Annotated in this window: 53 protein-coding genes (1 of these 53 cut by a window edge); 18 read left to right on the plus strand and 35 right to left on the minus strand. The window is 60.4% G+C overall.

Annotation, left to right across the window (positions count from 1 at the left end):
• The 3 genes from clpB to rluD all read right to left on the minus strand — a co-directional run.
• Nucleotides 1-1379, minus strand: the 5' portion of a protein-coding gene (clpB, locus tag HX801_RS07765) for an ATP-dependent chaperone ClpB (protein ID WP_003215904.1). It extends 1186 nt beyond the left edge of the window; 1379 of the gene's 2565 nt are visible here — the first part of the coding sequence; the start codon lies at nt 1377-1379; the stop codon falls past the left edge of the window.
• A gap of 151 nt (nt 1380-1530) precedes the next feature.
• Nucleotides 1531-2256 carry a peptidoglycan editing factor PgeF gene (gene pgeF, locus HX801_RS07770; protein WP_177021854.1) on the minus strand — a complete coding sequence of 242 codons (726 nt, stop codon included), beginning with the start codon at nt 2254-2256 and terminating at the stop codon, nt 1531-1533.
• On the minus strand, nt 2253-3215 hold the full coding sequence (rluD, locus tag HX801_RS07775; protein WP_003215899.1) for a 23S rRNA pseudouridine(1911/1915/1917) synthase RluD: 963 nt from the start codon (nt 3213-3215) through the stop codon (nt 2253-2255). The genes pgeF and rluD overlap by 4 nt, the downstream gene beginning before the upstream one ends.
• A gap of 149 nt (nt 3216-3364) precedes the next feature.
• Between rluD and HX801_RS07780 the strand changes: the two genes are divergently transcribed.
• A complete protein-coding gene (locus tag HX801_RS07780) occupies nt 3365-4390 on the plus strand; it encodes an outer membrane protein assembly factor BamD (protein ID WP_102369923.1) in 1026 nt (341 codons plus the stop codon).
• 126 nt (nt 4391-4516) lie between these two features.
• A complete protein-coding gene (locus HX801_RS07785; protein WP_026078011.1) occupies nt 4517-4750 on the plus strand; it encodes a PP0621 family protein in 234 nt (77 codons plus the stop codon).
• On the opposite strand, the gene thiO is transcribed toward HX801_RS07785, so the two are convergent.
• The 5 genes from thiO to pilV form a co-directional block, all read right to left on the minus strand.
• Nucleotides 4737-5846 (minus strand): glycine oxidase ThiO, encoded by a 1110-nt coding sequence (gene thiO / locus HX801_RS07790; RefSeq protein ID WP_003215894.1) that lies wholly within the window; start codon nt 5844-5846, stop codon nt 4737-4739. The genes HX801_RS07785 and thiO overlap by 14 nt on opposite strands.
• A 62-nt stretch (nt 5847-5908) precedes the next feature.
• Nucleotides 5909-6310 carry a type IV pilin protein gene (locus tag HX801_RS07795; protein WP_003215892.1) on the minus strand — a complete coding sequence of 134 codons (402 nt, stop codon included), beginning with the start codon at nt 6308-6310 and terminating at the stop codon, nt 5909-5911.
• Between the two features lie 12 nt (nt 6311-6322).
• Complete coding sequence (locus tag HX801_RS07800; protein WP_087695242.1) at nt 6323-6850, minus strand: PilX N-terminal domain-containing pilus assembly protein; 528 nt, start codon at nt 6848-6850, stop codon at nt 6323-6325.
• Between the two features lie 7 nt (nt 6851-6857).
• The gene (locus tag HX801_RS07805) at nt 6858-7565 is read right to left on the minus strand and encodes a PilW family protein (protein WP_177021855.1); all 708 of its coding nucleotides are present in this window, start codon (nt 7563-7565) and stop codon (nt 6858-6860) included.
• Nucleotides 7562-8038 carry a type IV pilus modification protein PilV gene (pilV, locus tag HX801_RS07810; RefSeq protein WP_177021856.1) on the minus strand — a complete coding sequence of 159 codons (477 nt, stop codon included), beginning with the start codon at nt 8036-8038 and terminating at the stop codon, nt 7562-7564. The genes HX801_RS07805 and pilV overlap by 4 nt, the downstream gene beginning before the upstream one ends.
• Before the next feature lie 218 nt (nt 8039-8256).
• On the opposite strand from pilV, the gene HX801_RS07815 reads away from it, so the two are divergent.
• The gene (locus tag HX801_RS07815) at nt 8257-8838 is read left to right on the plus strand and encodes a GspH/FimT family pseudopilin (RefSeq protein ID WP_003215883.1); all 582 of its coding nucleotides are present in this window, start codon (nt 8257-8259) and stop codon (nt 8836-8838) included.
• Here the strand turns inward: HX801_RS07815 and ispH are convergent.
• The 6 genes from ispH to murJ all read right to left on the minus strand — a co-directional run bounded on the left by ispH (nt 8792) and on the right by murJ (nt 16243).
• Nucleotides 8792-9739 carry a 4-hydroxy-3-methylbut-2-enyl diphosphate reductase gene (gene ispH / locus HX801_RS07820; RefSeq protein ID WP_003215881.1) on the minus strand — a complete coding sequence of 316 codons (948 nt, stop codon included), beginning with the start codon at nt 9737-9739 and terminating at the stop codon, nt 8792-8794. The genes HX801_RS07815 and ispH overlap by 47 nt on opposite strands.
• Nucleotides 9740-9855: 116 nt before the next feature.
• Complete coding sequence (gene fkpB / locus HX801_RS07825) at nt 9856-10293, minus strand: FKBP-type peptidyl-prolyl cis-trans isomerase (RefSeq protein WP_003215879.1); 438 nt, start codon at nt 10291-10293, stop codon at nt 9856-9858.
• Between the two features lie 7 nt (nt 10294-10300).
• On the minus strand, nt 10301-10810 hold the full coding sequence (lspA, locus tag HX801_RS07830; protein ID WP_003215877.1) for a signal peptidase II: 510 nt from the start codon (nt 10808-10810) through the stop codon (nt 10301-10303).
• Nucleotides 10803-13634: an isoleucine--tRNA ligase gene (gene ileS, locus HX801_RS07835; RefSeq protein ID WP_087695246.1), complete on the minus strand. Its 2832-nt coding sequence runs from the start codon at nt 13632-13634 to the stop codon at nt 10803-10805. The genes lspA and ileS overlap by 8 nt, the downstream gene beginning before the upstream one ends.
• A 13-nt stretch (nt 13635-13647) precedes the next feature.
• Nucleotides 13648-14586 (minus strand): bifunctional riboflavin kinase/FAD synthetase, encoded by a 939-nt coding sequence (ribF, locus tag HX801_RS07840; RefSeq protein ID WP_003215874.1) that lies wholly within the window; start codon nt 14584-14586, stop codon nt 13648-13650.
• Between the two features lie 118 nt (nt 14587-14704).
• The gene (gene murJ, locus HX801_RS07845; RefSeq protein ID WP_003215872.1) at nt 14705-16243 is read right to left on the minus strand and encodes a murein biosynthesis integral membrane protein MurJ; all 1539 of its coding nucleotides are present in this window, start codon (nt 16241-16243) and stop codon (nt 14705-14707) included.
• Between the two features lie 254 nt (nt 16244-16497).
• Between murJ and rpsT the strand changes: the two genes are divergently transcribed.
• On the plus strand, nt 16498-16776 hold the full coding sequence (rpsT, locus tag HX801_RS07850; RefSeq protein ID WP_003215870.1) for a 30S ribosomal protein S20: 279 nt from the start codon (nt 16498-16500) through the stop codon (nt 16774-16776).
• 100 nt (nt 16777-16876) lie between these two features.
• Here rpsT and HX801_RS07855 read toward each other — a convergent pair whose 3' ends face one another.
• From HX801_RS07855 to rplU, 5 genes are all read right to left on the minus strand, one after another.
• Nucleotides 16877-17341, minus strand: a complete 465-nt coding sequence (locus HX801_RS07855) for a CreA family protein (protein ID WP_008432835.1) — start codon at nt 17339-17341, stop codon at nt 16877-16879.
• 17 nt (nt 17342-17358) lie between these two features.
• Complete coding sequence (proB, locus tag HX801_RS07860) at nt 17359-18477, minus strand: glutamate 5-kinase (protein WP_003215866.1); 1119 nt, start codon at nt 18475-18477, stop codon at nt 17359-17361.
• 123 nt (nt 18478-18600) lie between these two features.
• Nucleotides 18601-19824 (minus strand): Obg family GTPase CgtA, encoded by a 1224-nt coding sequence (gene cgtA / locus HX801_RS07865; RefSeq protein ID WP_003215864.1) that lies wholly within the window; start codon nt 19822-19824, stop codon nt 18601-18603.
• A gap of 193 nt (nt 19825-20017) precedes the next feature.
• Complete coding sequence (gene rpmA, locus HX801_RS07870) at nt 20018-20293, minus strand: 50S ribosomal protein L27 (RefSeq protein WP_003215862.1); 276 nt, start codon at nt 20291-20293, stop codon at nt 20018-20020.
• 34 nt (nt 20294-20327) lie between these two features.
• A complete protein-coding gene (rplU, locus tag HX801_RS07875) occupies nt 20328-20642 on the minus strand; it encodes a 50S ribosomal protein L21 (RefSeq protein ID WP_003176051.1) in 315 nt (104 codons plus the stop codon).
• Between the two features lie 239 nt (nt 20643-20881).
• On the opposite strand from rplU, the gene HX801_RS07880 reads away from it, so the two are divergent.
• The 3 genes from HX801_RS07880 to HX801_RS07890 all read left to right on the plus strand — a co-directional run bounded on the left by HX801_RS07880 (nt 20882) and on the right by HX801_RS07890 (nt 22834).
• Complete coding sequence (locus HX801_RS07880; RefSeq protein ID WP_003215860.1) at nt 20882-21850, plus strand: polyprenyl synthetase family protein; 969 nt, start codon at nt 20882-20884, stop codon at nt 21848-21850.
• A gap of 187 nt (nt 21851-22037) precedes the next feature.
• Nucleotides 22038-22379: a zinc ribbon domain-containing protein YjdM gene (locus tag HX801_RS07885; RefSeq protein WP_003215858.1), complete on the plus strand. Its 342-nt coding sequence runs from the start codon at nt 22038-22040 to the stop codon at nt 22377-22379.
• 197 nt (nt 22380-22576) lie between these two features.
• Nucleotides 22577-22834, plus strand: coding sequence for a hypothetical protein (locus HX801_RS07890; protein ID WP_003215856.1), 258 nt, complete (start codon nt 22577-22579; stop codon nt 22832-22834).
• A gap of 54 nt (nt 22835-22888) precedes the next feature.
• On the opposite strand, the gene HX801_RS07895 is transcribed toward HX801_RS07890, so the two are convergent.
• Together HX801_RS07895 and HX801_RS07900 are read right to left on the minus strand one after the other, a co-directional pair.
• Nucleotides 22889-23506 carry an FKBP-type peptidyl-prolyl cis-trans isomerase gene (locus HX801_RS07895; RefSeq protein WP_003215854.1) on the minus strand — a complete coding sequence of 206 codons (618 nt, stop codon included), beginning with the start codon at nt 23504-23506 and terminating at the stop codon, nt 22889-22891.
• Nucleotides 23507-23619: 113 nt separating this feature from the next.
• The gene (locus HX801_RS07900) at nt 23620-24108 is read right to left on the minus strand and encodes a TIGR00645 family protein (protein WP_177021857.1); all 489 of its coding nucleotides are present in this window, start codon (nt 24106-24108) and stop codon (nt 23620-23622) included.
• 166 nt (nt 24109-24274) lie between these two features.
• Here HX801_RS07900 and HX801_RS07905 point away from each other — a divergent pair, with 166 nt between their 5' ends.
• Nucleotides 24275-26110 (plus strand): hypothetical protein, encoded by a 1836-nt coding sequence (locus HX801_RS07905; protein WP_177021858.1) that lies wholly within the window; start codon nt 24275-24277, stop codon nt 26108-26110.
• Between the two features lie 57 nt (nt 26111-26167).
• Here HX801_RS07905 and HX801_RS07910 read toward each other — a convergent pair whose 3' ends face one another.
• Nucleotides 26168-26494 carry a hypothetical protein gene (locus tag HX801_RS07910; RefSeq protein WP_003215849.1) on the minus strand — a complete coding sequence of 109 codons (327 nt, stop codon included), beginning with the start codon at nt 26492-26494 and terminating at the stop codon, nt 26168-26170.
• A gap of 200 nt (nt 26495-26694) precedes the next feature.
• Entirely contained in the window at nt 26695-29133 is a 2439-nt protein-coding gene (locus HX801_RS07915) for a Lon protease family protein (RefSeq protein ID WP_003215847.1), read from the minus strand.
• 267 nt (nt 29134-29400) lie between these two features.
• Between HX801_RS07915 and HX801_RS07920 the strand changes: the two genes are divergently transcribed.
• The 4 genes from HX801_RS07920 to HX801_RS07935 all read left to right on the plus strand — a co-directional run bounded on the left by HX801_RS07920 (nt 29401) and on the right by HX801_RS07935 (nt 33151).
• A complete protein-coding gene (locus HX801_RS07920; protein WP_003215845.1) occupies nt 29401-29889 on the plus strand; it encodes a DUF3015 domain-containing protein in 489 nt (162 codons plus the stop codon).
• A 94-nt stretch (nt 29890-29983) separates the two neighbouring features.
• A complete protein-coding gene (locus tag HX801_RS07925) occupies nt 29984-31837 on the plus strand; it encodes a DUF4105 domain-containing protein (RefSeq protein WP_177021859.1) in 1854 nt (617 codons plus the stop codon).
• A 389-nt stretch (nt 31838-32226) separates the two neighbouring features.
• Nucleotides 32227-32583 carry a hypothetical protein gene (locus HX801_RS07930; protein ID WP_177021860.1) on the plus strand — a complete coding sequence of 119 codons (357 nt, stop codon included), beginning with the start codon at nt 32227-32229 and terminating at the stop codon, nt 32581-32583.
• A 70-nt stretch (nt 32584-32653) separates the two neighbouring features.
• Nucleotides 32654-33151: a GreA/GreB family elongation factor gene (locus tag HX801_RS07935; protein ID WP_177021861.1), complete on the plus strand. Its 498-nt coding sequence runs from the start codon at nt 32654-32656 to the stop codon at nt 33149-33151.
• On the opposite strand, the gene gdhA is transcribed toward HX801_RS07935, so the two are convergent.
• Nucleotides 33148-34485 carry an NADP-specific glutamate dehydrogenase gene (gene gdhA, locus HX801_RS07940; RefSeq protein WP_003215835.1) on the minus strand — a complete coding sequence of 446 codons (1338 nt, stop codon included), beginning with the start codon at nt 34483-34485 and terminating at the stop codon, nt 33148-33150. The two genes, HX801_RS07935 and gdhA, sit on opposite strands and share 4 nt — an antisense overlap.
• A gap of 349 nt (nt 34486-34834) precedes the next feature.
• Nucleotides 34835-36499, minus strand: a complete 1665-nt coding sequence (gene ettA / locus HX801_RS07945; protein ID WP_003215833.1) for an energy-dependent translational throttle protein EttA — start codon at nt 36497-36499, stop codon at nt 34835-34837.
• Nucleotides 36500-36784: 285 nt separating this feature from the next.
• Between ettA and HX801_RS07950 the strand changes: the two genes are divergently transcribed.
• On the plus strand, nt 36785-40636 hold the full coding sequence (locus HX801_RS07950; protein ID WP_023659180.1) for a bifunctional diguanylate cyclase/phosphodiesterase: 3852 nt from the start codon (nt 36785-36787) through the stop codon (nt 40634-40636).
• Nucleotides 40637-40877: 241 nt separating this feature from the next.
• On the plus strand, nt 40878-42131 hold the full coding sequence (glyA, locus tag HX801_RS07955) for a serine hydroxymethyltransferase (protein WP_008432824.1): 1254 nt from the start codon (nt 40878-40880) through the stop codon (nt 42129-42131).
• Nucleotides 42132-42328: 197 nt separating this feature from the next.
• Here glyA and yjiA read toward each other — a convergent pair whose 3' ends face one another.
• The 3 genes from yjiA to HX801_RS07970 all read right to left on the minus strand — a co-directional run bounded on the left by yjiA (nt 42329) and on the right by HX801_RS07970 (nt 45715).
• Nucleotides 42329-43288, minus strand: a complete 960-nt coding sequence (gene yjiA, locus HX801_RS07960; RefSeq protein ID WP_177021862.1) for a GTPase — start codon at nt 43286-43288, stop codon at nt 42329-42331.
• Nucleotides 43289-43435: 147 nt separating this feature from the next.
• Entirely contained in the window at nt 43436-43633 is a 198-nt protein-coding gene (locus HX801_RS07965) for a YbdD/YjiX family protein (protein ID WP_003176208.1), read from the minus strand.
• Between the two features lie 15 nt (nt 43634-43648).
• The gene (locus HX801_RS07970; protein WP_003215826.1) at nt 43649-45715 is read right to left on the minus strand and encodes a carbon starvation CstA family protein; all 2067 of its coding nucleotides are present in this window, start codon (nt 45713-45715) and stop codon (nt 43649-43651) included.
• Between the two features lie 173 nt (nt 45716-45888).
• On the opposite strand from HX801_RS07970, the gene HX801_RS07975 reads away from it, so the two are divergent.
• Entirely contained in the window at nt 45889-46257 is a 369-nt protein-coding gene (locus tag HX801_RS07975) for a PilZ domain-containing protein (protein WP_076014031.1), read from the plus strand.
• Nucleotides 46258-46372: 115 nt separating this feature from the next.
• On the opposite strand, the gene radA is transcribed toward HX801_RS07975, so the two are convergent.
• The 3 genes from radA to katB all read right to left on the minus strand — a co-directional run bounded on the left by radA (nt 46373) and on the right by katB (nt 49962).
• Entirely contained in the window at nt 46373-47740 is a 1368-nt protein-coding gene (radA, locus tag HX801_RS07980) for a DNA repair protein RadA (protein ID WP_003215821.1), read from the minus strand.
• Nucleotides 47741-47775: 35 nt separating this feature from the next.
• Complete coding sequence (locus tag HX801_RS07985; RefSeq protein ID WP_008432819.1) at nt 47776-48315, minus strand: ankyrin repeat domain-containing protein; 540 nt, start codon at nt 48313-48315, stop codon at nt 47776-47778.
• A gap of 105 nt (nt 48316-48420) precedes the next feature.
• On the minus strand, nt 48421-49962 hold the full coding sequence (gene katB / locus HX801_RS07990; protein WP_003215817.1) for a catalase KatB: 1542 nt from the start codon (nt 49960-49962) through the stop codon (nt 48421-48423).
• A 286-nt stretch (nt 49963-50248) separates the two neighbouring features.
• On the opposite strand from katB, the gene mscL reads away from it, so the two are divergent.
• Nucleotides 50249-50665, plus strand: a complete 417-nt coding sequence (mscL, locus tag HX801_RS07995; RefSeq protein WP_003215816.1) for a large-conductance mechanosensitive channel protein MscL — start codon at nt 50249-50251, stop codon at nt 50663-50665.
• Nucleotides 50666-50705: 40 nt separating this feature from the next.
• Here mscL and HX801_RS08000 read toward each other — a convergent pair whose 3' ends face one another.
• Nucleotides 50706-51482 carry a ferredoxin--NADP reductase gene (locus HX801_RS08000; protein ID WP_177021863.1) on the minus strand — a complete coding sequence of 259 codons (777 nt, stop codon included), beginning with the start codon at nt 51480-51482 and terminating at the stop codon, nt 50706-50708.
• Nucleotides 51483-51887: 405 nt separating this feature from the next.
• Between HX801_RS08000 and HX801_RS08005 the strand changes: the two genes are divergently transcribed.
• Both HX801_RS08005 and HX801_RS08010 read left to right on the plus strand, forming a co-directional pair.
• Nucleotides 51888-52598, plus strand: coding sequence for a LuxR family transcriptional regulator (locus HX801_RS08005; protein ID WP_003215813.1), 711 nt, complete (start codon nt 51888-51890; stop codon nt 52596-52598).
• A 128-nt stretch (nt 52599-52726) separates the two neighbouring features.
• Complete coding sequence (locus HX801_RS08010) at nt 52727-53851, plus strand: methyltransferase (RefSeq protein WP_177021864.1); 1125 nt, start codon at nt 52727-52729, stop codon at nt 53849-53851.
• Nucleotides 53852-53892: 41 nt separating this feature from the next.
• On the opposite strand, the gene HX801_RS08015 is transcribed toward HX801_RS08010, so the two are convergent.
• From HX801_RS08015 to HX801_RS08025, 3 genes are read right to left on the minus strand one after another with little or no spacing between them, the layout of a single operon-like run.
• Entirely contained in the window at nt 53893-54060 is a 168-nt protein-coding gene (locus tag HX801_RS08015; RefSeq protein ID WP_003215809.1) for a DUF2474 domain-containing protein, read from the minus strand.
• A gap of 12 nt (nt 54061-54072) precedes the next feature.
• Nucleotides 54073-55080: a cytochrome d ubiquinol oxidase subunit II gene (gene cydB, locus HX801_RS08020; RefSeq protein WP_008432810.1), complete on the minus strand. Its 1008-nt coding sequence runs from the start codon at nt 55078-55080 to the stop codon at nt 54073-54075.
• Between the two features lie 3 nt (nt 55081-55083).
• Nucleotides 55084-56523, minus strand: a complete 1440-nt coding sequence (locus HX801_RS08025; RefSeq protein ID WP_008432808.1) for a cytochrome ubiquinol oxidase subunit I — start codon at nt 56521-56523, stop codon at nt 55084-55086.
• Nucleotides 56524-56861 lie beyond the last annotated feature (338 nt).

The following is a 56861-nucleotide window of genomic DNA, read 5'->3' on the forward strand; positions in this document are numbered from 1 at the left end:
TCTTCGAGGTCCGAATACTCACGCTCGAGACGAACAATTTCTTCCTGGAGTTTTTCCAGGCGTTTCTTCGCCGGCTCGTCTTCTTCTTTCTTCAGGGCCTGGGATTCAACTTTCAGCTGAATCAGGCGCCGATCCAGACGGTCCAGCACTTCGGGCTTCGAATCGATCTCCATCCGAATGCGGCTGGCCGCTTCGTCGATCAAGTCGATGGCCTTGTCCGGCAACTGCCGATCGGTGATGTAGCGATGGCTCAGTTTCGCCGCCGCGATGATCGCACCGTCGGTGATCGCGACTTTATGGTGGACCTCATACCGCTCTTTCAAGCCACGCAGGATCGCGATGGTGTCTTCTTCGCTCGGTTCTTCCACCAATACTTTCTGGAAGCGACGCTCAAGGGCCGCGTCCTTCTCGATGTACTGGCGGTATTCGTTCAGCGTGGTCGCACCCACGCAATGCAACTCGCCCCGCGCCAGTGCCGGCTTGAGCATGTTGCCCGCGTCCATCGAGCCTTCGCCTTTACCGGCGCCGACCATGGTGTGCAGTTCGTCGATAAACAGAATGATCTGCCCTTCCTGCTTCGACAGTTCGTTCAGCAGGGATTTGAGGCGCTCTTCGAACTCGCCACGGAACTTGGCGCCGGCAATCAGCGACCCCATGTCCAGGGACAGCAGGCGCTTGCCTTTAAGGCCGTCCGGCACTTCACCATTGATGATGCGCTGGGCCAGGCCTTCGGCAATCGCGGTTTTACCCACGCCAGGTTCACCGATCAGCACCGGGTTGTTCTTGGTGCGACGCTGCAGGACCTGGATGGTGCGACGAATTTCGTCGTCACGACCGATCACCGGGTCAAGCTTGCCTTCTTCGGCGCGCTTGGTCAGGTCGACGGTGTATTTGTCCAGGGCCTGGCGGGACTCCTCGTGGTTAGGGTCATTTACCGCCTCGCCGCCGCGCAGGTTGTTGATGGCGTTTTCCAGGGCTTTTTTGCTCACGCCCTGGCCCAGCAACAATTTGCCAAGTTTGCTGTTGTCGTCCATCGCGGCGAGCAGCACCACTTCACTGGAGATGAACTGGTCACCCTTTTGCTGCGCCAGTCGATCCGCCTGGTTAAGCAGACGCGCCAGATCCTGGGACATGTTCACGTCGCCAGTCGGGTTTTGGATTTTCGGCAGTTGGTCGAGCTCTTTGCTCAACTCCTTGCGCAGGCTGTTGACGTCGAAGCCCACCTGCATCAGCAAGGGTTTGATGGAACCGCCTTGCTGCTCCAGGAGCGCTTGCATCAAGTGCGCAGGCTCGATGGCCGGATGATCCAGGCCAACCGCCAGAGATTGGGCATCGGATAAAGCCAACTGCAATTTGCTGGTTAAACGATCAATACGCATTAGTCACCTTCCTTTTGAGCAGGCCGGAGCTATGAACAAACACATCCTGAATGAAGAAACCTGCCAGATACCCTTATAGATGGGGTGGATTCTGGAAGATTCAAGCGGGCGACCGCTGACTTGCGTCAGGATTGACCCAAGTCAAAGGAGTCTAGCGTTCAAGCCAGACAAGGGAGGCAAACCGACCGGTGCGCGGGCTGCGACGGTAGGAATAGAAGCGGGGATCCGTCACGGTGCACAAGCCGCCACCGTACACGGCAGTGACGCCGCGGGCGGCAAGCCGCAGGCGGGCCAGCTGATAAATGTCGGCCATGAACTTGCCCGGGTTCTGACTGGGCACGAACGCCTCAATCGTTTCCGGAAGTTGCTGCATAAAGGTTTCACGCACTTCCGGGCCGACTTCAAAGGCTTGCGGACCGATGGCCGGCCCCAGCCACACCAGTACGTCGGCAGGCTCGGTATCCAGGCTTTCAACGGTCGCTTCCAATACGCCAGCGGCCAGGCCACGCCAGCCGGCATGGGCTGCCGCGACGCGGGTACCGGCGCGATTGCAAAACAAGGCAGGCAGGCAATCAGCCGTCATCGAAGTGCAGGCGATGCCCGGAGTGCTGGTCCAACTGCCATCGGCTTCGGCAGTCCTGCCGGGATCCGCCTCGACGACAACCACACCGTGAACCTGGCGCAACCAGGCGGGCCGGATATTGAAGGCAGCGCAGAGACGACGGCGATTTTCGAGCACGGCATCGAGGCTGTCCTCGACATGATCGCCGAGATTTAGGCTGTCGAACGGCGCCACGCTGACGCCGCCCGCACGGGTGGTAACGCAGGCTTTCACCCCGGCCGGCGCGGGCCAGTCAGGAATCAGCCAGTCACTCATCCGATAAACGCCTCGCGATCCTGCTTGAGCAGCGACAACAACCAGACAAAATCGTCTGGGAGTGGCGATTCCCAGCTCATCCGTTTACCGCTCGTCGGATGATCCAGCTCCAGGAAGCGTGCATGCAGCGCCTGGCGCGGGAAGGTTTTCAGCGAATCAACCATGGTTGCACTGGCCGCCGGCGGAATGCGGAAGCGGCCACCGTAGGCCGGATCTCCGACCAACGGGAAGTTGATGTGCGCCATGTGCACCCGAATCTGGTGGGTACGACCGGTTTCCAGCTTTACCCGCACGTGAGTGTGGGAGCGGAAACGCTCAAGCACGCGGTAGTGGCTGACGGCTTGCTTGCCGCCTTCCATCACCGCCATGCGCTGGCGCTGCTGGCCGTGGCGGCCGATCGGGGCATTGATTTTGCCACCGGCGGTTACCACGCCGATCACGATGCATTCGTAGATCCGGCTGACGCTGCGGCTCTGCAGTTGTGTGACCAGCTGCGTCTGCGCCTGAATGGTCTTGGCTACCACCATGAGGCCGGTGGTGTCCTTGTCCAGGCGGTGCACGATGCCGCAGCGCGGGACATTGATGATGTCCGGCACGTGGTGCAACAAGGCATTGAGCAGCGTGCCATCAGCGTGCCCGGCGGCCGGGTGAACCACCAGGCCGGCAGGTTTGTTGATCACCAGGATGTCGTCGTCTTCATAGACGATGTCCAGTTCAATGTCCTGGGCGATCCATTCTCCCTGGGCTTCCTGCTCGGCAGTCAGCTCAAGAATCGCACCACCATGGACTATGTCTCGCGGGCGGATAACCGCTCCATCCACAGTCAGGCGGCCGTCTTTGATCCAGGCGGAAAGGCGCGAGCGCGAGTGCTCAGCGAATAATTGTGCGGCGACTTGATCGAGGCGTTGGCCGCCCAATTCGGACGGCACCTCTGCGCGAAGTTCAATTTTATCGGACATGCTCAGACTAGGCGTGGCACAGCCTTTGGTTTCGGCTGCGCGCTTGTGGTTAAATACGGCGTCTTTTGCCCCGAGGCTTTCCAAGGGGCGCTCATCATAACAGGACGGCCCCGCCCAAGACAGCGGCCGTCATAGGGACGCAAGCCGCCATGCAAGTGAAACACCTGCTGCTGATCGCCATCCTCGCCATGACTGCTGCTTGCTCGTCAACAAAGGAAGTCGTCGACGAAAACCTGAGCGAGGTCGAGCTGTACCAACAAGCTCAGACCGACCTGAACAACCACAGCTACACCAGCGCCACGGCAAAACTGAAGGCACTGGAGTCGCGGTATCCGTTCGGGCGCTACGCCGACCAGGCCCAGCTCGAGCTGATCTACGCCAACTACAAGAACGCCGAGCCGGAAGCTGCCAAGTCCGCCGCCGAGCGTTTTATCCGCCTGCACCCGCAGCATCCGAACGTGGACTACGCCTACTACCTCAAGGGCCTGACCTCGTTTGACCAGGACGTTGGCCTGCTGGCGCGCTTCCTGCCGCTGGACATGACCAAGCGTGACCCGGGCGCTGCCCGCGACTCCTACAACGAGTTCGCCCAGTTGACCAGCCGCTACCCCAACAGCCGCTACGCGCCGGACGCCAAGCAGCGCATGATCTACCTGCGCAACCTGCTGGCTTCCTACGAGATCCACGTAGCCGACTACTACCTGACCCGCCAGGCGTATGTTGCTGCCGCCAACCGTGGCCGTTACGTAGTGGAAAACTTCCAGGAAACCCCATCGGTGGGTGACGGCCTGGCCGTGATGACCGAGGCTTACCAGCGCCTGCACCTGGACGCCCTGGCGGCCACCAGCCTGGAAACCCTGAAGCTCAACTACCCGGACCACCCAAGCCTGAAGGACGGCCAGTTCGTACCGCAGGTTGCCGAAGCCGACAACCGCTCGTGGTTGAGCAAGTACACGCTGGGCCTGATCGAGTCCCGTCCACCGCTGCCGCCGGGCGAAACCCGCGCCAACCAGGACATCATCAAGCAGTACCAGGACGCCAAGGATTCGATTCCATCGGACCTCAAGCCGCGTGACGAGAACGGCGACATCATCGAAGAGCAAGGGCCTCAAGCCCTGGGCAATAACGAAGATCGCTCGTGGTTCAGCTACATGACTTTCGGTATCTTTGACTGATTGTTCGCCGCGATGCAAAAAGGGAGCTCTTCGGAGCTCCCTTTTTTATTGCGCTGCATAATTGCGCTGTGCGCCCATCACGTCCTTGGCTAAACTGCGGGATTCCTTGTCGAGAAGCTGCCCACCATGGTTCGTCTACTGTTCTGGATCGCCGTTATTGCTGCCGCGGTATGGTTTTGGCGCAAATTCAAAAGTCCGGCCGCCAAACAGCAGCGGCCCAGCGAACAGGGCCCGATCCAGATGGTTCGTTGCGCCCACTGTGGCCTTCACCTGCCACAGGATCGAGCCTTGAGCCTGCGCCAGGAATGGTATTGCACCCAGGCGCATCTGGAGCAAGGGCCGAAATCTATCCAGCGTTGATTCGGCCTGCCGGCGCATACGGGGCCGGATCAATGATCGGCTCATGTCCCAGCAACAAATCGGCAAACAACTGGCAGGACGCCGGCGCCAGCACCAGGCCGTTGCGGTAATGCCCGCAGTTGAGCCACAGCCCGTCGAAACCTGGCACCTTGCCAATATACGGAATGCCCTCCGGCGAGCCGGGCCGCAAACCGGCCCAATGCCCCACCACTTCGGCATCGGCCAGGGCCGGAATCAACTCGACGGCAGAGGCTTTCAGGCTTTCCAGTGCAGAGTCGGTGGGCGTCTTGTCGAACCCCTCGTGCTCCAGCGTGCTACCAATCAGAATGTGCCCATCCCGCCGGGGAATCGCATAACGCCCCTTGGCCAGGACCATGCACGACAAGAAGTCCGACGCACACTTGTACAAGATCATCTGCCCCTTGACCGGCTCCACGGGCAACTCAAGCCCCAGGCGGCCCAGCAACTCACCGCTCCAGGCGCCGGCGGCCAGCACTACCTGATCGCCATGGATCGGCCCGAGCGCCGTATTCACCCCAACAACCTTGCCGCCCTGCTGAATAAACCCATCAACCGCACACTGCTCGTGAATCGTCACGCCCGGCAGGGCCAACAAGGCCGCCTTGAGGGATTTGACCAACCGCGGATTACGCACATTGGCCACATCCGCCATATAGATCGCTTGGGAAAACCCGGCACCCAGCACCGGCACAGCGTCATGGGCAGCTGAAACATCCACCTTGCTCAGCGGGCGCCCTTCGCGGGCTGCCCAAGCAAGCGCCTCGGTTTCATCATCCAGGTCCAGCCAATACAGGCCGGTGGTGTGAACTTCCGGGTCAATGCCAGTGGCCGCGAACAGACGCTCTGCCAGTTGCGGGTAAAAATCCTGGGACCAGTGCGCCAGGGCCGTCACGGCCGGGCTGTAGCGCCACGGGTAGAGCGGGGAGACAATGCCGCCGCCGGCCCAGGAAGACTCCTGACCGACCGCCGAACGATCCAGCAACACAACCGCTTGCCCTTGGGTCGCCAGGTTGAACGCCGTCAACAACCCGATTACCCCACCACCCACAACCACTACTTGCTGTTGCTTAGCCATTGTTCGATCCAGCCGATAAAAAGAAAAAGGCACGCCCGGCGCCCAATCGTCCAGCTTCCTCATCATTGCCCCCAGCACGCCTTGCGCGTCATATCAGGCGCGGCTCCCGGATTGCTTCGCGCACCGGTACTGCTCAGGCTGAAGGCGGCACAGGGATCGCCCGCCATCACCGAGTCAATTGCCGGCGTGGCAAGCAGAACGAAATCCTGAGGGTTCAATGCAGGGGTGATTCTATAGCGATCATTGCCGGCGATGACGCCAGTCGCATCAATAAAAGTGCCGTTCCTCGCGTAATAGCGCTCAAGGTACTGTGCCTGCTCACTCAGCAACCCGGCAATTTCCGCGCGATAGACCTTTTTCATATGGCTGAGATACCCGGGATAGGCGACGCCCGCCAGGAGTCCGACGATCGCCACGGCGATCAGTAATTCTATCAGGGTGAAGCCTGTGCAATCCTTGCCCATCGTGCTGCTCACCTATTGAAGTTGTCGCCACATGATTCGTCGAAAACGCTCGCCGGGCCCACTGCCCACACGGGCATACACAGACTCCAGGACGGAGCGTGAGTGCCCACTGACGCCCACTGATGTCACGCGATAGACCGTGGCCTGGGCCTCTGCCGGGAGCTGAGCCAAACCCGTTCCCGGCCCCAGGTTTTGAATACCGTAGACGCCATCTTTCATCCCTATCCAGGTCACAGTCGATACGGGATTCGTCCCCGGCCCCACTACCGAAACCGATTCGGCAGGTGGCGCGCACGCAGCCGTCGAGTGGCAAGGGCGCAGGGCGAAACCTGACGCCTGCACCAAAGACTCGCCAAGCCTGAGGCCGCTTTCGGCCTGCTGAAACGACTGGTTGCGCTGCCGAAGGCTGCCGGTAATTTTTTCTTGCGAGATTGCTCCCTGCATCGAAGACAATCCGAGGAGTGCCAACAGCAGCAGGAATACCAGGCTGATCAGCAAAACCATGCCTGCCTGCCTCGAACGGGAGAGGTAATAACCCATGGGCACGCTACTCCAGGCGATTACGTAGTGCCGCGACCACGCTGTAGGCCTGGTCTTTCACCAACCCATTTGGATCCTGAAGTGTCAGCAGAATCCGCACGCTGCGGATGAGCGACTCATCGCCGGGGTTGGGGTCATATCGGCTGACAACCGTTGAGCCAGGCTTGTCGGCCACGCCGAAACTGATATCGAATGCCCCCACGTTATCCACCAGCACCGCTTTGCTCGGGGCCGCCAGCGTGCTGAACTTCAGCTGCCCGCCCTCAAAGGTGTAGGTCAGCTTGCGCAGTGGGAAGTGGATTTGCCCGGGCGTCGCTGCCGGCGGGCTTCCAACATAGGCGTGGGCAGAGCCGGTGCAATCGGAAAGCACCGTCCAGTCCGGCTTGCTGCCACCCTCCCCGACGTCGGCGGTCACCAGCGTCAGGGACCGGGAACTGCCGGTGGTACTCCATCCAATGGGACGATCAAAACCTGCGGGAGCGTTGCTGATTGATGCAGCGGACAAGCAGCCAAACATGCCCGCCTGGCGTATTTCCTGAATCAGCTTGCCAAGGGCGAACCGTGCATCATCCTGCAACAGCGAAGCCGCACTCTGGCTGGCATAAGTGGTTCGGGAGCTGAGTGCAATCTGGGTCACCCCCAGGATCAACATCAGGCCGAGGGCCAATGCCAGCAGCATCTCCACCAGGCTGAAACCGCATACTGGACCTCTCATGGCAACACCCTCGGGTCGACTGCAACCCGGCTGGTCAGGGTGAACGTTTCCCGGGTGCCTTGAGCCTTCGCTCCACGGGAGTCGTCCCAACTGATGCTGATGGTCACCTCTCGCTGATTGACCGCAACCGACCCCTTGGCGCTTTCCCCGGCGAACCCGACGATATTCGCTTCAAAGTCGTGCAGGTCCAGATCACGCACACTCGCGACCGAGGTGCTGGAGGGCGCGCGTTCACCCTGGCCCCAGGAGTAATCAGCACCCGAATTGGCGCGGATCCGGTCGAGCATGTCGTAGGCAATGAAACTGGCCTGACTGGTCATCCTGGAACTGTCGGTGTATTTCAATGCATTGAGCTGAATGACTGCCGCCCCTAGCAGGCCGACAGCGAGGATCAGCACAGATACTAGGACCTCGATCAGGGTCATTCCGGCCTGGGTCGGTTGCGGGTGGGGCGTTACGGAAAAAGCGTTCATTACCATCGCCATCCATGTCGAAGGTCATCAGAAAGCAGCGCAAACCTGCTGTGCGACGCAAGACTAGCGCCGGTATTGCCTGGGCGCTGCCCCCCGGAACAAAGCGAAATACTTTGGACAGAATGGCCACCATTCGACCCGCCGGACTGGGCGCTATAACTATGTCTGCCATCCGGCACCGACTGAAAAAGCACACCGCGTCCACGGAGGGACGGCCCATGAAACAACGAGGTTTCTCGCTGATTGAACTGATACTCGGCCTGTTCCTGAGCGGCATCCTGGCCAATCTGGCAGTGCCGAGCCTCAAGGGGCTGCTCGAGTCGCAACGACGCCAGAGCGCCGCCGAATCCCTTGCCGGCGGACTGCGTTATGCCCGCACAGAAGCCATCGCACGCAATCGCACGGTGGTTATCCATGCATTGGACGATGACTGGAGCCGGGGTTGGAGGGTGATACTGGACCTGAACGGTCGCGGCCATCTGGACGACAAAAACCCGGTGCTGCTGGAGCGCCAGGACAGTGGGCAGATACCGATTGTGGGGAATACGCCGGTGAGAACCCAGATACGCTTCAGCAGCCTGGGCGAACCGCTGCTGTCAGCAGGGGCATTCAGCGCCGGCACCGTCCACGTGTGTGCGACGGACCAGCAACTGAGCCTGTATCAAATAGTGCTGGCCGCCAGCGGGCGTATCAGCCTGCGCAGTAACAAGACCGAGCAGGCTTTGTGCCGGGGCTATGCCGGTACTCCGGGCCTCAGAGCAGCGAACGAACCCGCAGCTCCTTGGGCATGGAGAAAGTGATGTTCTCTTCACGGCCAGCCAGTTCATCAGCGCCCGTGGCGCCCCAGGCCTGCAGTTGCTGAATAACGCCACGCACCAGGACTTCCGGGGCCGAGGCTCCGGCAGTGATGCCGATGCGTTCGACACCGTCGAACCAGCTGCGCTGCATGTCTTCGGCACCATCGATCAGGTAGGCCGGGGTGGCCATGCGCTCGGCCAGTTCGCGCAGGCGGTTGGAGTTGGAGCTGTTGGGGCTCCCCACTACCAGCACAACATCGCATTCGTCGGCCAATTGCTTGACCGCATCCTGGCGGTTCTGGGTGGCGTAGCAGATGTCATCCTTGCGTGGACCGCCGATGGCCGGGAAGCGCGAGCGCAAGGCATCGATGACGCGGCTGGTGTCGTCCATGGACAAGGTGGTCTGGGTAACGAAAGCCAGCTTTTCAGGGTTGTGCACCTGCAATGCAGCGACGTCTTTTTCGTCTTCCACCAGGTAGATCGCCCCACCATTGCTGCCATCGTACTGGCCCATGGTGCCTTCGACTTCCGGGTGACCGGCGTGGCCGATCAGGATGCATTCACGACCATCACGGCTGTAGCGCGCGACCTCGATGTGCACCTTGGTCACCAGCGGGCAGGTGGCGTCGAACACTTTCAGGCCACGGCCTGCTGCTTCGGTGCGTACCGCCTGGGAAACGCCGTGAGCGCTGAAGATGACGATAACGTCGTCCGGCACCTGGTCCAGTTCTTCAACGAAGATGGCCCCGCGGCTGCGCAGGTCTTCGACCACAAACTTGTTGTGGACGACTTCATGGCGCACGTAAATCGGCGGCCCGAAAACTTCCAGGGCGCGGTTGACGATTTCAATCGCCCGGTCCACGCCGGCGCAGAAGCCACGGGGGTTGGCGAGTTTGATTTGCATGCTGTGCCTCGTGTCTTGCCCTGTAGGATCGAGCTTGTGTGGCGAGGGCGCTTGCTCCCGCTGGGCTGCGAAGCAGCCCCAACAAGCTCGCCCCTGCAGTAGGCCGATTTCGTTAGTTACAGCGCTTTAACGTCGATGATTTCGACATCAAAGGTCAAGGTTTTCCCGGCCAACGGGTGGTTGAAATCGATGGTCACTTGCGCGTCATCAAAGGCCTTCACCACACCCGGCAGTTCAGTATTCGCCGCATCGTTGAAGATCACCAGCAAGCCTTCCGACAGCTCCATGTCCTGGAACTGCGAACGCGGGATGATCTGCACGTTTTGCGGGTTGGGCTGGCCAAAGGCGTTTTCCGGCAGGATCTGCAGGTTGCGCTTGTCGCCGGCCTTGAAACCGAACAGTGCCGCTTCAAAACCCGGCAGCAGGTTGCCGTCGCCGACCTTGAAGGTCGCCGGGGCCTTGTCGAACGTGCTGTCGACCGTGTCGCCATTCTCCAGGCGCAATGCGAAATGCAAGGTGACTTCCGTGTTCTGGCCAATGCGTTGCTCAGCCAATACCTGTTCAGTCATGAACGGTCTCTCCGGTTTTCTTGCTTTTGAACATATCCAACGCCAGCATGATTGCACCGACGGTGATGGCGCTGTCGGCAAAGTTGAACGCCGGGAAGTACCAGCGGTTCTGCCAATGCACCAGAATAAAGTCGATCACATGGCCCAGGGCAATGCGGTCGTAGAGGTTGCCCAATGCGCCACCCAGCACCAGCGCCAACGCAACGGCCAGCCAGGTGTCGTTACGCCCCAGGCGCTTGAGCCAGACTACCAGCACGGCACTGACCACCACGGCGATCAGGGCAAACAGCCAGCGCTGCCAGCCGGAGCTGTCAGCCAGGAAGCTGAACGCAGCGCCGGTGTTGTAGGCCAGGGTCCAGCTGAAGTAGTCGGGAATCACCACGATCTGCTGGTACATCTCCAGGGCGCCTTCGAAGTGAGCCTTGCTGAGCTGGTCAATGACCAGCACCAGCACGCTCAACACGAGCAAGCCCAGGCGTCCAAAACGACTGGCTTCAGGCATAGTGACGAACCTCGCCAGCGCCAGAGATGTTGTCGACGCAACGACCGCAGATTTCCGGATGCTCGGGGTTCACGCCGACATCTTCACGGCAGTGCCAGCAACGGGCGCACTTGGCGAAGGAGGACTTGACCACCTTGAGCTTGAGACCCGGGACTTCGGTCGCAACGGCATCTGCAGGCGCCTGGGCAAACGGCGCCAGGCTGGCGGTCGAGGTGATCAGGACGAAGCGCAGTTCGTTGCTCAGCTTGGCCAGGTCAGCGGTCAGGCCTTCCTCGGCAAACAGCGTGACCTCGGCCTGCAGGTTGCCGCCAACGGCCTTCGCCGCGCGCTGCACTTCCAGTTCCTTGTTCACGGCAACCTTGACGGCCATTACGCCTTCCCAGTACTCGCGGCCCAGCTCGAAGTCGGCCGGCAATTCGGTCAGGCCTTCGTACCAGGTGTTGAGCATCACGGACTCGTTCCGCTCGCCCGGCAGGTATTCCCACAGTTCGTCGGCGGTGAATGCCAGGATCGGGGCGATCCAGCGCACCAGCGCTTCAGAGATGTGGTACAGCGCGGTCTGCGCCGAACGGCGGGCCTTGCTGTTGGCGCCGGTGGTGTACTGGCGGTCCTTGATGATGTCGAGGTAGAAACCACCCAGCTCCTGCACGCAGAAGTTGTGGATCTTCGAGTAGACGTTCCAGAAGCGGTATTCGCCGTAGTGCTCTTGCAGCTCGCGCTGCAGCAACAGGGTACGGTCCACGGCCCAACGATCCAGGGCGAGCATTTCCTCGGCCGGCAGGATGTCGGTGGCCGGGTTGAAACCGGTCAGGTTCGACAGCATGAAGCGTGCGGTATTACGGATCCGGCGGTAGGCATCGGCGCTGCGCTGCAGGATCTGCTCGGAAACGGCCATCTCGCCCGAATAATCGGTAGAGGCAACCCACAGGCGCATGATGTCGGCGCCCAGGGTGTCGTTGACCTTTTGCGGCGCGATCACGTTGCCCAGGGACTTGGACATCTTGCGACCGTTCTCGTCGACGGTGAAACCGTGGGTCAGCAGCTCGCGGTACGGGGCATGATCGTCGATCGCGCAACCGGTCAGCAACGAGGAGTGGAACCAGCCACGGTGTTGGTCCGAACCTTCCAGGTACAGGTCGGCACGCGGGCCGGTCTCATGGCCCATCGGGTGCGAGCCGCGCAGTACGTGCCAGTGGGTGGTACCCGAGTCGAACCAGACGTCGAGGGTGTCGCTGATCTTGTCGTACAGCGGCGCTTCGTCGCCCAGCAGCTCGGCGGCGTCCAGCTTGAACCAGGCTTCGATGCCCTCTTGTTCAACGCGCTGGGCAACCTCTTCCATCAGCTCGACGGTACGTGGGTGCAACTCGCCGCTTTCCTTGTTCAGGAAGAACGGAATCGGCACGCCCCAGTTGCGCTGGCGGGAGATGCACCAGTCCGGACGGTTGGCGATCATCGAGTGCAGGCGCGCCTGGCCCCAGGCCGGAACGAACTTGGTGTCTTCGATCGCCTTGATCGCACGCTTGCGCAGGGTTTCGCCGCGGGTAGGCTCCTTGTCCATGCCGATAAACCACTGCGCAGTGGCGCGGTAGATCAGCGGGGTCTTGTGACGCCAGCAATGCATGTAGCTGTGGGTGATGGTTTCGGTGTGCAGCAGCGCACCGACTTCCGCCAGCTTGTCGACGATCGCCGGGTTGGCCTTGAAGATGAACTGGCCACCGAAGAATTCCAGGGACGGCACGTACACGCCGTTGCTTTGCACGGGATTGATGATGTCGTCGTTGACCAGGCCGTACTGCTTGCAGATCACGAAGTCGTCAACGCCATAGGCAGGCGAGCAGTGAACCACGCCGGTGCCGGCGCCCAGTTCAACGTACTCGGCCAGGTAGATTGGCGACAGGCGGTCGTAGAACGGGTGACGGAAGTTGATCAGTTCCAGCGCGGACCCGGTAGTGGTCGCGATCACCGAGCCTTGCAGGTTGTAGCGGGCCAGGCACGCCTCCACCAGCTCTTCAGCCAGCACCAGCAGCTTGTCACCGACGTCCACCAGGGCGTAGGTGAATTCCGGGTGCACGTTCAGCGCCTGGTTGGCCGGGATGGTCCACGGGGTGGTGGTCCAGATCACGATGGAGGCTGGCTTGGCCAGGCTCGCCAGACCGAAGGCTTGCGCCAGTTTGGCTTCGTCGGCGATCGGGAAGGCCACGTCGATGGTCGAGGACTTCTTGTCTTCGTACTCGACTTCGGCTTCAGCCAGGGCCGAGCCGCAATCGAAGCACCAGTTCACGGGCTTGAGGCCCTTGAACACGAAACCGCCCTTGACGATTTCGGCCAAGGCACGGATTTCACCGGCCTCGTTCTTGAAGTTCATGGTCTTGTACGGGTTGGCCCAGTCGCCCAACACCCCCAGGCGGATGAATTCGGACTTCTGCCCTTCGATCTGCTCGGTGGCGTAGGCACGGCACAGTTCGCGGGTTTTATCCGCGCCCAGGTTCTTGCCGTAGGTCACTTCGACCTTGTGTTCGATCGGCAGGCCGTGGCAGTCCCAGCCCGGGACATAAGGCGCGTCGAAACCCGAAAGGGTTTTCGAGCGGATGATCATGTCCTTGAGAATCTTGTTCAGCGCATGACCGATGTGAATCGTGCCGTTGGCATAAGGAGGGCCGTCGTGCAGGACGAATTTCGGACGATCCTTGCCAATCTCGCGCAACTTTCCGTACAGGCCAATACTGTCCCAGCGCTGCAGGATCTGCGGTTCGCGCTGTGGCAGGCCGGCCTTCATTGGGAAGGCGGTGTCCGGAAGGTTTAGCGTGGCTTTATAGTCGGTCATTTAAGGCTCTTCATTAGCGATGGGCGCTAGGTGCGGCTAGTGCACGGGCGGCGGCGACATCCGCATTGATCGCCGTTTTCAACGCCTCCAGGGAGGCGAAACGCTGCTCTTCACGCAGCTTTTGGTGGAAAGCCACCGTCAAACGCCGGTCATACAAATCACCGGCAAAATCCAAAAGGTGAACTTCCAGGTGGGCTTTGCCATCACCTGCAACCGTGGGCCTGACGCCTATGTTGGCGACTCCGGGCCACGATTGGCCGTCGATGTCGACACTCACCAGGTAAACCCCGGTCAGTGGCACACGACGGCGCTTGAGCTGCACGTTGGCGGTTGGCGTGCCCAGTTGGCGCGCCAGCTTCTGGCCGTGCAGCACCCGCCCGGCAATCCGGAACGGGCGACCGAGCAAACGCTCGGCCAAGGCGAAGTCGGCAGCGGCCAGGGCGTTACGCACCTGGGTACTGCTCACGCGCAGGCCGTCCAGTTCGACGGTTTGCGCGGCTTCGACGGTAAAACCCTGGGTGACGCCGGCCTGCTGCAGGAAATCGAAATCCCCTACCCGGTCGCAACCGAAACGGAAGTCGTCGCCGACCTCCAGATGCTGCACGCCAAGGCCGTCCACCAGGATACGGTCGACGAACTCGGCGGCGCTGAGGCTGCGCAAGCGCTGGTTGAAAGCCAGGCAGAGGACGCGGTCCACACCTTCTTCAGCCAGCAGTTGCAGCTTGTCCCGCAGGCGGGCCAGACGCGCCGGCGCCGTCTGCGGGGTAAAGAATTCGCGCGGCTGTGGTTCAAAAATCACCACGCAGCTGGGCACGCCCAACTCAACCGCACGCTCACGCAGGCGGGCCAGGATAGCCTGGTGGCCACGGTGAACACCGTCAAAGTTGCCAATAGTGGCGACGCAGCCCCGATGCTGGGGGCGCAGGTTGTGGAGACCTCGAACCAGCTGCATAACGCGCTTCTTGCTCATAAAGTGGTCGATTATAACCACACCCGGCCCCGGACGACAGGCAACAGCGCAGGCCATTTGCGCGAATCGATAAAACAACCGTCTTATCGACGAAAAGTCTCTAGCTCAGCGACTTGCGATTGAAATCCCGCAAGCGGAAGCCCATCAGCAGCAACATGCCGAAGTACACCAGCACACCAGCCGCCACCAACGCTCCCAGGCGCATGAAGCGCTCGAGCATATGGCCCTGCTCCCAGGCCGGCATGAAGTGCATCAGGCCCAGCAGTACCGCGGCCATCGTCCCCACCGCCACCACCAACTTGAGCGCAAACAAGCCCCAGCCCGCCTGAGGCTGGAACATTTTCTGTTTACGCAGCTGATAAAACAGCAGCCCGGCGTTGATGCAGGCCCCCACACTGATCGCCAGCGCCAGCCCGGCATGCTTCAGCGGACCGATGAACGCCAGGTTGAGCAGTTGGGTAACCACCAGGGTGAAGATCGCGATCTTTACCGGGGTACGGATGTTTTGTTGAGCATAAAAGCCGGGGGCCAGCACCTTGATCACGATAATGCCCAGCAGCCCAACGGAATAGGCGATCAGCGCACGCTGGGTCATCGAGGCGTCAAACGCAGTGAACTGGCCGTACTGGAACAGTGCGACGGTCAGCGGCTCGGCGAGCAACCCCAGGGCCACGGCACACGGCAGCACCAGCACGAAGCACAGGCGCAGGCCCCAGTCGAGAATCCGCGAATATTCGTGGCGGTCTTTGCTGGCATAGGTACGCGACAGCGTTGGCAGCAGGATGGTGCCGAGTGCCACGCCGAGCACGCCGGACGGCAATTCCATCAGACGGTCGGCGTAGTACATCCACGACACCGAACCCGAGACCAGCAGCGAGGCGAAGGCGGTGTTGATGATCAGGGAAATCTGGCTGACGGAAACCCCGAGGATGGCCGGCAGCATGTTGCGCATCACCCGCCAGACGCCGGTGTCCTTGAGATTCAAACGCGGCAGCACGAGCATGCCGATTTTCTTCAGGTGCGGCAGCTGGTACAGCAGTTGTGCCAGGCCACCAGCCAGGACCGCCCAGCCGAGGGCCATCACAGGCGGATCGAAATACGGTGTCAGGAACAGCGCAAAAATAATCATGCTGACGTTAAGCAGGGTCGGCACGAAGGCCGGCACCGAGAAACGGTTCCAGGTATTGAGGATCGCCCCGGCCAGGGACGACAGGGAAATCAGCAATATATAAGGAAAGGTCACCCGCAACAGATCAGTGGTCAGGGCGAATTTTTCCGGTGTATTGGCAAAACCGGGGGCCGTGGCCCAGATCACCCAGGGCGCGGCGAGCATCCCGGCGATCGTCACCAGCGTCAGCACCAACGTCAGCAAACCCGAAACATAGGCAATGAAGGTGCGGGTCGCCTCCTCGCCTTGCTGGGCCTTGTACTCCGCCAGAATCGGCACGAATGCCTGGGAAAAAGCCCCCTCGGCGAAGATCCGCCGCAGCAGGTTGGGCAGTTTAAAGGCAATAAAGAAGGCATCCGTGGCCATGCTGGCGCCAAAAATACGCGCCAGCAGCGTGTCACGCACAAACCCCAGAACCCGGGAAATCATAGTGATAGAGCTGACAGCGGCCAACGATTTGAGCAGATTCATTGAAAGAGTTTTTGCCTATAGATAAAGAGCAGGCGAACAAACGGCCCACATATGCGATACTCCGCGCCTGCAACAAGCACAGAGCCAAAGCTCGCGAGTTTACAGGTCAAGCGCCGGAAATAAATCACCCGCCTCTTAAGATCGACCACTCAGCAGTTCGCATCACACGCCCTTGACAAGACTTCAACTCATCGGCATGATTCGCGGCCTATTTTGTTTGCTATTTCCTAAAAAGTCTTTCGAGGAGCTCGACGGTGGCCAACACACCTTCCGCCAAAAAACGTGCAAAACAGGCTGAGAAGCGTCGCAGCCACAACGCCAGCCTGCGTTCCATGGTTCGTACCTACATCAAGAATGTAGTTAAAGCCATTGACGCAAAAGACGCTGAAAAAGCTCAAGCTGCTTACGTTCTGGCCGTGCCAGTTATCGACCGTATGGCCGATAAAGGCATCATCCACAAGAACAAAGCTGCTCGCCATAAAGGTCGTCTGAATGGCCACATCAAGGCTCTGAACCTTGCTGCTGCAGCCTAAGCGATAAGCTTGTTAAAAAACCGACCCCAGGGTCGGTTTTTTATTGCCTGCGATTTGGGAAAGCCAAAAAAAGAGCCGGCATGCCGGCTCTACTTCAGATTTATTGCGCTGTGGGCCACGGCAGGATCGGAATCGCCGTCACCGCATTCTGCGGGCTGCCTTCGATCAAGCGGTCGCTGTAGACCAGATACACCAGGGTATTGCGCTTCTTGTCGAGGAAACGCACCACCTGCATGGTCTTGAAGACCAGGGACGTGCGCTCCTTGAACACCTCATCCCCATCCTTCAGCTCGCCCTTGAAGCGAATTGCACCTACCTGGCGACAGGCAATCGACGCCTCGGCGCGATCCTCCGCCAGACCCAACCCACCCTTTACCCCACCCGTCTTGGCGCGAGACAGGTAGCAGGTCACGCCATCCACCTTCGGGTCATCAAAGGCCTCGACCACGATCCGGTCATTGGGGCCGACAAACTTGAACACTGTCGACACCTGGCCAATCTCTTCGGCCGACGCCAGCAACGGCATCGCCAGCAGCAAACCGAGCAATCCCTTCATTACGCGCATCGAGACTTCCTTTTTACTTAAACCAGAATCAGGTTATCCCGGTGAACCAGCTCCGGCTCAGCCATGTAACCCAACAGACCGACAATCGCCTCAGACGACTGCCCGATGATTTTCTGCGCCTCAAGGGCGCTGTAGTTGGCAAGGCCACGGGCAATCTCACGACCGTCCGGCGCCACGCACACCACCATTTCGCCACGGCGGAAGCTGCCCTGGACCAGTTTTACACCCACCGGCAGCAAGCTTTTGTTGCCTTGGGACAACGCTGAAACCGCACCAGCATCCAACACCAGGGTACCGCGCGTCTGAAGATGCCCCGCCAGCCACTGCTTGCGCGCCGCCAGCATGCCACGCTCAGGCGACAGCAGCGTACCGATGCGCTCGCCCGCCTTGAGACGATCCAGCACCCGCTCAATCCGACCGCCAACGATGATGGTATGCGCGCCGGAACGCGCCGCCAGCCGTGCCGCACGCAGCTTGGTCTGCATGCCGCCACGCCCCAGGGCACCGCCGACACTGCCAGCCACCGCATCCAGCGCCGGATCATCGGCACGCGCTTCGTAAATCAGCTGGGCCTCAGGGTTATTGCGCGGGTCAGCGTCGAACATGCCGTCGCGATCCGTGAGGATCACCAGCAAATCAGCCTCAACCAGGTTGGCCACCAGCGCTGCCAGGGTGTCGTTGTCACCGAAGCGAATCTCGTCGGTCACCACGGTGTCATTCTCGTTGATCACCGGGATCACCTTGAGTTCAACCAGGGCACGCAGGGTGCTGCGGGCGTTCAGGTAGCGCTTGCGGTCGGACAAGTCGTCATGGGTCAGCAGAATCTGCGCCGTGTGGCGCCCGTGCTCGGCAAAGCTGGACTCCCAGGCCTGCACCAGGCCCATCTGACCAATGGCAGCAGCGGCTTGCAGCTCGTGCATCGCGCTGGGTCGCGCGGTCCAGCCAAGGCGGCTCATGCCGGCGGCAACCGCCCCGGACGACACCAACACCAACTCGACGCCGGCCTCATGCAAGGCCACCATCTGGTCCACCCAGACACTCATGGCCGCACGATCCAGCCCCTTGCCATCCGCCGTCAGCAGCGCGCTACCGATCTTAACGACCCAACGCTGCGCACCTGTCACCTTGCTCCGCATCATCTTCAACCTTAGATAGAGGGCCGCGCGACCCAGCGCCGCCCATAACGTTATTCGTGACTACCGATTTCCAGATACCAAAACGCCGCTCGATTGAGCGGCGCTTAAGTTTACTGCAACGAATCAGTCGCGCACGTAAATGATTTCCGGACCATCTTCATCATCCACGTCTTCCTCGTCCCAATCATCGTCACCGATATCATGGACCGACTTGACGCCACTGCGACGCAGGGCACGCTGATCATCCAGCGCCTGCAACTGGGCACGAGCCTCGTCTTCGATGCGCTGATCCAGTTCAGCCAGCTCGGCCTTGTAGACAGGGTCGGCGGCCAGGCGATCGGCACGGTCTTCGAGGTAACGCATGATGTCGCGAGTCAGGCGCTCAGTGCCTTCTTTGGCAATGGCCGAGATCACGTAGACCGGACCGGTCCATTCCAGGCGATCAACGATCTCCTTGACGCGCTCTTCGTGCTCTTCCTCGAGGATCTGGTCGCACTTGTTCAGCACCAACCAGCGATCACGCTCAGCCAGGGACGGGCTGAACTTGGTCAGCTCGCTGACGATCACTTCAGCAGCGTCCGGTGCACTGGTGTCATCCAGCGGCGCCATGTCGACGAGGTGCAGCAGCAAACGGGTGCGGGACAAGTGCTTGAGGAAACGGATCCCCAGGCCTGCGCCGTCGGAAGCGCCTTCGATCAGGCCCGGAATGTCCGCAACCACGAAGCTTTTCCAGCGGTCGACGCTGACCACACCCAGGTTCGGCACCAGGGTAGTGAACGGGTAATCGGCGACTTTCGGCTTGGCAGCAGACACCGAGCGAATGAACGTACTTTTGCCGGCATTCGGCAGACCCAGCAGGCCCACGTCAGCCAGCACCTTCATTTCCAGCTTCAGGTCACGCTGCTCGCCTGGCTTGCCCGGCGTGGTCTGGCGTGGCGCACGGTTGGTACTGGACTTGAAACGGGTGTTACCCAGACCGTGCCAGCCGCCATGAGCCACCAGCAGGCGCTGACCGGCTTTGGTCAGGTCACCAATGACTTCCTGGGTTGCGGAGTCGATCACGGTGGTACCAACCGGAACCCGCAACACCAACTCTTCGCCTTTTTTACCGGTGCAGTCAGTGCTGCCGCCGTTGGAGCCACGCTCGGCATCAAAGTGCCGGGTGTAACGGTAGTCCACCAGGGTGTTGAGGTTTTCGTCGGCGATCATGTAGACCGAGCCGCCATCACCACCATCACCACCGTTAGGACCACCGTTTTCGATGAATTTTTCCCGACGGAAACTCATGCAACCGTTACCGCCGTCGCCAGCTTTTACTCGGATCGAAACTTCATCAACGAACTTCATAACAAAACGCCTCTCGTCGCACGGACGAGCTTAAGAAACCAAGACATAAGACTCTTGCAAAAATGAGCGCAGCGACCTCAAGCAACGACCGCAAATCCACTGCTTTCGCCCATCACAAACAGCTTTGCAAGAGACTCACCCCACAAACGAAAAAGCCCCGTCGCGAGACAGGGCTTTTCCAGCAACTACGTAATTATGCCGCGACGACTTCAGTCTTCGGGACAATGCTCACGTAACGGCGGTTGAAAGCGCCTTTTACTTCAAACTTGATCACGCCGTCGATTTTAGCGAACAGAGTGTGATCTTTACCCATGCCAACACCGTAACCGGCGTGGAATTGGGTGCCGCGCTGACGCACGATGATGTTGCCCGGAATGATAACCTGGCCGCCATACATCTTCACGCCAAGGCGTTTGGCTTCTGAGTCGCGACCGTTACGGGTACTACCACCAGCTTTTTTGTGTGCCATGAGTCAATTCTCCTAGTGAGGAATTAGGCTGAAATTAAGCCTGAATACCGGTGATTTTGATCTCGGTGTACCACTGGCGGTGGCCCATACGCTTCATGTGGTGCTTACGACGACGGAACTTGATGATGCGGACTTTATCGTGACGACCTTGGGAGATCACTTCAGCCACAACGGTAGCGCCTGCAACAACTGGAGCGCCGATGTTCACGTCATCGCCATTGGCGACCAACAGAACGCGATCAAAAGTAACGGATTCGCCAGTAGCGATTTCCAGCTTCTCGATCTTCAGGTATTCACCTGGGGCGACCTTGTATTGCTTGCCACCAGTAACAATTACTGCGTACGACATGGTATTTCTCCGATAATCCTGCTCACCCAGCGCTTTATAAGAAGAGGTATTGGCTGGCATGGCTGCATGGGATGGACGTCCCGAATGCAATTGCGTAAGGCAGGTGCTGCCCAGGAAGTTCAGGGTGCGCGATTGTACGCAAGCTATGGAGGTGTTGCAAGTAGCCGTCTATCGCGCCTTGACACTACGGGACGCGGGTCCTAGCATGCCGCGCAACCCTTCTGGAGCGACTGTCGCTGATGCAACCCCAAGCTTTCTACCGCGCGGTGGCGGACGATTTTAGCGCCGTCGACGGCATCATCAAGAAGCAGCTGACTTCTAAAGTGCCGCTGGTCTCCAAAATTGGCGACTACATTACGTCGGCCGGCGGTAAACGCCTGCGTCCTTTATTAGTGTTGCTGTGTGGCAAGGCCCTGGGCCGCGAAGGCGATGACCTGCGCCTGCTGGCCGCGACCATCGAGTTCCTGCACACCGCCACCCTGCTGCACGATGACGTGGTCGACATGTCCGGCATGCGCCGTGGTCGCGAGACGGCCAACGCGATGTGGGGCAATGCGCCGAGCGTGCTGGTGGGCGACTTCCTGTACTCGCGCTCGTTCGAAATGATGGTCGAGCTGGGCTCGATGCCGGTGATGAAGATTCTTTCACAGGCCACGCGCATCATCGCCGAAGGCGAAGTGTTGCAGCTGTCGAAGGTTCGCGACGCCAGCACCACCGAAGAAACCTACATGGAAGTGATTCGCGGCAAAACCGCGATGCTCTTCGAAGCCTCGACCCATAGCGCCGCCGCCCTGTGCGAAGCAACGCCCGAGCAGAGCGAAGCCCTGCGCACGTTCGGCGATCACCTGGGCGTGGCCTTCCAGCTCGTGGACGACCTGCTGGACTATCGCGGCGACGCCGAAACCCTGGGCAAGAACGTCGGTGACGACCTGGCCGAGGGCAAGCCGACCTTGCCACTGATCTACACCATGCGCGAAGGCACGCCGGAACAGGCCGCCCTGGTGCGCAAGGCGATCCAGAAAGGCGGGATCGAAGACCTGGAAAGCATCCGCGAAGCCGTGGAAGCCTCGGGTTCCCTCGAATACACCGCGCAACTGGCCCGTGACTACGTGGCTCGCGCGATCCAATGCCTGGAAGCCCTTCCAGCCAGCGAATACCGGGACGCCCTGGTTGAGCTGAGTGAGTTCGCGGTCGCCCGTACTCACTGATTCTGCTCTGCTCCATGTAGGAGCTGGCTTGCCTGCGATTGCATCACCGCGGTGTAACAGACAAACCGAGGTGCCTGCATCGCAGGCAAGCCAGCTCCCACAGCGTTCTCTGGCGTTGCTGCCCCCTGCCCGGCTAAAACCCTATACAATGTGCGCTTTTTAGCCATCCTGAAACCAAGGAGCTTTAGTGAGCACGTTGCCACCCTGCCCGAAATGCAATTCCGAATACACCTACGAAGATGGCGCCCAGCTGATTTGCCCGGAATGCGCCCATGAGTGGGCCGTCGGCGGCGAAGCCGAGGCGGCCAGCGATGAATCCGTGAAGAAAGACTCTGTGGGCAACGTCCTGCAGGACGGCGACACCATCACCGTGATCAAGGACCTCAAGGTCAAGGGCACGTCCCTGGTGGTCAAGGTCGGCACCAAGGTCAAGAACATCCGCCTGTGCGATGGCGACCACGATATCGACTGCAAGATCGACGGTATCGGCCCGATGAAACTCAAGTCCGAGTTCGTCCGCAAGGTCTGAATATGCTGCCTCCATCCCGTGCCCTGCACGGGATGGCGCTTCACCCTCCCCGCGTCAGTTCCGCACTGGCGGCAAAAGGCCAGGCCTTTTGATCAAAAACAATATCCACACAGAAAAGTCCGGAAATGGCCAATAGGGACTTGCTATTCTACGAATAAGAATTATTCTCATTGAAACCCATCAAGGAGATACTTCCCATGACTTATTTGATCGATGCCTGGCTGGACCGTCCACACCCTTACCTGCGAATCCTCCATCGGGAAACCGGGGAAGTCTGCGCGGTGCTGGAAGAAGAGGCGTTAAGCGAACTGCAGGATCAGGGCGACCTGGACGTCAATGGCCTGAGTTCCAGTGAGCCCGGGGTGCTGAAGGAAGTGGTGAGAAATCTGTTTCTGTTCTGCTATGCCCGAGCGTTGCGCCCGGTGACGGATCTCAATGGCAAGTTTCATCCATGAGCAACCGCGCAAAACACTGCAGGAGCGAGCAGGCTCGCTCCTGCAGGTAAGGTCTTACAGAACGTCGAGCAGCTCGACGTCAAACACCAGAACGCTGTGTGGCGGGATGCTGCCAACGCCTTGAGCGCCGTAAGCCAGTTCGCTCGGCACGTACAGGCGCCATTTGCTGCCGGCATTCATCAGTTGCAGGGCTTCGGTCCAGCCGGCGATCACGCCGCCAACCGGGAATTCCGCAGGCTGGCCGCGCTCGTAGGAGCTGTCGAACACAGTGCCGTCGATCAGGGTGCCGTGGTAGTGAGTACGCACCTGGTCTTCACGGGTCGGCTTGGCGCCGCTACCTGCAGTCAGCACTTCAAATTGCAGGCCGGAAGCCAGGGTGGTGATGCCGTCACGCTTGGCGTTTTCAGCCAGGAAAGCCAGGCCTTCGCCAGCAGCAGCTTCAGCCTTTGCAGCGGCTTCGGCTTGCATGATTTCGCGGATGACCTTGAAGCTGGCGGCCATTTGCTCCTGGTCCACACGGCTAGGCTTGCCGGCAAAAGCGTCGGTCAGGCCAGCCAGGATCGCGTCCAGGCTCACGCCCGGTGGCGGGTTGTCGCGCAGCTGGTCGCCCAACTGACGGCCAATGCCGTAGCTCACGCGGGTTTCGTCGGTGGACAGATTAACTTCGGACATGGAAAGGCTCCGCTGTAGGACGACACAGGTGCCGTCCAAACTAAAAGGGCGAGCAGACTAGCACACAAGCCACGCCCTTGATGAGCCCCGCGCAGGAGAGCGCCAGGGGCTGATTAATGCTTGGTAACCTTGTCCAGGTAGCCCATGGCAAACGCCGACACCACGAAGGTCATGTGAATGATCACGTACCATTTCAGGTGCTCGGGATCGACGTTCCTGGCGTCCATGAAGACCCGCAGCAGATGGATCGACGAAATCGCCACGATGGACGCCGCGACCTTCATCTTCAGCGACGAGGAGTCCATGGTCCCCAGCCAGTTGAGCTTCTCCTTGCTTTCGTCGATGTCCAGCTGGGAGACGAAGTTCTCGTAGCCGCTGATCATCACCATCACCAGCAGGCCGCCCACCAGGGCCATGTCGATCAACGACAGCAGCACCAGGATCACGTCCGACTCGCTCATGGTGAACACGATGGGAATCACATGAAACACTTCCTGGAAGAACTTCAGGCCCAGCGCCAGCAGCCCCAGGGACAGCCCGAAATAGATCGGCGCCAACAGCCAGCGTGAGGCATACATTGCATTTTCGATAAAGCGTTCCATTGAATCTCACACAGCTTGGCTAAAAATGGCGGCGAGTATACCAGCCGCACCCAAACCCCAGAAACCGTCGAGAAAACTGATCTGTACGGCATCTGTTAAGGAATTTTTCTGCTAGTGTCGAGCTCATCAACTCGGCTCGATGATGTCGGACAGGAAAACTCAGATAATGGATGTGCGATCCCCTTTGGCCAGCCTTGGCCTGTGTGCGGCGTTGCTGATGGGCAGCGGTTGTTCCCCAAGCGATGAACACAAGCAAGCCAGTCTCGAAGAGAAAACCGCCAAGTTCGAACAATCCCTGGACGCCATCCAGGACCCCAAGCTCAAGGACGCCGTGTCCGAGCTTGGAGGCTCGCTGCTGTTGCTGGAACGGGCACGGGCCAAGCTCGCCACCAAGCCCATCGAGGCCGAGTACAGCGAAGACGCCCTGGCGCTGCTCAAGCATTACCCTACGCCGCAGGCCCTGGTCGATACCTACATCAATGGCCTGTTTGTCCTGCGCAAGGCGTCCCATTCGGACTACCTGACGGACCTGCAGCCGATCTTCCCGTTCAACTTCAACATGCCCGACCAGTTCCCCTTCCCACACGGCCTGGAATGGCAGTCGGTGACCCTGAGCAACAACAAGGTCATCCCGTTCCAGCCGGAATGGTCGGAAACCGACCCGGGCATCCAGTTGAGCCCCACCAGTTCCAACCTGACCAACCCCGATGACCTGACGGTGACCTACCCGTTCGTCGAAGGCGTCGAGACGGAGAACAAAAGCCAGCCGCAGCCCGTCACCCTCAAGGGCAAGGTGGAAGTGATTGCCCCGCGTAAAGTCTTCACCTTCGACTTGTCGAAAAAGGACGTGGGCCGCAAGCGCACCGAAGAAAACGTCACCGTCACCCTGCTGGCCCTGGAAAAGAACTACGCCGAGATCGAACTGACCAACAGCGCCCCGCTGGCGCCGGAAGTCGCGGACGAATCGCCGAACCCGTTGCTGGTGCAGGCTCGTGACACCACCGGGCAATTTCTCTCGCGCTCGGGCTCGATCAACGAAAACGCCGCGCAACTGGCGTTCTACGAGAAGCAACTGGCCGAAATGCAGAAGCAGAAGGGCTGGTCCGACGCCTTCGAGAAACAGCTGGAAGACGAGCAGAAAGCCTTCGAGCTCAAGCAGAACAGCCACTACACCAAGGTGTACTTCAATGGCCTGATCGACAATGTGCAAGTCAGCGTGCTCGACTTTTCCCAGGCCACGGTGACCCGCAAGGACCTGGACCTGCCCGTACGGCGCTTCGACAAGAACAGCCTGGAAAAAACCGTACAGCCGTTGCCGATGCCCGTCACCGTGTATGACGACCAGGCCGCGGATTGGCTCAAGGGCGCCACCCTGTCCGAAGACCAACTGAAGAAAAGCGTCACCATCAACCAGTCGGTGGATGACGCCAGTGCGGCGCACGTTGAGTTCGATCACCCCTACACCTTCAACGACGACCTGCTGGGCGAGGACCGCGGCGGCGGCGATGCCCCGGTGACGTTCCTCACCGCCAACGACGAAGGCAAGCTTGGCGAGCCGATCGAACTGCCCGCTGAAGCCTACGAGGTCGACCCGGGGCGCGGCACCATCACCTATGACCTGAACCTGTTCCCTGAAAACCCGGGGTTTGCCGTCGGATCGATGCCGCTGTTCCTGGCGACCATCGAGAAAGGCAGCCTCACTGCCGGGCAACTGCCCAAGGGCCTGGAGCTGAAGGACAACGCGCTGATTGTCGACCAGAAGCTGTTCCCCTCTGACAGCTGGCGGTTCTTTGCCAAGGACGCCAGCGGCAACTACCTGAAGGAAATTCTCGGCGTCAGCCACCGCGCCGAGGAATACGGCACGGCGCTGTTCGACGTGCATTACTTCTACGGCCAGCCGACGACATTGGAAACCTACCAGCGCACCGGCCTGGACACGGTGCAGTATGGGTTTGAGGTGAAGCTGGACAAACCCGAGGCGGCCCCTGCCCCCAAGCCATAGCCCCTCTCCCGCCCCCGTAGCAGCTGTCGAGCGCCAGCTGCTACGGGGGGAGTGCGGTCAGCGGATATCGCTTAGCACCGTCTGCCGCCCACCGTTGAGTTGTCGCAAGTGCGCCTGCAGGTGCAGGCACCAGATCTGCGGGTCGTCAGCCAGCTCGTACCCGTGCAGGGTCAGGCTTTCAACAATCGAATCGAGGATGGTTTGTGCCACGAAAGGTCCGTGGAACGGGCCTTGGGACTTGATGGTGGAGGGTTGTTCGCCGGTCATTCCGGCGGCAAACAACAAGGTCCACATCCCGGTATCCCCCGCGAGAGGGCGAATGGAACATTCGATACGGGTGACCAGGCCCAGGCACTGGCGGGTGAGGCAGAGGTTGCGCGACATGGCGGCGACCCTCGGTAGATCCGGTATTCAGCCTCGCAGGGCAAGACTGTTTCTATCCAGCGACTCCTGTGGCTATCCCTTGAGCTGAGAATAGAAGAAACCCGGTACAAACCAAGGCTGGGGGACCAACGGACGACTGCCGTCACGACGGCGTCAAAAATATGCCGAAGGGACCTGGAACCAGGCCCCTTCGGCATTGATTACACCGGCTTGGTCTCAGCCAGTGCTTCCTGCGCCAACTCCTTCTCGGCTTCCTTCAGGTCATCTTCACTGATCATCTCGGCGATTGCCCGCAGACGCTCCACCACCCGCGCATTGACGCTGCCTTCGGGGAATTGCCCCTCTTCGTCGGGCGAACCCGCAGGCTCACCCACCAGCAGGCTCAAGGCCTCGTCGGCCTGACGCACGGCATAGACGTGGAATTGCCCCTGCCGCACGGCCTGCAACACCTTCTCATCGAGCATCAGTGTCGCGACGTTGGCCTGGGGAATGATCGCCCCCTGCTCGCCGGTCAGCCCGCGGGCCTCGCAAAGACGGAAGAAACCTTCGATCTTCTCGTTGACCCCGCCGACCGCCTGCACCTCACCAAACTGGTTGATCGAGCCGGTGATGGCAAAGCACTGCTTGAGCGGCGTCTTCGACAGGGCCGAGATCAAGGTGCAGGCTTCGCCCAGGGACGCGCTGTCGCCGTCGACATAGCCGTAGGACTGCTCAAGGGCGATACTCGCCGAGATCGCCAACGGGAATTCCTGGGCATAACGGCTGCCCAGGTAACCGGTGAGGATCATCACGCCCTTGGAGTGAATCGGCTGGCCGAGGTTAACTTCACGCTCGATATCGACGATGCCGCTGCCGCCCGGGTACACCGTGGCAGAAATCCGCGCCGGCACACCGAACGCGGAGTCACCCACCTCCAGCACCGTCAGCCCGTTGCACTTGCCCACCGCCGCGCCGGCGGTGTCGATCAGGATCACCCCGGCGAGCATGTCGTCGAGAATCCGCGCCGACACCCGCCCGGTGCGCGTGGCCTTGGCCTTGAGTGCGCGCTCGATGTGCCCGGAGTCGGTGCGCTCATCACCGGCCAGGTGACGAATGAAGTCCGCCTCGCTGACGAGCTGGAACAAGTCACCGATACGCGCCGACAAGCGGCCCTGGTTCTCCGCCAACCGCGCGCTGTAGGTCGCCAGCCGCGCCACCGCATCGGAGGTCAACGGCGCCATGCCTTCTTCCGAGGTGCGGGTTTTCAGCAACTGGGCGAACTGCTCCAGGCTTTCATCCACCATCGGGATGTCTTCGTCAAAATCCACCAGTACCCGGAACATCTCCTGGAAGTCCGGATCCGCGTCCTGCAACGCGTAGTACAACTGGCGGGAGCCGATGATGATCACCTTGAGTTGCAACGGGATCACTTGCGGGTTGAGGGTCACCGTGGCCAGGCGGCCCAGTTCGCCCAGCGGTGATTCCATCTTCAGCTTGCGCGATTGCAAGGCACGCTTGAGGGCATCCCATACGAACGGCTCGCTGAGCATCTTTTCGGCTTCAAGGATCAGGAAACCACCGTTGGCACGGTGCAGCGCACCCGGACGCAATTGGCGATAGGTGGTGTAGAGCGCGCCCTGGTCGGTGCTGTATTCAATACGACCGAACAGGTTGTCGTAGGTCGGATGCGGCTCGAAGACCACCGGGGCGCCACCGTTGATCGGATGCCCCACCACCAGGCTCGGGCAGTACTGTTCTTCCAGCAACTTGCGGGCCTGGGCGTCGGTTTTCGCGTCGTCCACCAACTGCTCGACCACGGTTTTCAGCAGGTAGACCTGCATCGCCTGCAAGTAGCCGCAGACGGCCGCGTTCTCCGCATATTTTTCGGACAACGGCGCCAGCAGTGGCTGCAAGGCCAGCGTGATGGTTTCTTCGTTGAACTGGCGCATCTGGTTATTGGACTCGCGCTTCCACTGGGGCAGGCTGGCGAGTTCTTCGTTGAGGCGTTCTTCCAGTTCGGAAATATCGGTGTGGAAACGCTCGCGGTCGGCTTCGGGCAACTGCGAGAACTCGGCCTCGTCCAGGGCCTTGCCGTCGAGCATCGGGGTAAACGCAATGTTGGTGCTGTCACGGTACAGCGCCACGTCTTTTTCCAGGGCCAGGCGCTCGATGACGTCCAGGGCACGGTCGTAACGCTGGTTGAAGGCACGGTCGATGGCGCTTTTGCGCTGTTGATACGTCGGGTGTTCAAACACCGCCGGGAAGGTCGCGACCAGGTTGTCGATCAGGCCGTTGATATCGGAGATGAACGCGGCAGCACCACCCGCAGGCAGTTCCAGCGCGCGGGGTTCGCGAGGCTCATCGAAATTATTGACGTAGACCCAGTCGGCCGGGGTCTGCAGGCGCTTGCCTTCGGCCTTGAGGTAGCGTTTGACGAACGAAAAGCGCCCGGTACCGGGCTCGCCCATCACAAATACGTTGTAACCGGGGCGTGGCATGGCCACACCAAACTGCAAGGCTTCGACCGCACGTTCCTGGCCAAGCACACCGCGAAAGGGCTCCAAATCATTGGTGGTCGAGAAGCTGAACTGTTCAGCGGAAAAAGGACGAGTCAGCGCTTCGGGCGCTAGACGCAAGCTGGCAGCAACAGGATCAGGCATCGGGCTTCCTTACATCAGGCGGGGCAGATGACGGCATTCTGGCGCCGGGTTGGGCCGGCTGGCAAGGACGGCTTGGGGAAAGCATAGACCCGTGTTCGGGGCTGTAAAAAAACCGAGTGTTTCCGGCTTGTTTCATAAAAAGTCACGGAACCCTTGGATCATGCCTAAACTCCAACCTGCTGCGGGTTGGACTAATAACCGACCCCTAGGGTGCTGTCAGGCACCTGAACCCTTGTCCATTGGTTTGCACACAAAGAGAACAAAGCTATGAAACGGATCCTTCTCGGTACTCTCTTCACCGTCGTCTCCCTCAATGCAATGGCAGAAGCGCCAGGTGGCCCGAACTGCGGTTGGGGCAACATGTTGTTCGAAGGCCAACGCGGCACTCCGGCTCACTTCCTGGCCTCCACCACCAACGGTACCTCGGGTAACGCCACGTTCGGCATGACCTCGGGCACCAACGGCTGCAGCACCAACAGCGCACTGACCTACGGTGGCAAATCGTGGATTGCCATGAATGGCATGATGAACGAGCTGTCCGAAGACATGGCCAAGGGTAACGGCGAAGCGCTGACTACCTACGCTGTAGTACTGGGCGTTGCTCCTGAAGATCGCGAGCACTTTGCCGCTGTGACTCACGAGCACTTCCAGCAAATCTTCAGCAAGGCTGACGTAACCGCTGATGACGTGCACAACAACACCCTGGCTGTACTGAAAAGCGACACCCGTCTGGCGAAATACGCTACCCAGGCTTAAGCTCGACCCGCCCGTGCCTTTCGAGGCACGGGTTTTTATTATTTTTGGACCTGCCTCCCCTTTGGGTCTTTTTATCTCGACTTAAGTTGCCCACATGCTCAAACGCCTTGCCTACCTGGCACTCTTCGCCTGCGCCCCGCTGTATGCGGCGCCGCACCTTGATGATCAACGTTTGCAGCAACTGGCCAACGACCCGTTCTGGCTTTCGCTGGGGCACTACGAATCCGGCAAGTTCAAAGGCTGGCGCAGCTATGTCAGCGACAAGAAATTCTTCCTCGCTCCCGATGGCGCCCACCATCCGGACCAGGAGCTGAAGGCCACTGTCGAGGCGCTGTATGCCCCGGCCAGCCTCGGCGAAAAGCACGCCCAATGCGTTTACCCGGCACGTACACGCTGGCTCAAGGACCAGTTGCACCTGAGCGACTTGCCGCCGCTGGACTGCAAGGAGTTCAAGCAATGGTTCAAGGACGTCGCCCCCCACAGCGCGGTGATGATCTTCCCGGCGGCCTACCTCAACAGCCCGTCATCAATGTTCGGCCATACCCTGCTGCGCATCGACCAGGCTGACGTGCAGAGCAACAACACCGCCCTGCTCAGCTACGCGATCAACTTCGGTGCCTATATCGAAGGCTCGGACAACAGCATCCTCTACGCCTGGAAGGGCCTGATGGGCGGCTACCCGGGCCTGTTCGCGCTGGTGCCCTACCAGGAAAAACTCTCGGAATACCGTAGCCTGGAGAACCGCGACCTGTGGGAATACCGCCTGAACCTGACCCAGGTCGAGACCGAGCGCATGGTCGAGCACGTGTGGGAACTCAAGCAGATCCAGTTCGACTACTTCTTCTTCGACGAAAACTGCTCCTATCGCCTGCTGGAACTGCTGCAAGTGGCCCGCCCAAGCCTGCGGTTGACCGAACAATTCCCGCTGACCGCGATCCCTACCGACACGGTAAAAGCCGTGAAAGAAGCCGGCCTGGTGGAGAAAATCGATTACCGCCCTTCCCGTGAACGGGAGCTGCTGGAACGCGCCAAGCCGCTGGACAGCGACGAGCAGCAATGGGTGCTGAAGATCAGCGACGACCAGAAACAACTGCAGGACCCGGCGTTCAAGGCCATCGCCAAAGACCGCCAGGCCCTGATCATCGACGCCGCCTACCGCCTTGGCCGCTACCGCGCCAACGGCCTGGAGCGCGACACCGAACGCTCCCAGCGCAGCTTCGAACTGCTGCGGGCGATCAACCAGAACCCGGCGCCGGACCTGAAGATCGAACGCCCCGGCCTGCCCGAAGACGGCCACGAATCCCGCACCTGGCAAGCCGGCATCGGCACCCGGGGCGACAAGGCTTTCGGCGAATACGGCCTGCGCATGGCCTACCACGACCTGAACGACAACGCCGAAGGCTTTCCCTTGGGCGCGCAGATTGAAATCCTGCAAATGAAACTGCGCCAGTACGAAGGCAACCATTGGCAATTGCAGCAACTGGATCTGGCAACCATCCGCTCACTGACCCCACGCAACGAGCTGCTGCAGCCGTGGTCGTGGCAAGTCACCGGCGGCCTGGAGCGCGTACCGGGCAAGCATGACGACGAGACACTCGTCAGCCACGTCAACGGTGGCGCGGGCGGCACCTGGCAACTGCGCGACGACATGCTTGGCTTCGCCCTCGGCACGGTGCGCGTGGAGCACAACAGCGACTTCGGTGAAGCCATCTCCCCGGCTGCCGGGTTCAATACAGGTGTGTTGTGGCGCAACCCGCTGGGCAACCTGAGCCTGGAAGCCAAGGGTGACTTCTTCACCAATGGCGAGGTGCGGCGCAGTATCAGCCTGAATCAACAGTGGGAATTGTCGCGCAACCTGGGGCTGAGACTGAGTGCGCAGCGGGAATACAGCCACCTCGCGACACCGGTGAACGAAGTGATGCTGGAAGTGAAGTGGTATCACTATTAATCCCTGAGCCGTAGATCGTTCCCACGCTCCGCGTGGGAATGCATCCTGTGACGCTCTGCGTCACGACCTTTAAAAGCGGACGCAGAGCGTCCAGAGCGGCATGCCCACGCAGAGCGTGGGAACGATCTCTAATTAGTCCATAAGGAGCTTGCTCCCGCGGGGCTGCGCAGCAGCCCCAAAACCAGACACCTCACCCTCTCTGGAATATCTCAATACCCTGAACAGGGGCCGCTTCGCGCCCCAGCGGGAGCAAGCTCCCTCGCCACAGGGGACGCGTGATCGCCCGAAGCAGCAGCGTCACACGGATTTCTCACATCCGTTTCACATACCCCGAACGAATCCACTCCTACACTTCCCCCATCAGCCGTTCAACGGCCAGGGAGCAAGCGATGTGGCGGTACGCTGTAGTGCTGGGCCTGTTGGCCCTGCTGTCGGGTTGCCAATCAATCCATGAGGATTTGCTGGCCAAGGGTTATCCACCCGCCTTCGCCGATGGCTATGACGACGGTTGCAGCAGCGGCCGCCAGGCTGCCGGGGTGATCACCGGGGAATTTCGCAAGAACGTCCCGCGCTACCTGAAAGACCGCACCTACGCCGAAGGCTGGGATGATGGCTTTCGCCAATGCAAGGCCATGCGCGAGAACGAAGACCTGAACGACTACAAGAATCGCCACTGGGACGACCGCGAACGCGCCTGGCAACAGGAAAAAGACCGCGACGCTGCCAGGGCCTTTCGCTCGCAATAGGTCGCTTCCAGACATCCAGCGAAACTTAACCCCTGCGACCATGGCCCAAACTCCATAGCAGGAGAACGTCATGAGTCGAGCTTTCGTCAACGAAGACAGCGCCGCTGCCCAGGCCAGCCAACCGGTGGAACGCCAGGTCAGCGCGCAACCCAATCACCTCACTGCCCGCGGACTTGCACAATTGCAGGCCAGGGTCGCGCAGTTGCAGCATGAGCACAGCGAAGAATCCGCCAAGGGCGAGCAGGCCGATAAACAGCGCCAGGCCGACCTTGAGCGGGATTTGCGTTACTTCAACCAGCGCCTGCAAAGCGCACAGGTGGTGGCGCCGGCAACCTCCACCGACAAGGTGCAAATCGGCAGCTGGGTGACCTTTGCCAACGAACAGGACGAAGAGCAGCGCATTCAGTTAGTGGGCGAAGACCAGGCCGACGCCACGGTGGGCCTGATCAACTGGGGTTCGCCACTGGGCCGCGCTCTGCTGGGCGCACAGGTGGGCGACGAGGTGCTGTGGAAGCGCCCCGTCGGTGATCAGTTGATCGAAATCCTGCGCATCGAACCCGAGGGTTAAACGATGCCCTGGGCCAGCATTGCATCCGCAACCTTCACGAAGCCTGCAATGTTGGCGCCCTTCACGTAGTTGACCCGGCCGTTCTCTTCGCCGTAGTGCACGCACGCATGGTGGATCGACTGCATGATGTTGTGCAGCTTGCTGTCCACTTCACCGGCGGTCCACAGCAGGCGCATGGCGTTCTGCGACATCTCCAGCCCGCTCACCGCCACCCCGCCGGCATTGGACGCCTTGCCCGGCGCGAACAGGATGCCGGCCTCGATAAAGATATCCACCGCCTCCAGGGTGGTCGGCATGTTGGCGCCTTCGGCCACGCAGACGCAGCCATTGCGCAACAGGGTGCGCGCCGCTTCGGCGTCCAGTTCATTCTGGGTGGCGCAGGGCAACGCGATGTCGCAGGCCAGTTCCCATGGTGCTTTGCCGGCGCGGAATTCCAGGCCGAAACGCGATGCCAGTTCGCTGATGCGGCCGCGCTGTACGTTTTTCAGTTCAAGCAGTGCCGACCATTGTTCTTCGGTCAAACCGCTTTCGCAGTACAGAGTGCCTTCGGAGTCGGACAAGGAAATCACCTTGCCGCCCAGGTCCATGACCTTGCGCGCCGCGTACTGGGCGACGTTGCCGGAGCCGGAGATGGCCACGCGCTTGCCTTCGACCCGCTCGCCGTTGCGCTTGAGCATTTCTTCAGCGAAGTACACGCAGCCAAAACCGGTGGCCTCCGGGCGAATCAGGCTGCCGCCGTAGCTCATGCCCTTGCCGGTCAGCACCGAGGTGAACTGGTTGCTCAGGCGCTTGTACTGGCCGAACAGGAAGCCGATCTCCCGGGCGCCCACGCCAATATCACCGGCGGGCACGTCCACGTCCGAGCCGATATGGCGATACAGCTCGCTCATGAACGCCTGGCAGAAACGCATCACCTCGGCGTCGCTCTTACCCTTGGGATCGAAGTCCGAGCCGCCCTTGCCGCCGCCCATGGGCAGCGAGGTCAGGGAGTTCTTGAAGGTTTGTTCGAAGGCGAGAAATTTCAGCACGCCCAGGTTCACCGACGGGTGGAAGCGCAGGCCACCTTTATAAGGGCCGATGGCGCTGTTCATCTGGATCCGGAACCCGCGGTTGACCCGTACTTTGCCCTGGTCATCTTCCCACGACACCCGGAACACAATCGCACGCTCCGGCTCGCAGATGCGCTCCAGGATGCCCGAGTTCAGGTAGTGGGGATTGGCTTCAAGAAACGGCCACAAACTGCGCAGGACTTCTTCCACGGCCTGGTGGAATTCCGGCTGGTCGGGGTCGCGTTTCTTGAGGCGGGCAAGGAAGGATTCAACGGATTCGATCATGAAAAGTCTCGGCAAATTTATTGTCGTTAAAGGAGATTTGTCCCGGACTTTATCAATTCATGTCGCACCGCGACAGGGCAAAATGTCGCTTTTGTGAATTTAAATGGTGCATTAGATATAAATACAGGCGTTTTTTGCACCTTAATGAGGATTTCAATCCAGACCTTGCACCAACAGTTAATCCGCTATTGCAGGCAAGCCAGCTCCCACATTTGGTCCAGTACATCCATGACAATGCGGTCAACTGTGGGAGCTGGCTTGCCTGCGATGCAGACGACGCGGTGCACATGAAAACACGCAAAAAAAAGCGGAACCCGAAGGCTCCGCTTGTTCAAACCACCAACCCGGATCAGGCCAGCTTCTTGTGCCGTACACGATGCGGCTGGGCAGCAGCTTCGCCGAGGCGTTTCTTGCGATCGGCTTCGTATTCGGTGTAGTTGCCTTCGAAGAACACCGCCTGGGAGTCGTCTTCGTACGCCAGGATGTGAGTGGCCACGCGGTCAAGGAACCACCGATCGTGAGAGATCACAATGGCGGCGCCCGGGAAGTCCAGCAGGGCTTCTTCCAGGGAACGCAGGGTTTCAACGTCGAGGTCGTTTGACGGTTCGTCGAGCAGCAATACGTTGCCGCCCTCTTTCAGGGTCAGGGCCAGGTGCAAGCGACCACGCTCACCACCGGACAGGTCCTTGACGAACTTCTGCTGGTCGCCGCCCTTGAAGTTGAAACGACCCACGTAGGTGCGCGACGGGATTTCATAGTTGCCGATGCGGATCTGGTCGGAACCGTCGGAAATCTGCTGGAACACCGTCTTGCTGCCGTCGAGGTCGTCGCGGCTCTGGTCAACGCAGGCCAGCTGCACGGTTTCGCCGACTTCGATGGTGCCCGAGTCCGGTTGTTCCTTGCCCATCAGCATGCGGAACAGCGTGGATTTACCCGCACCGTTACCGCCGATCACGCCAACGATGGCGCCTTTTGGCATGGAGAACGACAGGTTGTCGATCAACACGCGGTCGCCGTAGCCCTTGCAGACGTTCTTGAACTCGATGACCTTGTCACCCAGGCGCGGACCGGCCGGGATGTAGATTTCGTTGGTCTCGGAACGCTTCTGGAATTCCTGGGACTGCATCTCTTCGAAACGCGCCAGACGGGCCTTGGATTTCGACTGACGCGCCTTGGCGCCTTTACGCACCCATTCCAGCTCGTCTTTCATGGCCTTTTCATGGGCCGACTGTTGCTTGGATTCGGCGGCCAGACGGTCGGACTTGGCTTCCAGCCAACCGGAGTAGTTGCCCTCGTAAGGGATACCGGCGCCACGGTCGAGCTCGAGGATCCAGCCAGCAACGTTGTCCAGGAAGTACCGGTCGTGCGTGATCGCAACCACGGTGCCCGGGAAGTCGTGCAGGAAATGCTCCAGCCAGGCGACGGAATCGGCGTCCAGGTGGTTGGTCGGTTCGTCGAGCAGCAGCATGTCGGGGGCCGACAGCAGCAGGCGGCACAGGGCCACACGACGCTTTTCACCACCGGACAGGTGTTCAACCTTGGCGTCCCACGCCGGCAGGCGCAGCGCGTCGGCGGCGACTTCCAGCTGGCGGTCCAGGTTGTGACCGTCGGCGGCTTGCAGGATGGCTTCGAGCTTGGCCTGTTCTGCCGCCAGTTTGTCAAAGTCGGCGTCTTCTTCAGCGTAGGCCGCGTAGACCTCGTCCAGGCGGGCCTGGGCGTTCTTGATCACGCTGACCGCTTCCTCGACCACTTCACGCACGGTCTTGGTCGGGTCCAGGATAGGTTCCTGTGGCAGGTAGCCGATGTTCAGGTCGGGCATCGGGCGGGCTTCGCCGTCGAACTCGGTGTCGACGCCGGCCATGATTTTCAACAGGGTGGATTTACCCGAACCGTTGAGGCCGAGCACGCCGATCTTGGCGCCCGGGAAGAAGGACAGAGAAATGTTTTTCAGGATTTCCCGCTTCGGCGGAACAACTTTTCCCAGCCGATGCATGGTGAAGACGTATTGAGCCATGGTGAACCTAGCGTCAGTGACTGATGAATTAAGCGGGCGAAACCCGTGCCAGGCCATGCGCCGCGCGGGCCGTTGATGTCTATCAATGCCTGCGTGCGGTAGATGCCTGATTGTCTGGGGCTGGAACGCCCTCGCGTAACCGGCAAAGCTACCTGAATGCGGGTGGGCAGTCCAGCCAGGCGGGGCTGGCACTTTGCCACAGCACAAGGCATGCTAGCCGCCCTCCGGGCGTCCGGCTTATAGTGCACGTCGCGCGCCAGTCCAGCCAAACCGCAGGATCACAGTTTGTCCAACGTAACGCCGCCAACTCCCCTGCGCGCCGCTCATATAGCGCCGGGAGCGCCCCTGCACGGAACCCTGAAGGGCGCATTGGCGACGCTGGTCCTGTTGCTGCTCGCGTTATTGTTCTGGCAACTGCTGGACCAGTTGCAGCAAAACCAGAAAAACCAGCAGCAATACACCATCGACTACAGCGCCGACCTGGCCGAACAGATCAGCCTGAACATGGCCCTCAGTGCGCAGATCGCGCTGAACCTGCTGCCGATCGTCGAACCGCCGCGGGACGCCGAACAGCAACAAATCCTGATGCGCACCTTGCAACGCTCCTTGCCGGAGTTGCGCAGCGTCGCCCTGCTCGCCCCCAGCGGCGCGATGATCAGTGACAGCGCCAGCGACAGCCAGGACAGCGCCTGGCTCGAAGAACTGGTCAAGCGCAGCCACGCCCAGTCCTATTACCTGAGCAACAACAACGACGGCACCGTCATCTACCTGCTGCTACACCAGCCCAGCGGCGGCACCAAGATGTACTGGGCCTTGCGCCTGGCCCCCAATTACCTGGCCAACCTGACCCGCCAGGATGGCCAGGGCCAGCGCCCGATGTGGGTCATCGAAAACCGCCTGAACCACCGGGTGGTCAGCCGTGACAGCGGGATGCCGGCCCAATGGGCCACCGCGTTGACCCCGGACGAGTTGAACAAAAGTGTACTGGTCACGCCCCTGAGCAAGAGCGACTGGCAACTGCGCGGCCTGTTCGACCGCGCCGCCGTGCTGGAGCAACTGCTGCCGGCCTTTATCGGCAAATGCCTGCTGGGCCTGGCCTTCTCGCTGATCCCGGTGATCGTGCTGCTGAACATGCGCCGCCGCCAGCGCCAGGTGCACGAGGGGCGCCGCCGCTACCAGGATATTTTCGAAGGCACCGGCGTGGCGCTGTGCGTGCTCGACCTGTCGGGCCTGCGCGCGTTCTTCGATAGAGCCCGGCTGCAAACCCGCGAGCAGTTGCAACAGTTGCTGCAAGACAACCCGGAACAGCGCCAGCAACTGCTCAAGGAACTGCGCATCACCGAGGTCAACCAGGTGGCGGTGCGCCTTCTGAATGTCGCTTCTTGCGAGCAAGCCTGGGAGCGCCTGATCGACGCCTGTCCGTCGAGCCCGACCGCCATCGGCAACCAGGTGATCGACGCGGTGCTGACCCAGCAGAAGCAGCTTGAACTGGAAATCCAGCTCAGCGATATCGAAGGCAACGACCAATACCTGTGGCTGGTGATGCGCCTGCCGGAACAACAGGACGACTTCAAGGCCGTGATCCTGAGCATCAGCGACATCACCAGCCGCAAGCTGATCGAGTTGTCACTGGTGGAGCGCGAGAGTTTCTGGTCGGACGTGGTGCGCACCGTGCCCGATCACCTGTATGTGCAGGACGTGATCAGCCAGCGGATGATTTTCAGCAACCACCACCTGGGCCACACCCTGGGCTACAACAAGCCCGAGCTGCAGCAAATGGGCGAGTACTTCTGGGAGATCCTGCTGCACCCCGAAGACGCCGAGCGCTACCACGACCTGCGCCTGCAACAGCGCCAGGCCGGCTACCTGAGCCAGTTGCAGTGCCAGTTGCGCTTTCGCCACCGCAACAACCAATGGCGGCGCTTCGACATCCGCGAACAGGCCCTGGCCCGTGACAAGACTGACCAGGTGACGCGCATCATCGGCGTGGCCAAGGACATCACCGACCAGATCGAAGCCAGTGAATCCCTGCGTGACAGCGAACAGCGCTACCGCATGCTGGCGGAAAGCATCAGCGATGTCATCTTCTCCACCGACAGCAAGCTGGCCCTCAACTACGTCAGCCCTTCGGTGAACGCGGTGCTGGGCTATGACGTCGACTGGATCTTCGAAAACGGCTGGCAATCGACCATCGCCAACCCGCAGCAACTGACCGGTATCTACTCCCTGGTGGAGCAAGTCAGCCGCGCCCTGGACCAACCCGAATCCCTCGCGGCCTTGCGCAACGACGTGCAGACCCAACTGTTCCTGTTCGACTGCCTGCGGGCCGACGGGCGCAAGATTCCCATCGAACTGCGCCTGGTGCTGGTGTGGGACGAACACGGCGCGTTCGAGGGCATCCTTGGCGTGGGTCGCGATATCAGCCAGCAGCGCCGTGCGGAAAAAGACCTGCGCATGGCGGCCACGGTATTCGAACACTCCACCTCGGCGATCCTGATCACCGACCCGGCCGGCTACATCGTGCAGGCCAACGAGGCGTTCAGCCGGGTCAGCGGTTATGCGGTGGCGGACGTGCTCGACCAGTTGCCGAACATGCTCACCGTCGACGAACAGCAGGAAGCCCACCTGCGCTACGTGCTCAAGCAATTGCACCAGCACAGCACCTGGGAAGGCGAAGTGTGGCTCAAGCGCCGCAACGGCGAGCATTACCCGGCCTGGGTCGGAATTACTGCCGTGTTCGATGACGAAGGCGACCTGGCCAGCTACGTGTGCTTCTTCAGCGACATCAGCGAACGCAAGGCCAGCGAGCAGCGCATCCACCGCCTGGCCTACTACGACGCCCTGACCCACCTGCCCAACCGCACGCTGTTCCAGGACCGCCTGCACACCGCGCTGCAATCGGCGGAACGGCAGAAGTCGTGGGTGGTGCTGATGTTCCTCGACCTCGACCGCTTCAAGCCGATCAACGACTCCCTGGGCCACGCCGCCGGCGACCGCATGCTCAAGGAAATGGCCACCCGCCTGCTGGGCTGCGTCGCCGAAGACGACACCGTGGCACGCATGGGCGGCGACGAATTCACCTTGCTGCTGCAACCGCGGGTCAACCGTGAGATGGCGCTGAACCGGGCGATTCACGTGGCCGAGCAGATTCTGGCCAGCCTGGTGAAGCCGTTTGTGCTGGAGGGCCGCGAGTTCTTCGTCACCGCCAGTATCGGCATCGCCCTGAGCCCGCAGGACGGCAATGAACTCAGCCAGTTGATGAAAAACGCCGACACGGCGATGTACCACGCCAAGGAGCGGGGCAAGAACAACTTCCAGTTCTACCAGGCCGACATGAACGCCAGCGCCCTGGAACGCCTGGAGCTGGAAAGCGACCTGCGCCACGCCCTGGAACAGAACGAATTCGTGCTGTATTACCAGCCGCAGTTCAGCGGCGACGGCAAACGTTTGACCGGCGCCGAAGCCCTGCTGCGCTGGCGCCATCCCCGCCGCGGGCTGGTGCCGCCGGGGGACTTCATCCCGGTGCTGGAGGAGTTGGGGCTGGTGGTGGACGTGGGTGACTGGGTGATCAGCGAAGCCTGCCGCCAACTCAAGACCTGGCACCAGAACAAGGTGCGGGTGCCCAAGGTCTCGGTCAACATCTCGGCCCGGCAGTTCTCCGACGGGCAACTGGGCGAGCGCATCGCCACCATCCTCAAGGACACCGGCCTGCCGCCGGCGTGCCTGGAGCTGGAGCTGACCGAAAGTATCCTGATGCGCGAGGTCAACGAAGCGATGCAGATCCTCGCCAGCCTGAAAAACCTCGGCCTGAGCATCGCGGTAGATGACTTCGGCACCGGTTATTCATCGTTGAACTACCTCAAGCAGTTCCCCATCGACGTGCTGAAGATCGACCGCACCTTTGTCGACGGCCTGCCGTCGGGTGAGCAGGATGCGCAGATTGCCCGGGCGATTATCGCCATGGCCCACAGCCTGAACCTGGCGGTGATCGCCGAGGGTGTGGAAACCCATGAGCAGCTGGACTTCCTGCGGGAGCACGGTTGCGATGAGGTGCAGGGCTACCTGTTCGGGCGACCGATGCCGGCGAACCGGTTTGAGGCGCAGTTCAGCAATGATGCGCTGTTCATGTTCGATTGAAATCCTCAGGTGATGCGGATGGCCTCATCGCGGGCAAGCCCGCTCCCACATTCGACCGTATTCCACCTGAAGGAACCCGATTGAATGTGGGAGCGGGCTTGCTCGCGAAGGGGCCCGAACAAACACCACCTATCCCCAGATGAGTCCCGCTTGTCCGCGACATGATGTCCTTTCATATGCCATCTAAAACCCATTGGGTTAGAATGCGCTTCTTTTCTGCCCCCGATCCTTGAGGACCGCCATGTTCAGCCGTGATTTGACTATTGCCAAGTACGACGCCGATCTCTTTGCCGCCATGGAGCAAGAAGCTCAGCGCCAGGAAGAGCACATTGAGCTGATCGCTTCGGAAAACTACACCAGCCCCGCCGTGATGGAGGCTCAAGGTTCGGTTCTGACCAACAAGTACGCCGAAGGCTATCCGGGCAAGCGCTACTACGGCGGTTGCGAGTTCGTCGACATCGTTGAGCAACTGGCCATCGACCGCGCCAAGGAACTGTTCGGCGCCGATTACGCCAACGTCCAGCCACACGCCGGCTCCCAAGCCAACAGCGCCGTGTACCTGGCCCTGCTGCAAGCGGGCGACACCATCCTGGGCATGAGCCTGGCCCACGGCGGTCACCTGACCCACGGCGCCAGCGTTTCCTCCTCCGGCAAGCTGTACAACGCCGTTCAGTACGGCATCGACGGCAACGGCCTGATCGACTACGACGAAGTCGAGCGCCTGGCCGTTGAGCACAAGCCAAAAATGATCGTGGCCGGTTTCTCTGCCTACTCGCAGATCCTGGATTTCCCACGCTTCCGCGAAATCGCTGACAAGGTCGGCGCCTACCTGTTCGTCGACATGGCCCACGTGGCCGGTCTGGTCGCCGCTGGCGTCTACCCGAACCCGGTTCCGTTCGCTGACGTCGTGACCACCACCACCCACAAGACCCTGCGCGGTCCACGTGGCGGCCTGATCCTGGCTCGCGCCAACGCCGAGATCGAGAAGAAGCTGAACTCCGCCGTATTCCCAGGCGGCCAGGGTGGCCCGCTGGAGCACGTGATCGCCGCCAAAGCGATCTGCTTCAAGGAAGCGCTGCAGCCTGAGTTCAAGACCTACCAGCAGCAAGTGGTGAAAAACGCCAAGGCCATGGCCGGCGTGTTCATCGAGCGTGGTTTTGACGTGGTGTCCGGCGGTACTGAGAACCACCTGTTCCTGCTGTCGCTGATCAAGCAGGACATCTCCGGTAAAGACGCTGACGCCGCTCTGGGCAAAGCCTTCATCACCGTGAACAAGAACTCGGTGCCGAACGACCCACGTTCGCCGTTCGTCACCTCCGGCCTGCGCTTCGGCACCCCGGCTGTGACCACTCGTGGCTTCAAGGAAGCAGAGTGCAAGGAACTGGCTGGCTGGATCTGCGACATCCTGGCTGACCTGAACAACGAAGCAGTGATTGACGCTGTGCGTGAGAAGGTCAAGGCCATCTGCAAGAAGCTGCCGGTATACGGCGCTTGATTGCAGTTGCTTGAATGAAAAGCCCGGCTCTTGAGCCGGGCTTTTTTATGCCTGAAAACGCTGCTTTCTCAATTTGAAATGACATCAAATGTGGGAGCGGGCTTGCTCGCGAAAGCGCTGTGTCAGTTGATGCATGGGCTGACTGATACACCGCTTTCGCGAACAAGCCCGCTCCCACATTTTGACTGCGTTTCAAGTCAGGATTGGTAAACCCGCGCAAAGCCTTCGCGAATCTTCTCTTCCGGCAACTCGTCAGCAATAAACACAATCACACTTTCCCGCGTCTCGCCTTCGGCCCATTCGGTATCCCAGTCGAACCCGTAGAGCTTCAGCACGCCCTGGAACACCATGCGCCGGTCTTCCCCGGCAATGTTCAGCACGCCTTTGTAGCGCAGCAATTGCTTGCCGTGGTCTTCCAGCAGCTCGTTCATGAACTCGCTGAGTTTGTCGATATCCAGCGGCTGGTCAGTGCGCAACACCAGGCTGGAAATACGATCGATGGACGGCGCCTGGCTCACCGGGCGCAAGCTCATGCCGGCGTTGAGGTTGAAGCCGCGCACATCCAGCAGTTCGGCGAGGTCGATCTTGCCGTGTTCCACCACACGAATCGGCGCCCGGCGGTTGATACGAGTCAGGCGCTCGCTGAGGGCGTCGAAGGTGGCATCGTCCACCAGGTCGCGCTTGCTCACCAGCAGGCGGTCGGCAAACCCGATCTGCGCCTGGGCGATGGTCTGGGTCAGGTGGTGCTCGGCGTGGGCCGCGTCCACCAGGGTGATGATGCCGTCGAGGATGTAGCGCTCGCGCAGTTCTTCATCGATGAAAAAGGTCTGGGCCACGGGGGCCGGGTCGGCCAGGCCGGTGCACTCGATCACCAGGCGGTCGAACGCGATCTCGCCGCTGTCCAGGCGCTCCAGCAACAGGTACAGGGCCTTGGTCAGGTCAGTGTGGATGGTGCAGCACACGCAGCCATTGGACAGGGTCATGACTTGCACCGGCTCGCTGCCCAGCAATTGGGTGTCGATACCGGCGTCGCTGAATTCATTTTCGATCACGGCGATTTTCAAGCCGTGCTCGGCCTTGAGCAGGTGACGCAACAAGGTGGTCTTGCCAGCGCCGAGGAAGCCGCTGAGGACGGTGACGGGAATGGGAGAGGACAAAGAATTCTCCTTGAAGAAACACAAAACAAATGTGGGAGCGGGCTTGCTCGCGAAGGCGGCGTGTCAGTCAGCACATGCATCACTGAAAGACCGCCTTCGCGAGCAAGCCCGCTCCCACAAGGGATCACCGCAGCCCGAACTACCGGGCTAGCAGCACTTGGGCCCACCCTTGCCGCCGTAACGGGCCTCCTGGCGTTCCCGGAAGAACGCCTTATAGTCCATCATCGGTTTGTCCGGGTGTTTGGTTTGCATATGCTCGACGTAGGTGTCGTAGTCGGGCATGCCGACCATCAGGCGCGCGGCCTGACCGAGGTATTTACCGAGGCGACTGATGTCATTGAACATGATTGCAATCCTCTATCAAGCGTCCGGGATGGCCTGGTATGGCGCTTCTTTATCCGTACGTTCCTTTTTGCCCCAGGCAGCAATGCCAACCTTGAGCGCATAGAACAGGATGCTGAAGACCACGAACAGGAACAGCGCCGTCAGCGTTGCGTTGGTGTAGGCGTTCCAGATCACGTGTTGCATCTGGTCGATGCTCTTGGCCGGTGCGAGGATCTGGCCGCCGGCCAGGGCATCGCTGTATTTCTTGGCCAGCGACAGGAAGCCGATCGCCGGGTTGGCGTCGAACAGCTTGATGAAGCCTGCGGTCACGGTGCAGATCAGCAGCCATACGGCTGGCAGCATGGTCACCCAGATGTAGCGCTGGCGTTTCATTTTGATCAGCACAACCGTGGCGAGCATCAGCGCGATACCGGCCAGCATCTGGTTGGAGATACCGAACAGCGGCCACAAGGTGTTGATGCCGCCCAGTGGGTCGATCACGCCCTGGTACAGCAGGTAACCCCACATCGCCACGCAACCTGCGGTGGCGATCAGGTTGGCCGTCCAGGACTCGGTACGCTTGAGCGCCGGCACGAAGGAGCCGAGCAAATCCTGCAGCATGAAGCGACCGGCACGGGTACCGGCGTCGACTGCGGTCAGGATGAACAGCGCTTCGAACAGGATCGCAAAGTGGTACCAGAACGCCATGGTGTTTTCACCCGGCAGGACGCTGTGCAGGATCTGCGCGATACCGACCGCCAGGGTTGGCGCACCGCCGGCACGGGCCAGGATGGTGGACTCACCAATGTCATGGGCCACCGCCTGCAACGCTTCCGGGGTAATTGCAAAACCCCAGCTGCTGACGGTTTGCGCCACAGCCACCACGTCACCGCCGACAATCGCGGCCGGGCTGTTCATGGCGAAGTACACCCCTGGCTCGATCACCGAAGCGGCAACCATCGCCATGATGGCCACGAACGACTCCATCAACATGCCTCCGTAGCCGATGTAACGGGCGTGCCCTTCACTGGCCAGCAACTTGGGCGTGGTGCCCGAGGAGATCAGTGCGTGGAAACCCGAGACCGCGCCACAGGCGATGGTGATGAACAGGAACGGGAACAGGCCGCCCTTCCACACCGGGCCGGTGCCATCGATGAACTGGGTCAGCGCCGGCATTTTCAGGTCGGGCATGGTCACCAGGATGCCAATCGCCAGGGCGATGATGGTGCCGATTTTCAGGAACGTAGACAGGTAGTCCCGTGGTGCGAGGATCAGCCACACCGGCAACACGGCAGCCACGAAGCCATAACCCACCAGCATCCAGGTGATCTGGATGCCGGTGAAGCTGAAGGCCTTGGCCCACACCGGGTCAGCGGCAATCTGCCCGCCCAGCCAGATCGAACCCAGCAGCAACAGCACGCCGACAATCGAGATTTCACCGATGCGGCCCGGGCGGATGTAGCGCATGTAGATGCCCATGAACATCGCGATCGGGATGGTTGCCATCACCGTGAAGATGCCCCACGGGCTTTCGGCCAGGGCCTTGACCACGATCAGCGCCAGCACCGCGAGGATGATGATCATGATCAGGAAGCAGCCGAACAGCGCGATGGTCCCGGGCACACGGCCCATTTCTTCGCGGACCATGTCCCCCAGGGAACGGCCGTTGCGACGAGTGGACAGGAACAGGACCATGAAGTCCTGCACCGCCCCGGCCAGCACCACGCCGGCGATCAGCCACAACGTGCCGGGCAGGTAGCCCATCTGCGCCGCCAGTACCGGGCCGACCAAAGGCCCTGCGCCGGCGATTGCCGCGAAGTGGTGACCAAAAAGGATGTGTTTGTTGGTCGGCACATAGTCCAGACCGTCGTTGTTCAGCACAGCGGGGGTAGCCCGCAGTGGATCGAGCTGCATCACATGGTTAGCGATGAACAGACTGTAGTAACGGTAAGCAACCAGATAAATGGCCACTGCTGCGACCACGATCCACAAGGCGTTGATCGCCTCGCCGCGGCGCAAGGCCACTACGCCCAGGGCGCACGCTCCTACGATTGCCAGCAGCAGCCAGGGTAGATGGCGTAGCAGGCTATTATTATTTTTCATTTTTATATTCCAGCCAGGGTGGACAGAAAGACAGCCATCCCGAGTTTAGCGCTACTGGCCTTAAAGGCCACCCCCCTACGTTGGTCTAGAGCCTTGCCGGGGCAAAAAAAGCAGAAAAAACCGCCCCATGATGGCGCACGGCTACAATTCCTTTATCCACAGAGGGTTTCACCATGAGCGAACAGCCTTCAGACCGACGCCGTTTCCGACGCATTGCCTTCGATGCCAGGACCGAGCTCACGCAAGACGGCCATGTCTGGTCGGTGCAATTGGTAGATTTGTCGCTCAAGGGCTTGCTGGTGCAACGGCCACAAGACTGGCACGGCCACCGCTACGAATCATTCGACGTGGACATTCATCTGGACGCCGAGACCAACGTAAAGATGCAGGTGCGGCTGACCCACGACGATCATGGGCAGCTCGGCTTTGTGTGCGAGCACATCGACCTCGACTCCATCAGCCACCTGCGGCGGATAATCGAGCTGAACCTCGGTGATCAGGCAGAGCTGGAGCGGGAATTCGCCGCCTTGCTGGAGACCTGAACATGTGGGAGCTGGCTTGCCTGCGATGGCGGTGTGTCAGTTTGCATATCAATCAGCTGATACACCGCCATCGCGGGCAAGCCCGGCTCCTACAGGGGTGATGGGTGGCTGGCGACTATTCGAACAGGGCATCCAGCGCCTGCTCCAGGCGCGTTACCCCAATCACTTGCAGCCCCGGTGGCATTTCTTTCGGCGCATTGCCCTTGGGCACGATGGCCCGCTTGAAGCCATGCTTGGCCGCTTCCTTCAGGCGCTCCTGGCCGCTGGGCACCGGGCGCACTTCACCCGACAGGCCCACTTCGCCAAACACCAGCAAATCATGGGGCAACGGCCGGTTGCGCAGGCTGGACATCACCGCCGCCATCAACGCCAGGTCAGACGCGGTTTCCAGCACCTTGACCCCGCCCACCACGTTGAGGAATACATCCTGGTCATGGGTGGGAATGCCGCCGTGGCGGTGCAATACCGCCAGCAACATCGCCAGCCGGTTCTGGTCCAGGCCCAGGGTGACACGACGCGGGTTGGCCAAGTGGCTGTCGTCCACCAGCGCCTGGACTTCCACCAGCATCGGTCGGGTCCCTTCCCACGTTGCCATCACCACACTGCCTGGGACTTCTTCCTGGGCGCGGGTAAGAAAAATCGCTGACGGGTTGGAGACCTCTTTCAAGCCCCGGTCAGTCATGGCGAACACACCCAGCTCGTTGACCGCGCCAAAACGGTTCTTCACCGCCCGCAGCAAACGCAACCGCCCGTCGGACTCGCCTTCGAAATACAGCACGGTGTCGACCATGTGTTCCAGCACTCGTGGGCCGGCCAGCGCGCCTTCTTTCGTCACGTGGCCCACCAGGAAAATCGCCGTACCGCTCTGTTTTGCATAGCGCACCAGCAGCGCGGCACTTTCCCGCACCTGGGACACGCCACCCGGTGCCGATTGCAGTTGCTCGGTGAAAATCGTCTGGATCGAGTCGATCACCATCACCTTGGGCTTTTCCAGGCGCGCGGTGGCGATGATGCTTTCGATGCAGGTTTCGGTCATCACCCGCAGTTGGTCCTGAGGCAAGCCCAGGCGGCGCGCACGCATGGCCACCTGCTGCTGGGATTCTTCGCCGGTGACATACAACGCCGGCATGCGGCTGGCGATGCTGCACAGGGTTTGCAGCAGGATCGTGGATTTACCGATGCCCGGGTCACCGCCGATCAGTACCACCGAACCATCCACCAGGCCGCCGCCCAGCACCCGGTCCAGTTCACCGGAAGCGGTGGAGAAACGCGGGATTTCTTCGACGCTGACTTCGGCCAGGGTCTTGATCTGGGTTTGTTGCCCGGTCCAGCCGGAACGGCCACTGGGGGCCACGGCGCCGCCGCTCTCGATCATGGTTTCGGTCAGGGTGTTCCACGCACCGCATTCCGTGCACTGGCCGGCCCACTTGGGAAAGGTCGCGCCGCACTCCGTGCAGCCATACATGCGCTTGGCCTTTGCCATTTGAGAACCTCCAACCGAAAAACCGCGATGATAGCTCAGCGCGGCGCCGGGGTACGGATTTCACCGCTGGCCAAACGTGAAGCGCTGTTACCGATCGGGTCTTCGGCATTCAGATCGGCGCCCTTGGCTTTCAGTTCATCCAGCAGTTCCACGCGTTTGAACAGCCCGGCATACATGGCCGCCGTTTGTCCGGCGCCGTTGCGCTGGTCGGGGTTGCAGTCGGTGGCGAGCAGGCGCTGGGCGATTTTCAGCTCACCCTTGAAGATCGCGCCCATCAAGGCGGTGTTGCCGCGTTTGTCCTGCACGCAGGCATCGGCGCCGGCGGCGAGCAATCGGTCCACGTAGGCACTTTCACCGTGATAGGCGGCGAGAATCAGCGCCGTGTAGCCTTTTTCATCCTGGGTGTTCAGCGAATAGCCGGATTCGATGAAGGTGTTGAGCATTTCCACGTCGCCACGGCGGGCAGCGTCGAAGTAGTAATCCTGCAGTTGTGCCTTAAGCGCGGCCGGGTCAGCTTGTTCGGCCAATACGCTGAACGACAAACACGCAAGGACAGCGCCTATAAAGATTCGCATGGCAAATTCTCAGTGATGTGCCACCTGTAGGAGCCGGCTTGCCGGCGATGGCGTCCTTGTGGGCGCAATCGCCGGCAAGCCGGCTCCTACAGGGAGCGTGGGCGGTTAGTCGGTCAGCTTTTCGGCCAATGCCTTGACGCGGGCCAGGTCGCCCTTGGCCACTTTGGTCACGCCGGTGCCGTACTCCGGATCCGCCTTGTAGAGGAACGACAGGATGATGTGCTTGCTCTCGTCATCGGTGGTGGCCAGGGAGCCGCCGAAGTTGTCGATCAAGTCCTGGCGTTCTTTCTTGTTGAACGAGCGGTACAGGTCGCCGGCCTGCTTGAAGTTCTGCTCACGCTGGATCTTCGCTTGCTGGGTACTGCCCGACAGGGCCGACTGGCTGTACCGCGCGGTTTGCGGCTCTTCCCGTGGCAGCAGGCGGCTTGGCTGGTAGTTCACGCCAGTGGTGGTCTTGCCGAAGTTCATCGCGCCGTCCTGGTTACCGTTGTTGACGGTCACCCGGGGTGCGTTGATCGGCAGTTGCAGGGCGTTTGGCCCCAGGCGGTACATTTGCGTATCGGCATAGGAGAACACCCGGCCTTGCAGCAGGCGGTCTTCCGACGGCTCGATGCCCGGCACCAGGTTGGCCGGCGCCATGGCGACTTGCTCGGTTTCCTGGAAGACGTTGGCCGGGTTACGGTTCAGCACCATCTGCCCGACTTTGCGCTCCGGTACGTCCGGCCAGATCTTGGTGGCATCCAACGGGTCGAAATCAAACTTGGCCAGGTCTTCCGGTTTCAGCACTTGCACATACAGGTCCCACTTGGGGAAGTCGCCCTTATTGATGTGCGTGACCAAATCATTGGTCATATGGCTGTAGTCACGGCCCTGTACTTCAGTCACTTGTTTAGGATCGAGGTTCTTGATGCCTTGCAGGCTCTTCCAGTGAAACTTGACGTAGTGCACTTCGCCCTTGGCGTTAATCAACTTGTAGGCATGTACACCGTTACCGTCCATTTCCCGGTAACTGGCTGGAGTGCCGGAGTCCGAGTACAACTCGGTCAACGTACGAGTGGACTCCGGAACATGGGAGAAGAAGTCAAAGCGACGGGAATCATCGTCCAGGTTAGTGCGCGGATCTGGTTTAAAGGCGTGAACCATGTCCGGAAACTTGATCGCATCGCGAATAAAGAACGTCGGGAAGTTATTACCGACCAGGTCCCAATTACCTTCGGCGGTGTAGAACTTGGTGGCGAAGCCGCGCGGGTCACGCAGGGTTTCCGGCGAATGGTTGCCGTGAACGACCGCAGAGAAGCGCACAAATACCGGCGTGGCTTCGCCGGCGGCAAACACCTTGGCCTTGGTCAGGTCGCTGAGGTTATCGGTGACGGTGAAAGTACCGTGAGCGCCGGTGCCACGGGCGTGCACAACGCGCTCCGGAATACGCTCGCGATCAAAGCGCTGCAACTTCTGGATCAGTTGCACGTCTTGCAACAGGACCGGGCCATTCGCACCGGCGGTTTGCGAGTTCTGATTGTCACCGACCGCCGCGCCATTATCGCGCGTGAGGTTGGCGGCGTGTACGGACAGCGAAAGAAGACTGGCGCTCACTGCAAACAGCACCTGTCGCGCAGAAATAGGCCCGCGGCTAATAGGGTTTTTCATCGAGGTATCCTCTGGTTTTTTTAGTGCACATTGAGTTGTGCTTGCCAGAGGCTAGTGAGCCGCGAGTCAGAAGATAAGTAGAAAAGTCTTACCATGGCGATTGAAAAAATAGTGTGGTAACCCACTGAAATAGCGGGTATTCCGCGCGCGATTGGTGGCACTTTGCAAACTATTTGCGATTTAATGTGTCGATAAAAACGGACACTGTTAGCAGTTGTGTCGAGCAAGCCTCGCCACACTGTCTTACACTGGCTTCTACCTCCTCATCTGTAACAAGGAATAACCTATGGGCGTGTTAAGTGAGTTCAAGGCCTTCGCGGTCAAAGGTAATGTGGTCGACATGGCGGTCGGTATTATCATCGGCGCCGCCTTCGGCAAAATTGTTTCATCCTTTGTAGGCGACGTGGTGATGCCACCTATCGGCCTGTTGATTGGGGGTGTCGACTTCGGCGACCTGGCCGTAACGCTTAAAGCCGCCCAGGGCGATGCGCCGGCCGTCGTACTGGCGTACGGCAAGTTCATCCAGAGCGTGATCGACTTTGTGATCGTTGCGTTTGCGATCTTCATGGGCGTGAAGGCCATCAACCGCCTGAAGCGTGAAGAGGCCGTGGCACCTAGCCTGCCGCCGGTCCCGACCAAGGAAGAAGTGCTGCTGGGGGAGATCCGCGATCTGCTCAAGGCACAGAACAGCAAGCCCGAGTAAGCTCGGCAAAAAGTAAAGGCGCCTGCAGGGCGCCTTTGTTTTACCAGTAGTTTTCTACCGCGACCTGCCCCGGACGGCGGGTCAGGCTCAGTTGCATGTCGCGCTGTTTCAGCAACTGACGCGTGTCGTCGATCATCTGCGGGTTACCGCAAATCATCACCCTGGAATGCTCGGGGGTCAGCTCGATGCCTGCGGCGCGCTCCAATTCGCCGTTCTCGATCAGGGTGGTAATCCGCCCATTCAGCGCGCCCGGATGTTGCTCGCGGGTGACGATAGGAATGTAGGTGAGCTTGTGGGCGTATTCTGCCAGGTACTCACGTTCGCCCAGTTCATGGATCAACGACTGGTAAGCCAGCTCCCTTGCTTCGCGGGCACTATAGACGAGGATAATCCGCTCGAATTTCTCCCACACTTCGAAGTCCTGCAGGATCGAGAGAAACGGCGCAATACCGGTCCCGGTGCCCAGCAGCCACAGATCGCGACCATCCACAAACCGGTCCAGGGTCAGAAAGCCCGTGGCCTGGCGTTCCACCAGCAGGGTATCGCCCTCGCGCAGGCGGCTCAGCTCACTGGTGAACTCGCCACCCGGCACGACGATAGAGAAGAAATCCAGGTGCTCGTCAAAGGGCGAGGACACCACCGAATAAGCACGCCACACAATGCTGCCATCGGCCTTGGTCACCCCCAGGCGCACGAATTGCCCGGCGCAAAAGCGAAAGCCCGGGTCTCGGGTAGTGCGCAGGGTAAACAGGCTGGGAGTCAGCGATTTCACGTCGAGCAGGGTCTGGCGGGTGTATTTTTCAGCACTGGCCGTCATGGGAAACTCCATTTGCAGAGGCCCCTAGTGTCCCCCAAAGCGCCGCCTGGAAACACCGATGGTTTGTGCTGGAATTGCCGCTGCCCATTGTGGCAACCGCTGGGCGGTACTAAATATTTGGCTATTAGTCGCCTTCCAACAAGCCATTAGATGAGGGAGTGCAACTAAATATTAACAAGGCGCATTTAGAGCAAGTTCTTAAAACTAATGGAAAAAAATCTTATCGAACGCCTGAAACCTGTACACCGTAGCCAGGTTGTACAAATGTTATTGGCCTAACGCCCGCTTGAACATAACTAAATTTTTATTTCGAGCTGTAGCCGTTGTCCTACACTATTTTTTCACGTTGTAACCGGGGGCCTTGGAAGTACCCCATGTAAAAACCGTTCGCATGGAGAGTTACCGATGGTCAACTGGCACAACACTCGCCTGCCCAAACTCGAAGGGGAAAGCGAAATAACCAGTATGTACGAAGCTGCCCTCAACCTTACCTACGAGCTTGGCTTCCAATACTGCGCATTCACCCTTAGTTCCCATCTACCCAACAACCAAACGAAAACTATCAACCTCAACAACTATTCCAATGAATGGAATACGCTGTACAGACAAGAGCACTACTTTGATCTCGACCCTGTGGTTGCGCATTGCAAACGCTCGGTTCTACCGATCGTATGGGACGAGAAAACCTTTTCTTCGGTACCGGACTTATGGGCCCATGCCCAGTCCAACGGACTGAATTTCGGATGGACCCAATCGGTTCATGACTTCCAGGGTGTTTTCAGCATGTTGAGCCTGGGGCGTGCCACCGGCCCAGTGGGCCCTGAAGAACTCTATGAAAAAGCCGGGCAAGTGCTCTGGATTTGCCACGCCATGCACGCGGTGGTGGCCAAAAAATACGCAGACAATCCCAGCCCGCAAGCGCCCAGCAAATTGACCCCGCGGGAAACCGAAATCCTGCAATGGTCGGCCTTGGGCAAGACCGCCTCGGACATCGCCACCATCCTGTGCCTGTCCGAACGCACGGTCGGCTTCCATATCAGCAGTGCGATGAAGAAACTGGGGGTCAGTAACAAGATTGCCGCAGTGATCACGGCAGTCAAATGCGGGTTGTTTTAAACACCGCATGTAATCCAGGGGAAAAAAACGTAACATTTGCGGCCAGTTCCGGGTGATGACGCGAGCCCCTGATGCGCCTCGCGTCGCCGCTCACCCCGATGGTTCGCTTACCCAGAGTCTCACCCGCCATGCCCCTGCTCGACAGCCCCTTCGCCCAACTCGACCTGATCCGTCAGCCAGAACAGCACAACGACCCGCTGCAAGCGTTTGATGCAGCCGATGAGTATTTGCTCAGCTACCTGGCGGAACAACAGTTGACGACGGCGACCCGCGTACTCGTGCTCAACGACAGTTTCGGCGCACTGGCGGCCAGCCTCGAAGGGCATGTGCAGGTCACCTCCAGTGGTGACTCGTTCCTCGGCGCCCTGGGCCTGGAGAAAAACCTGGCGCGCAACGGCAAGGCTTTCGACGCGGTAACGTTCCTGCCCGCCAGCCAGACACCTGCCGGGCCGTTCGACCGCGTACTGATCCGCGTGCCGAAAACCCTGGCCCTGCTCGAAGAACAACTGATTCGCCTGCAAGGCCAACTGGCACCCGGCGCCGAAGTGATTGCCGGGGCGATGGTCAAGCACCTGCCACGGGCTGCCGGCGAACTGCTGGAGCGCTACATCGGCCCGATGCACGCCTCACTGGCGGTAAAAAAGGCCCGACTGCTGATCGCCACCCTGGCCGATCGGCCACACGCCATATCGCCCTACCCTACGCGCTACAGCCTGGAAACCCCGGCCATCGAACTGCTCAACCACGCCAACGTGTTCTGCCGCGAAGGCCTGGATATCGGCACCCGGGCCTTCCTGCCGCACCTTCCGGCAAACCTGGGGGACGCCCGGGTAGCAGACCTGGGCTGTGGCAACGGCGTACTGGCAATTGCCAGCGCGCTGCAGAATCCGCAGGCGCAGTACACGCTGGTGGATGAGTCCTATATGGCCGTGCAATCGGCGGAAGAGAACTGGCGCGCCGCACTGGGTGAGCGCGAGGTGCTGATTCGCCCCGGCGACGGCCTGGCCGATCAGGAAGCGCAGTCACTGGATGTGGTGCTGTGCAACCCGCCGTTCCACCAGCAGCAAGTGGTGGGTGACTTCCTCGCCTGGCGCATGTTCCAGCAAGCGCGGGAAGCGTTGGTGGTGGGCGGCGCCCTGTACATCGTCGGCAACCGTCACTTGGGTTATCACACCAAGTTGGCGCGGTTGTTCCGTGGTGTCGAGCAAGTGGCGACCACGCCGAAGTTCGTGGTCCTCAAGGCGCGCAAATAAAAAAGCCCTCCATGAAGGAGGGCAATAGTTACAACGGGATGTCAGTGGGTGGTCAGGCCCGCGGCATTCATGAACATGCGCATCAGGCTGGCCACCACGAACAGGGCCAGGACGCTGCCGGTCCAGATCATCGCCAGCCAGCCCAGGCGCTGCCAGAGCGGCTTTTTCTCGGCCTGTTCGATGTCGTGCAACGAAGGTTTGCCGGACATGAGTCAATCCTCCTAGTGATAACCGTCTTCGTGGGTGACCTTGCCGCGGAACACGTAGTAGCTCCAGAAGGTGTAGCCCAGGATGAACGGAATGATGAACAAGGTGCCCACCAGCATGAAGCCCTGGCTTTGCGGCGGTGCGGCGGCGTCCCAGATCGAGACTGACGGCGGGATGATGTTCGGCCACAGGCTGATCCCCAAGCCACTGTAGCCAAGGAAGATCAGCACCAGTGTCAGCAGGAACGGCGTGTAGTGCGCATTGCGGGCCACGGCGCGAATCAGGCCGTACATGGTCACCAGCACCAGGATCGGCACCGGCAGGAACCAGAACAGGTTCGGCAGGGTGAACCAGCGCGAGGCGATTTCCGGGTGGGCCAGCGGCGTCCAGAGACTGACGATACCGATCACCGCCAGCACCACGAATGCCAGGGGCCGGGCCAGGTTGTGCATCTTCTCCTGCAAGCTGCCTTCGGTCTTCATGATCAGCCAGGTGCAGCCCAGCAGCGCATACGCCACGATCAGGGCCACGCCGCAGAACATCGTGAACGGCGTCAGCCAGTCCAGGGAGCCACCGGCAAACTGCCGGTCGACCACCGGGATGCCATCAATGAACGCCCCCAGCGCCACGCCCTGGAAGAACGTCGCTGCCAGCGAGCCGCCGATGAAGGCCTTGTCCCACAAGTGACGCTTGTCGTCCTTGGCCTTGAAGCGGAATTCAAACGCCACGCCACGAAAGATCAGCCCGATCAGCATCAGCATCAGTGGCAGGTACAGCGCCGAGAGCACTACCGAATAGGCCAGCGGGAACGCGCCAAACAACGCCGCGCCGCCGAGTACCAGCCAGGTTTCGTTGCCGTCCCACACGGGGGCGACGGTGTTCATCATCACGTCACGGTCGGTCTTGCCCGGGATGAACGGGAAGAGAATGCCGATCCCCAGGTCGAAGCCGTCCATGACCACGTACATCATGATGCCGAAGATGATGATCACGGCCCAGATCAGCGGAAGATCAATACCCATGGCTCAGTTCCCCTTGTTCAAGGTGTCGCCGTGATCGGCATCGGCACTGTCATCAGCCGCCGACAACGGACGCGCCGGTGTGCGTTTCTGCCCAGGGCCACCGTGGGTGGGCTCGGTGCTTTCGTGGGTCACAGGCCCTTTGCGCACCAGGCGCATCATGTAGCCCAGGCCCGCGCCGAACAGCGCGAAGTACACCACCACAAACAACACCAACGTAATGCTCATCTGCGCAAAGCTGTGATTGGACGAAGCGTCCGCCGTGCGCATCAGCCCGTAGACCACCCACGGCTGCCGGCCGATTTCGGTGGTGAACCAGCCGGCGAGAATCGCGATCAGGCCGGACGGGCCCATCCACAGCGCCAGGTACAGGAACGGCTTGGACGTGTACATCTTGTCGCCACGGCGCAGCCAGAGGCTGAACAGGCCGGTGAAGATCATCAGGAAGCCCAGGCCTACCATGACCCGGAACGACCAGAACACGATGGTCGAGTTGGGACGGTCCTCAGGCGGGAACTCCTTGAGGGCCGGCACCTGCTTGTCCAGGGAGTGGGTCAGGATCAGGCTGCCCAGGTACGGAATTTCTACTGCGAACTTGGTTTTTTCAGCCTTCATGTCCGGCCAGCCGAACAGGATCAGCGGCGTGGGCTCGTTGCCGATATTTTCCCAGTGGCCTTCAATCGCGGCGATCTTCGCCGGCTGATGCTTGAGGGTATTCAGGCCGTGGAAGTCACCGATGACCGCCTGGATCGGCGCAACGATCAGCGCCATCCACATCGCCATCGACAGCATGGTGCGGATCGCCGGGTTGTCCTTGCCGCGCAGCAAGTGCCAGGCCGCCGAGGAGCCGACGAAGAACGCGGTCGCGACGAACGCGGCCGTGGCCATGTGCATCAGGCGGTAGGGGAACGACGGGTTGAAGATCACGGCCAGCCAGTCGGTTGGAATCACCCGGCCATCAATGATTTCAAAGCCCTGTGGCGTCTGCATCCAGCTGTTGGAGGCAAGAATCCAGAAAGTCGAGATCAGCGTGCCGACGGCCACCATCACCGTGGCAAAGAAGTGCAGCTTGCGCCCGACCTTGTTCCAGCCGAACAGCATGACCCCAAGGAAGCCGGCTTCGAGGAAGAACGCCGTGAGCACCTCATAAGTCAGCAACGGCCCGGTGACGGCACCGGCGAAGTCCGAGAAGCGGCTCCAGTTGGTGCCGAACTGATAGGCCATGACCAGGCCGGAGACCACGCCCATGCCGAAGTTGACGGCAAAGATCTTCGACCAGAAATGGTAGAGGTCACGGTAGGTGTCGTTGTGGGTCTTGAGCCACAGGCCTTCCAGCACCGCAAGGTAACTGGCCAGGCCGATGGTGATGGCCGGGAACAGGATATGGAATGAGATGGTGAACGCGAATTGAATTCGGGCGAGATCTAGCGCCTCCAAACCGAACATAAGTCTTCCTCTGTCAGGTAATACCGAATGCTGGCTGGAGGCCTGCACCCACTGCCCCCACGGATATGGAGTGTGGCGAATTCAAATTCGTTTCTTTTTATAACCAACCACGCAGGGATTCTGGCCTTGCGGCCGCCAGAGCAATCCCGGCGAAGGTTTTGATCTGGGTCAAGCATTGCTGAAAGAGTAGTCCCATTTTCGCGAGAGCAAGGCGTGGTCTTTTGCCGCGTGACAGGTTGCCTCAGTGGTCACTGGGTGTTGTCTTTGGTGGATTGGGCGTGCTTTGGGTGTATATCCGTTATTTGGGTGATGGCTGGTATTGGTTCCGCTCTTACAGC

It is taken from the genome of Pseudomonas sp. G1002 (genome assembly GCF_013385455.1).
Classification (GTDB): Bacteria; Pseudomonadota; Gammaproteobacteria; order Pseudomonadales; family Pseudomonadaceae; genus Aquipseudomonas.

Bases quoted from the DNA above. Each gene is read 5' to 3' on its own strand.
- thiO (WP_003215894.1), bottom strand. From the start codon at position 5,846: ATGGCTAAGCAACAGCAAGTAGTGGTTGTGGGTGGTGGGGTAATCGGG.
- HX801_RS07785 (WP_026078011.1), top strand. From the start codon at position 4,517: ATGGTTCGTCTACTGTTCTGGATCGCCGTTATTGCTGCCGCGGTATGG.
- HX801_RS07965 (WP_003176208.1), bottom strand. From the start codon at position 43,633: ATGTTCAATGACATCAGTCGCCTCGGTAAATACCTCGGTCAGGCCGCG.
- HX801_RS08010 (WP_177021864.1), top strand. From the start codon at position 52,727: ATGCCCCTGCTCGACAGCCCCTTCGCCCAACTCGACCTGATCCGTCAG.
- HX801_RS07880 (WP_003215860.1), top strand. From the start codon at position 20,882: ATGCAACCCCAAGCTTTCTACCGCGCGGTGGCGGACGATTTTAGCGCC.
- HX801_RS07930 (WP_177021860.1), top strand. From the start codon at position 32,227: ATGTGGCGGTACGCTGTAGTGCTGGGCCTGTTGGCCCTGCTGTCGGGT.
- HX801_RS07905 (WP_177021858.1), top strand. From the start codon at position 24,275: ATGGATGTGCGATCCCCTTTGGCCAGCCTTGGCCTGTGTGCGGCGTTG.
- HX801_RS07780 (WP_102369923.1), top strand. From the start codon at position 3,365: ATGCAAGTGAAACACCTGCTGCTGATCGCCATCCTCGCCATGACTGCT.
- glyA (WP_008432824.1), top strand. From the start codon at position 40,878: ATGTTCAGCCGTGATTTGACTATTGCCAAGTACGACGCCGATCTCTTT.
- HX801_RS08005 (WP_003215813.1), top strand. From the start codon at position 51,888: ATGGTCAACTGGCACAACACTCGCCTGCCCAAACTCGAAGGGGAAAGC.
- katB (WP_003215817.1), bottom strand. From the start codon at position 49,962: ATGAAAAACCCTATTAGCCGCGGGCCTATTTCTGCGCGACAGGTGCTG.
- HX801_RS07855 (WP_008432835.1), bottom strand. From the start codon at position 17,341: ATGCGCGTAATGAAGGGATTGCTCGGTTTGCTGCTGGCGATGCCGTTG.
- ileS (WP_087695246.1), bottom strand. From the start codon at position 13,634: ATGACCGACTATAAAGCCACGCTAAACCTTCCGGACACCGCCTTCCCA.
- proB (WP_003215866.1), bottom strand. From the start codon at position 18,477: ATGCGGAGCAAGGTGACAGGTGCGCAGCGTTGGGTCGTTAAGATCGGT.
- HX801_RS07900 (WP_177021857.1), bottom strand. From the start codon at position 24,108: ATGGAACGCTTTATCGAAAATGCAATGTATGCCTCACGCTGGCTGTTG.
- ribF (WP_003215874.1), bottom strand. From the start codon at position 14,586: ATGCAGCTGGTTCGAGGTCTCCACAACCTGCGCCCCCAGCATCGGGGC.
- pgeF (WP_177021854.1), bottom strand. From the start codon at position 2,256: ATGAGTGACTGGCTGATTCCTGACTGGCCCGCGCCGGCCGGGGTGAAA.
- HX801_RS07910 (WP_003215849.1), bottom strand. From the start codon at position 26,494: ATGTCGCGCAACCTCTGCCTCACCCGCCAGTGCCTGGGCCTGGTCACC.
- HX801_RS07975 (WP_076014031.1), top strand. From the start codon at position 45,889: ATGAGCGAACAGCCTTCAGACCGACGCCGTTTCCGACGCATTGCCTTC.
- radA (WP_003215821.1), bottom strand. From the start codon at position 47,740: ATGGCAAAGGCCAAGCGCATGTATGGCTGCACGGAGTGCGGCGCGACC.
- HX801_RS07920 (WP_003215845.1), top strand. From the start codon at position 29,401: ATGAAACGGATCCTTCTCGGTACTCTCTTCACCGTCGTCTCCCTCAAT.
- rpmA (WP_003215862.1), bottom strand. From the start codon at position 20,293: ATGGCACACAAAAAAGCTGGTGGTAGTACCCGTAACGGTCGCGACTCA.
- HX801_RS07795 (WP_003215892.1), bottom strand. From the start codon at position 6,310: ATGGGCAAGGATTGCACAGGCTTCACCCTGATAGAATTACTGATCGCC.
- mscL (WP_003215816.1), top strand. From the start codon at position 50,249: ATGGGCGTGTTAAGTGAGTTCAAGGCCTTCGCGGTCAAAGGTAATGTG.
- HX801_RS07935 (WP_177021861.1), top strand. From the start codon at position 32,654: ATGAGTCGAGCTTTCGTCAACGAAGACAGCGCCGCTGCCCAGGCCAGC.
- HX801_RS07985 (WP_008432819.1), bottom strand. From the start codon at position 48,315: ATGCGAATCTTTATAGGCGCTGTCCTTGCGTGTTTGTCGTTCAGCGTA.
- HX801_RS07895 (WP_003215854.1), bottom strand. From the start codon at position 23,506: ATGTCCGAAGTTAATCTGTCCACCGACGAAACCCGCGTGAGCTACGGC.
- HX801_RS08000 (WP_177021863.1), bottom strand. From the start codon at position 51,482: ATGACGGCCAGTGCTGAAAAATACACCCGCCAGACCCTGCTCGACGTG.
- HX801_RS07915 (WP_003215847.1), bottom strand. From the start codon at position 29,133: ATGCCTGATCCTGTTGCTGCCAGCTTGCGTCTAGCGCCCGAAGCGCTG.
- HX801_RS07925 (WP_177021859.1), top strand. From the start codon at position 29,984: ATGCTCAAACGCCTTGCCTACCTGGCACTCTTCGCCTGCGCCCCGCTG.
- HX801_RS07805 (WP_177021855.1), bottom strand. From the start codon at position 7,565: ATGAGAGGTCCAGTATGCGGTTTCAGCCTGGTGGAGATGCTGCTGGCA.
- murJ (WP_003215872.1), bottom strand. From the start codon at position 16,243: ATGAATCTGCTCAAATCGTTGGCCGCTGTCAGCTCTATCACTATGATT.
- pilV (WP_177021856.1), bottom strand. From the start codon at position 8,038: ATGAACGCTTTTTCCGTAACGCCCCACCCGCAACCGACCCAGGCCGGA.
- rluD (WP_003215899.1), bottom strand. From the start codon at position 3,215: ATGTCCGATAAAATTGAACTTCGCGCAGAGGTGCCGTCCGAATTGGGC.
- ispH (WP_003215881.1), bottom strand. From the start codon at position 9,739: ATGCAAATCAAACTCGCCAACCCCCGTGGCTTCTGCGCCGGCGTGGAC.
- lspA (WP_003215877.1), bottom strand. From the start codon at position 10,810: ATGCCTGAAGCCAGTCGTTTTGGACGCCTGGGCTTGCTCGTGTTGAGC.
- HX801_RS07815 (WP_003215883.1), top strand. From the start codon at position 8,257: ATGAAACAACGAGGTTTCTCGCTGATTGAACTGATACTCGGCCTGTTC.
- gdhA (WP_003215835.1), bottom strand. From the start codon at position 34,485: ATGATCGAATCCGTTGAATCCTTCCTTGCCCGCCTCAAGAAACGCGAC.
- cgtA (WP_003215864.1), bottom strand. From the start codon at position 19,824: ATGAAGTTCGTTGATGAAGTTTCGATCCGAGTAAAAGCTGGCGACGGC.
- cydB (WP_008432810.1), bottom strand. From the start codon at position 55,080: ATGGGTATTGATCTTCCGCTGATCTGGGCCGTGATCATCATCTTCGGC.
- HX801_RS07890 (WP_003215856.1), top strand. From the start codon at position 22,577: ATGACTTATTTGATCGATGCCTGGCTGGACCGTCCACACCCTTACCTG.
- ettA (WP_003215833.1), bottom strand. From the start codon at position 36,499: ATGGCTCAATACGTCTTCACCATGCATCGGCTGGGAAAAGTTGTTCCG.
- HX801_RS08025 (WP_008432808.1), bottom strand. From the start codon at position 56,523: ATGTTCGGTTTGGAGGCGCTAGATCTCGCCCGAATTCAATTCGCGTTC.
- rplU (WP_003176051.1), bottom strand. From the start codon at position 20,642: ATGTCGTACGCAGTAATTGTTACTGGTGGCAAGCAATACAAGGTCGCC.
- HX801_RS07800 (WP_087695242.1), bottom strand. From the start codon at position 6,850: ATGGGTTATTACCTCTCCCGTTCGAGGCAGGCAGGCATGGTTTTGCTG.
- HX801_RS07970 (WP_003215826.1), bottom strand. From the start codon at position 45,715: ATGAAAAATAATAATAGCCTGCTACGCCATCTACCCTGGCTGCTGCTG.
- HX801_RS08015 (WP_003215809.1), bottom strand. From the start codon at position 54,060: ATGTCCGGCAAACCTTCGTTGCACGACATCGAACAGGCCGAGAAAAAG.